Raw genomic sequence first — 57,671 nt, 5'->3', positions numbered from 1 at the left:
GCACCAATGGTGTCAATTGCTTTCACCCACATCCAAGGCGCTAAAATCGAAGCGGCAACCGCGGCGTAAGCTATCAATGGGATCGCTTGTTGCGGTGGTAACAGTTGTTCGCTGGTAAGCCAAAGTGGCGTAAGCATCGCGACAGCAAACAGACCCTGAATGTAAATCACCACCCAGCTACTGATGGGCATTTTCCAGCGTTTCAATAGCACACAGTAAGAAGCATAAACAAAGGCCGCAATCAGCATATAGCCATCGCCTTGAGTCAATTCTTGATGCATGAAGAACAAAGGGTCGCCTTTGCCTAACATCAGAGCTAAGCCTGACAGTGACAACACACCGCCAACAATACTTAAACTAGAAATGGACTTGTGCAACAAAGGAACGCTTAGAAATACACTGATCAACGGGACTAAAGACGTGATCAATGCCATGTTGGAAGCGGTTGTGGTTAAGCCTGCGTAGTAACCTAGAGATTGGTTCAACACCATGCCCAAAAAGCCGAGGAACGCTAATTTAGATAAGTTTGGCTTAATGACAGCCCACTGCTTCATCACTGGGCGAATACAGAAAGGCGTGAGAATTAACATCGCAAAAAACCAGCGGTAAAAACTCATCGCGCTAGGTTCTATGGTGTTTGCAGCAAGCTTGTTGACGATTGCATTGGCGCCCCAGATACAGACTGTAAAAAATGGTAATAGGTAATGCATGTGAATTCCGTGGCGAATGAGTTGATGCGGCTAGTTTGACAGGTCGTTATACTTACAAGTATCTTTATAAAGACATTAAGCGCGATAGGAAGACAAGTTTGAAAAAACACTCCAGAAACCTTCATCCATCCTTATTAATTGATAAGGCACCATCCAACGTATTTATGAATTTTGAAGCGTTTCTTTCGAACACTGAAACCCGAGTTCATAGCCACTCATGGGGACAGGTTCAATTGATCAGTGGTGGTATATTAGAGATGGAAGCGGAAAGCACTCGATTTCTAGCGCCACCACATCTAGCGATTTGGGTACCGGCCGGGGTGATGCATTGCAGTTATAACCGTAAGCCTTTGGACTACTGTTCACTAAATATCGCCCCAGAACTCACGCAACACCTGCCAGATAAAACCAGCCTTATAAAGATCACGCCGATTGTGTCTTCTATTATCGATGATTTTCGCGATCGTGGGATCAATGTTGCGGAAACCGAGCAAGACCAAAGGCTCGTTCAGGTACTGCTTGACCAACTTGCGCAGCGTGAGGTTGAACACCACTTCTTGCCTTCAACCGATAATAAGTATCTAGCGCCTATATTGGCTTCTGTTGAAGAGAACCCAACCGATGAAGTGACGCTGAAAGATTGGGCTGAACGTGTCCACACCACGGAAAGAACCCTTTCTCGCCACTGCCAGACCGAGCTTGGAATGAGCTTTACCGAGTGGCGACTGCGAGTGCGCTACCTATACTCAATGGACTTGTTGAGAAACGGCCAATCGGTTAAAGAGGTCGCTCTTACATTGGGTTATAACCAAGCAAGCCCATTTATCACCATGTTCAAACGTTACGCGAACCAAACGCCAGAGCAGTATAAGAACCGTTTGTTGTAGCTCGGTCTTGTTGCCAAAAGAACGGATGTATTTGTTGTTAGATTCCACCTGTATTAATACACAATCTAATACCCAGTCAACTCCATATAGCCAGACCCAGAATGAGAACCTTTGATTTCAATTGGCCCTTCCCAATAAGGAACCGACAGCGGCATTTTGGCATTTGGATTGAGTGCCGAGACGGTCAGTTCTATTTGCTGGCTTGGAATCGAAACTTGCCACTCTGTTGGGTAGTCACGCCCGTCGATTTTAGTTTGCTTGATGGCGGTTAAGCTGATGTCTTGCTGCTTAATCGCGATGCCGGAGCCATCTTGATTCATCAACCTCGCATGAGAATAGCTGGCTTTGCCTGTAGTTGAGTTTCGAAGTTGAAATACCACCAAGCTGGTTTCATCACTCAGCCTTAGCGCAAACCAATCCCAACCTTGTTGCGAGTCGAGTAAAAACTGCGAGCTCCATTCTCTGTCTATCCAACCTTTGCCGGAAACTTGATGGGTGACGCCATCAATAGTTACCTCGCCCGATACATTGATGAATGGTTGGCTGTAGTAATAGGAAGCCACTTTGCCATCGCTACTTTTAGTGCTGTAGCCTTGTTCGCCTTGCTTTTGATATGGCGCGTTGTTGGTTAACTTAAGCGAATATCCAAATTGACCCGAGTTAGCGACCAATGTAGCTGGGAACAGGTCATCGGTCGTCGACGTCCATTGCCAATCATCGAGGTAAACACGAAACGGCGAATCGCTTACACCCGCCAGTTCAGCTTGGTCACGTGACCATTTTTCATCGGCATAGTGTCTATTTTTAGTGGTGACAGCGCTGTGCGCCATGTAAATCTGCTGACTTTGCCACGTAGTTTCCTTGGTGCTATTGCTACGTTCCTGTGGTGCAGCCGCAAAGCGGAACTGTGTCCATTGCACACCTAACACATTGTCTTCTTCATCAATTAAGTTTGCGGTTAAATACCACCATTCATGACGAAAATCTGGATGTGCTTGATGGTCGGCAGGGAAGGCGATGTCGATACCTTTAACTACCGGTGTGAATTGATCAGTCTCTTTTTGTGTTTCATCGTCGGTTTGTTTTCCAGTGCCAAGTATTGAGCCCATATTTTGAGCTGATGGTTGAGTGGATTCATCGCACCCTAAAAGGAGCAAGATGCCAAGTGTGAGAACGAAAATTCTCATTGATCGATTCATCACAACACCTCACTCTGTAAACTGGATACCACGGGTTTACTGACCAAACGCCACAGCGGAATCAAGGTCGCAAACACAGCGACTAAAATGGTGATGGCTGCGATGCTGAGTGCGTCACTCCAATTCCATACGTAATTTAAGCTCCAACCAAAGGCGCGCAGGGTAACGATGTCCGTCAACACATAACCGACCATAGCGCCGAGTGGTAAGGCGATAACCAGAGTGAAGGCGACCAGAACAACGATTTGCCCGACCACCATCGCCATCAATTTTTTCTGACTAACACCGAGCGCGTACAACCTTGCAATAGCGGCTTTGCGTGCATCGAGCAACATGAAACAGGCGCAGAACAACCCTATCACCGCCACCATTAAAGTGACGCCATTAAGCGCCCGAGTGATAGCAAAGGTTTGTGAGAATATATCCAACGCGATCGATTTGATCTGTGCTTGATCGTAAAGCTGACCTAGGTGCAGATTGAGTTGTTGGCGTAGCTGTTCGTACACCACTTGTGGGTCGCCAGAAACTTTGATTCCCAAGCTGGTGGGTAAATCAGTAAATCCGTTTTCGAGCCATAAATTAGGTGAAAGTAACACTTCGCCATTCGGTGAGCCGTAATCGTGGAAAATCGCCCCGACGATGAGTGTTTTGTCTTGGATCGCGTCGAGCTTGAGTCGGCTTCCAAGGGACAAGCCGAGCTTCACTGCCGTAGGTTCGCTGATTGCCACGAATTCGCCTTGGTAAAAGCGCGTCCAGAAATCATCAAGGTGGGATTGGAACACCATGGTTTGCTCAAGTGTGTCTTTGTCTTTAGTGCCGAGCAAAGTCGGTAAACCCTGCAAGTTATCGTCGACATAATATTGCTTATAAACGGTTTCAACATTTTCAAACTGCTCTAACGCACGTTCCACATTCGCGATTTCACCTTGGGCAGGGCTAACGTAAATATCGGCATGTAAGCGCTGTTCAAGCCATTGCTTTAACGTGGATTCAAAGCTGCCGACTAAGGTATTCATTCCCATGTTAGCGGTGACGGCGAGAAGCAACGCCATCATGGCAAGTGAGAGAGGGGAGATAAGTTCACGCAGCTCAGCGAACAGATATTGTATTAACCCCGATTGGGTACGTTTTTCGCTCCAGTTCGCTAGCACGCTGAGTGTTTTGGGCAAATACAAAGGAATCGACACCACTAACACACCGAGCCATGCCATGGTGAAGCGATGATGTTCGCTCAGCCATAACCCTGCTAACGCGACAATGGTTAATACTGACCCGATAACAAACAGCTGATTTTCGTTAGACGTTTCCGGCGCTTGATAGAAACCGCCATGGGAAGAGAGGGGTTGTCGCACTCGCTGTTTAAAGTGTTGCCAACACGCGACAAGCGTTGCGGCTAGCGTGAGTAGCAGTGCCTGCACTAACCATTGCCACTGCCATGTGCCGGGAAGCAGTGTTGCACCATAAAGTTGCTCAAGCGTTATTGCGACGGTGGGATGTAGCCAATGGCTGAGTTGAATGCCGAGAATGAAACCAAGCGACGCGCCCTGTGTGACTAAAACAGTCAGCTCGACTAACAGAGCTGAAAATACGATGCTTGGCGCAATCCCAGCTTGTTGAATTTGTACCAACAGCCGATTACGTTTCAGCAAACTGTACTTCACACCGTTGTAAGCGATGAACAGGCCAACCAAAAACGCCAACAGACTCATGGCGGTGAGGTTAAGGTGAAAGCTATCGGTAATTGAACCGAGATCCGTGCTTTGGTTGTTGGATATCCATTGCCCTTGCTCGCCAATAAGGCTTTGCCATTTATCCTGAGCATTGCTGTTAGTGTCGCTCTTAGTGTCAAAAATAGCGATGTAGCTCAGTTGCCCTTGTTTGTTAAGCAGTTGCTGAGCGAACCCAATATCCATCAACATTCGGCTACCTAGCTGCCATTCATCTGGTAGCACTACCACTTGAGTGAGCACTTCATCCAAAGTGAGTGTGTCTACTCCTCCCAAGTTCTGGTGTTGCGACTGGCTCATCATCACAATGGGTTCACCCGCTAAGAGTTGCGGCAAAGGTAAGGCATTGTCGAACAGGGAAATGTTTGGTTCTTTGGTTTGAGTGTTGCTTTGTTCGTCGATGCGAGCGTGACGAGATCTTGAAGTGAGGGCGGCGATCAACTCACTGCCTTGAACTGACCAACGTCGACCTTGCTCGTCTCTTACTCGCCCTTCAATAACAGGTAGCGCTGCGCTTAATCCACTTTGTCTTAAGCTGAAGTAGAGCGATTCCGGCAAATAGTTTTGCCCTGCTGGTGGAATGATAAGGTTCTGCGCTTGAGCGCTAAGTTGCTCGGTCGATTCTGCATAACTGCGCTTGGCATTGAGGTTGATGGCTTGCACTGCGACAAACAAGGTGACCGCTAACACAATGCCGATCAGAATCGCTGCGGCTTGCAATGGTGATTGACGATAGTGCGCCGCGAATAGATTCAGAGTCAGTTTGGTATGGGTGAGCTGGTTCTGAGCAAAGCCAGTTTGCTTCATTGAATGACTCACAACGTTGCTGCTCTTGGGGTTAGATCTACGTTCCTTAAACAACCATCGTCTAACACCAATTTTGTCTGCATAAAGCTGGCGCATTCTGGGCTGTGCGTAACCAAAAGCACGGCAGTGTTGCCTTGTGTAGTGATTTCACTCAGCAGCTTCATTACCTCAATGCCTGCTTTGTGGTCGAGGTTGCCTGTGGGTTCGTCGGCAAGCAATAGTTTGGGTTTATGGGCTAGCGCGCGCGCTATTGCGACTCGTTGTTGCTGACCGCCAGAGAGGGCGGATACGTGTCTTTCGAGTAACTCGTTGATACCCAATGCATCAACTAAATAATCGCACCAGTCGCTCCATTTTTGTTGATTCAAATGGAGCGGGAAGGCGATGTTTTGTTTTACGTTGAGTGGGGTTAGTAAGTTGAACTGTTGAAAGATCACGCCTAGTTTTTGATGGCGGAATCGGCTCCACTGTGGATCTCTCCAATCTGATGTGTTCTCGTTATCGAGCCACAACTCGCCACCAGTTAGAGGTTCAAAGCCCGCGATTAGGTTGAGTAAAGTACTCTTTCCACTGCCACTCGCCCCTGTTAAAGCCACGCTTGCGCTTGTCGCCAAAGCGAAGTCGACATTTTCCAGCACGTGATGGGTATCGTTGCCATCAACAAAGCTTTTGCTGGCATGTGTAAGTGTGACAATTGGGCTTTCCATTTCCTTTCCTTATAACCAAAACTTACCATCAAAAGGTGTCGTTACTTGTGGCAATTATTGAAGCGACAAGCTCTATAAAACTGTAGACAACAATTTCAAACAATAGAGCGATTTATATCGAATTATTAATAACTTGTACTGCAAAAAGAGGGGAATAGATCAGTGTGAGATGGAATACAGGTGTAAGTGGGAGCTTAGAGTCACCTAGGAGGCTTTTGGGGCTGTTTATAGATAATAAATATCTATGTTAAAAATTGTCCCAATTCCAATTCGTTTTAAAAGAAAACGCCCCCGATTGGTTGAAGCCAATCAGGGTTAGTAAGGCCCAAGAAAATCTAGTTACTTGGACTTTATTGCGAGGATTAATTTTGCTAAGGCACCTAACAAAGCAGCGATAGCGAAAACCAATTCAGGGTTATTCATATTATTACCTATAAAGAAGCTCTCGCCTTATGTGAGAGATTCTTCGTATTATCAACATGCATGTGGTGGAAGGCAAGATAAAGAAATGGGGCTACCTGTGGATAACTATCTGATTTATTAGGTTTTACTAAAAGGGGGGGAGGCGGTGTAGCCTTCAAGTTGCAAAGTACTTGCTTACAATAGTAATGAGTGTGTCAAAGAGTCTGCTTTTACTTCTATTTTTCAACGTCACTTAATATGGATCGTACTCAACTTTCCGTAATCAACGACCTAACCACGCTCCAAGCGTTGTTAAGTCGTTATTGGTTGAGGTCAGGGGTTAATTGAGCGCTTCAATCAGAGTGATTTCGCGTTTGATTTGCTTACTCTCTTGCTCAGTCGCCTGCGCCAGTTTCTTTTCGCGTGTGGTTATGGCTGCTTGTTTGGCTTCGTCAGATTTGAACATCAGTTCTTTTACGTTGATAGAAGCGATGTTTGTGTAGCGGCCATCGTCACTGGTTGGGATTGATATGGTTTTATCATTAATCAATGATTTTACGATCTCACGCTGTTCATTGTAACGACTCTCTAAACCAGAAAGTGCCCATCGTTGTTGAGGCTTACCCTCATACTGGCCGTTCTTTTCTTCTTTAAGATACTTGATAGTCATGTTACGAATCGTGCCTGCTTCTTCTCCATACTCTGCTTCCGTATCAAAGAGTACAGGGAATGATTCACCTTCTAGCACGCCGCCTTTCTTGGTTAGATGACCCATTCGATAGCTATTCATACCAATACGGATCTCTGTTTGATCAGTAACCGGTGTGCCATCAGCAAACGCGAGGTTGGTGATGCGGGTACCTGCAGGTTGAGTGAGGTCGATGGTATAAGTCACGCCCGCGAAGAAGTCATTGGTCGAATATTTTGAAGCTCTACGTTCAGGGTTAAAGCTGTAGGTCACATCGCCAGGTTGTACTGAGTTGAAGTAGCCTGCAGACCATTCCATGTAGGTTCTTAACTCTTTGCCTGTCATCTGATAGACAGTGATTTCGCCACCTGCGTATTGGTAGTTGTACGCGATGTCTTTGGCTTTGATTGGGCCAACATCGAGCTCTGCATTGTCGTTGTCTATTTGAAGTGCAATGACATTGGCTTTGGGTGCATAGAAGAAGCTCGCTTCTTGGAATAGCGCACTGATGCCTGTGTCTTGAACATGGACTTGAGGGATACCGCGGATTTCGTTTTCTGGGACTAAATCAACGCCGGTAAGTTGAGCGACAGGTCTGTTCGCCATTTCTCGGAGTTGTTTGTGGTAAGGCTGGTATAACTCGTCCATATTCTCATCAGAGTCGATACCTTTAATTTTATAGGTGAAGCTGTCTTTGTTGACGAGAGTGAATGTGCCATCGCGCTCTTCAAATTGAAGATCGATACGAGATAGGGCGCGGCCATATCTGTCGGGTTCAGTAATAATAACGCCATTTACAACGGCTTTATCGATGCGAGTGTGCATGTGGCCAGCGACGATGGCATCAAGCTCTGGGTTTGCATTGGCAATGTCGGTGACACCGGTGTCGGCAATGTCATTCTCGTTCTCAATTCCCATATGGGCAACCAATATGATGGCATCCACTTTATCATCAATCTCTTTGACGATTTTCTTCACTTCCAAGGTTGGATTAGTGAAAGTGACGCCTTCTAAACGGTTGGTACCTTGCGCAAAGACCTCCGTCATTGGGGTATCCATTCCGATCACGCCGATCTTAATGCTACCGCGTTCTAGGATGGTGTAACCAGGCAGGAATGGGTTTCCGTTTTTGTTCTTGATGTTGCCACCGAGAGACTGCCCTTTAAATTGGGTAACGGCCCTGTTGAGGGTTTTGAGGCCAAAGTCGAATTCGTGGTTACCTAAAACCCACACATCGTATTTCATGTGATTAAAGCCAAGCATCATTGGATCAACGGGCTCGTCTTTGAAGGTTTCTACGAAGTTGCCTTGGATGGTATCGCCAGCGTCGACAAGGATAATGTTAGATTGCTCTTTGCGGATCTCACCAACTTTGGTCGCGATTTGGCTCAAGCTACCACGAGTGTTGAGTTTATCTGCCGCGTAATCCCATGCCATAAAATGACCGTGGATATCTGAAGTACCCAGTATCGTGACATCGTGTATATCGCCATCAGCTGCAAAGGTGGGAAAGGCTAGAGAGAGTAGGATGGCGCTTGATAGTATGTGTCTTTTCATAAGTATGTTCACATCGTGGTTTTAAGTATGACGCTACCATATAGAATCGAGGTTATCTTATGGGTGATCAGTATCATATTTCTAATGATATAACTAATTGATGTTTCAAATAAATGTGATTCATGACCATCTCGTAACCACTTAAGTTATGGAGAAATGCACCACAACTCTTCGCTATCTTTTCAATCTTCGATTTCTTTAATCAAACTTCCTAAGCGATGGTGTATTAACAAGCACGCTTGTAAGCTGTTGAACGTCTTGCCTGTTGAAATAAACAAGGTATATATCGTCCAACTCTCACTTACTGTGGCAGTAAGATGATCTTGCCCTCTAGGCGTGTGGTTTTCGATTCAATGAGATCAATCGCGGTTTGCACTTCATCGAATGGTAGATAGCGGTCAACGTCGAGCTGAATGTCGTTTGTGATGAAGTGATCTAGCATGGTCGTGAACTTATCACGGCGAACATCTTTACCTTCTGCTTCCTCCCAATAACGCAAGAAGAAGGTGCTGAAATCGATGTGTTGGTTTTTCGCGTACTCAAAGAAGCGTGGCTCGTAAAAATCCAACGACAGCGTCCCATAGTTGATAAAGCGCCCGTTGTTGCCAAGGGTGTGAACAAGATCGGTTCCGGGTGAGCCGCCAATCGCATCAAAGGCAACGGTTGGCATAGGCAAGCCTAATGCCTTAATTTGAGAAACTAGATCAGCGTTCGCATCTATCACCCAACAGGAAGTGGCAGGGTATTGTGTCTGCTGTGATGTAACGACAATGATGTTGAAGCCGAGTGATGCTGATAACTGGGAGAAGATCTTACCGATGGCTGAACTGCCCGCGTTGATGATCAACACATCCTCTTGGGTCAGCTTGGCTATTTCTGTCGTTAGCACCCATGCGGTTAGCGCATTAATGTACAACTGACAGGCGTAGCCATTGTCTAAATGTTGAGGAATTTGGAACAGATCATCTGGTGATACATCGACATAGTTCTGCCATGTTCCACTGGTTGCCACAAGCACTCGTTGATTCACTATAAACTTAGCACTGCTGGATTCTACAATCCTTCCTACCGCTTCAAATCCCGGTACTCTCGGCGGCTGATGGCTATGTTTGTATTGGCCCACACCATAAATCGACAACAGATCACTAGGGTTGATGTTAGTCGCTTCAATTTGTACGCGAACTTTATCTTTGTCTAGTACCCCTAAAGCGACATGTTCTAACTTGAGAGATTCTTTTGGCTGACCGAAACGGAACTGGCTAATTCGGGTATTTTGCTTAGTGTCAGTCATAGTTTGGGCACCTTTATGGATTATGAGTACTGCATTGATTTTAAGTGTAGCGTGTTCATAAACAACCTTGGGTCGCTAATATTGCTTAACATAGCTGGCGTCGGTAAACAGTCGTCATCAACGTAGTCGACATAGTCTGCCGCCGAATCGAAGATCAAAATATCCAAAGCCAAACGATCCAAGCCATATCGGCCTCGGTGGATCATATCCGCTGAAAACACCAATAAGTCACCTGCGGCTAACGGTATCTGCTTACCACCAGAGATGTCATCGCTGCTCACTTTGCCGTTTTCTTCTTGGCGAACATTGTACTCTTCTTCGTTATCCCAACGTTTGTGCGTGCCGGGGATAAGTTCCATGCCGGGCTCATCAAAAAGGGGCACTCGCAGATGCAATACTTGGGTTTCCATGATGACTTTCATCTGGTCATCAATGTCGTAGTCGTATTGACAGTCACGATGCCAGAAGTCTTTTTGCTGCGGGTTTACTGGGTTGAAGAACAGCTGTGTATTCATGAATGCCGGCTTGTTCGGAATCACCGCATCAACCACATCCATCACTTGTTTCGAGCTTATGAAGTCGAAAAGCACGCTTCTATCGTCGGCAGGCAAATACTCGCTTCCCGTAATTAAAGACGAGTTAAATGCTTCTTCTTTATAGAATTCTTCGTTGTCTGCTTTCCATGATTCATGAAATTTCAGCACGACTTTTCTAAGCGATGCAATTTGAGCTTCATTGAAATAATTTCTGATAACAAAGTAACCATGTTCGTCGTAACGGTCACTTAATTGTTGGCTGTTTTCTACCACTGACTACCTTCGTTCATTCTTTGCTGTATAATAACTAAGGTCAACAGCCCTAGAGATTTCTTGGGCGCATAATGCCAGACAGTCGTCATTCAACCAAGTAACGAGTGCAGAAGCCTGTAGATTCAGTGATGCGATAAAACTCTATGGGGGCGAGTGTTACATGCCTATCCATATCATGGACTCATGCGATAAAAATCTCCGCATATGTGATCTACCCCCTTTTTTTATAAAATAAAAAGATTCACATGGTGAATGTTTTTGTGGTTTGCATGATTATTGACCATGTTGAAATTTGGTTGCGTATGGAAGATAGAAAATCATGGATGGTTTTTCGCTGGATATGAGAACACTTAATTTTATTATTATTTTGTTCTCTTTCATTTACTGTATTGGCTTGTTGTTATTTCAATTCACTCAACAGTCCATTAAAGGGCTTTCAATCTTTTCCATTTCAATATTTGTTATCGGAACTGGGCCGTTGATGTTGAGCCTAAGAGGGGAGTTCCCTGATTGGGTCACCGTTATTGGTGCCAATATGGTCATTGCGCTTGGTTTTCATCTCGCCTTGTATAGCTTATGTCTGTTTCGAGAATACTCTCTCAAATGCACCTACCTCAGTAGTCTAATGATGTTGGCTCTTTTGCCATGTTTTATTTACTTCACGTTCTATGAGCCTTCCATAAAGGCTCGAATTATCCTCATTAGTTTATATCTGGCTTTTGTGACTCTTTGCACTGCCTTTGCGGTATTAAAGGGCCGGCGTGATGACTTGACTCTAGGTATTCGGATGATGGCCTTGTCATTTACGATATATGGCGGGTTTATGGTTTTTCGAGTTGTGGTGACACTATTTTCCGCTGAGCTCCAGGATTTCATGGCGGCCACTCTCATTCATCAACTTGCCTTTTTAGTGAGCATCGTTCTTATTGTGTCGATGAGCTTTACAATGCTTTGGCTGATTAACGCAAGGTTGCTTAGTTCTATTCACGAGCTGTCCTACAGCGATCCTCTAACGGTACTGGGAAACCGCAGAGCATTAGATGAGATGGTTCCAGTTATCATGAAGCAGGCGGAAACTGCACCTGTTAGTGCCATTATGATGGATATTGATAATTTTAAGTCGATCAATGACCAACACGGACACATTGTAGGTGACCTCGTGATCAAGTCTTTTGCTGAAATGGTTCAAAGTGCAATCAAAACATCGCCAACAGCCAGTGCGTTTCGTTTTGGCGGAGACGAGATAATGATTTTATTGCCCAATGTTAATTTCCTACAAGCACAGGCTATTGCTTGTAAGCTGCGATTATCTATTTCAGAGATCTCAGCCGTGCAAGGGAATGAGATGTTTCTGACGTCGAGTTTCGGTGTCGCTCAGCTTCACCCACATGAGAATTGGGATGGGTTTATTAGTCGAGCCGACAAAGCGTTATATCAAGCGAAAACAAACGGTCGCAATATGACTTCAATTTGTCCTAGTCATATTAACGAGATCGTCACTGCCACATCACCAATACCGCTGCAATAGAGAGTAAGATGAGTGCAAGAATGTCTTTGCGTGCGATGCTTTGTCCTAACCAGAAGTAGGATATCAACACCATGAAGATCACTTCGACTTGCCCAAGCGTCTTTACGTACGGAACGGCTTGAAGTGACATTGCGCTAAACCAACCCAGAGAACCAATCACACTCGCTAGGCTTGTCATGACGACCAGTTTCGACTTCTTGAATATCAGGCGCAGCGTGTCGCGTTCCTTGAAGAAAAGATACGTGCAGATAATGCATGTCTGAAGGGAAATGACGAGGAACAGCACCCAAGCAGCGCTATGAGGGAAGGGCAACCCTATGCTCAAACTTGCTTCCCGTACCCAAAGAGACGTTAAAGCAAAGGCGGTGCTACAAGCCATACCTAATAAGAACACTCTCGGGGACAAGCTTCGCCAACCAGAAGCACTACTCATGATTAACACGCCTAAAGTACCAATAAGTACGCCAACCCAACCTGTCATTGTTAATGCGGTGCCAAAAAACAACACGGAGAGCACTGCAGAAACGGGAGCTTCACACTTGGCTAATCCTGCGCCTATCGCATAGTTTTCTAGCTTAAATAACATCACCATTAAGCCGGTCGCGAGGATCTGCATAATGGCTGCTGCAATAATGTAGAAAACAAACTCACCCGAAAAATCCGGTGCGGATACGGGCTGCCATTGATAGAGGGCGCAGAGGTAAATAAGGGCGATAGGGCTAGCCCAAATAAATCGCGCTAACGTTACGCCAGCCACGCTCATGGTGCCACTTAATTTACTTTGAAAGGCATTGCGCCAAGATTGGCTAAAGGCGGCAAGGAGAGTAAAGGCTATCCAACTAAAAGACATGACGCGTCCATGTGTTATGTAATTTGGTGGTGATACTAACAAAAAATCACTTGATAAGAAGTGTCATTATCTGTTTATAGCCACAGGCTCACCTTGATTCTCTATTCGGCAGTAGAGATATCTTCAACAGTTCGATGCTTTCTTCAGAAGATCGGCTGTTTCTTGTTTTTGAAATAGAACAGCGCGCTGATCGAAATGAACAGTAAGGTGAAGTAATAGAAAAACGAAGACAGTGAGGCCAAGAAGGCAAGGTTCTGTTCTATTTCTTGTTCGGTGAAGCCCTGAGACACCAACTTATAGTAGTAAGCGTACAAGATCCCGATCAGCCCGTATCCGAGGTTAAACATTAAACCTTTGAAACTAAGAACGGTGGCTCGGTTGTGCGATTCGGTCTTTTTATTCAGGTGGTAGCTGATGAAAATGTTCATCGTCATGATGATAAAGATTAACACCAACGCCGGAATGACCCCGTAAATCGACCAACCTAAACTGATCCAGTAATAAGTCGCCATGCTTGCTAAACCCATGACCACAATGAAGGTTTTAGGCTCAATACTCTCTGCTAATCTTCGGCTTTGTCCTGCCAATATAATCTTAAGCAAACTTATACCCGCACCAATAAAACCAAAGTAGATAATTGGAATATCAATCGCCAGATAGTATTGGCTGTTCATGGTCAGGAACATGCGTGAGGTGTGTTCGAATAGGCTGTAGTAGAGCAAGATGAACAGCACGTAAGGTGTAGCGAATACCCATTTACCTGCATCGATCGTCAATTTAAGACTTGAGATGGTGGTTGCCAATTTGGTTTGGTCGCTTGGCATCAGCTTTTTCTCTTCGCGCATATTAATCGCGGCATAGATGGCGATCATCGCTACAAATAGGGTGGCGAACACAGGAATACGCATCAGGTCTTTAGTGCTTTCTGGTTCGGCTAGTCCAAGGAAATGAAAGATGTTCGTCATAAAGTTCACGTCGTACATCGCCGCACCAATCAGCGTGACAAAGATACCGACCGTTGAGGCGACACGAAGCTGGATTTGCAGCACTCGCGGCCACAACTCTTCATTACCTTGTTCTTTTAAGGTGTCGTAAGCCAATGCCTCGTCGGCGCCGCTGGCCAGTGCCATCGCTAAGCCACTGAGAATCCGGTTAATCAGAAAGACTATGAACACCAAGTCGGGGTTTCCGGTTGGCACTAAGGCGATCATTGCGATCTCAACAAACATCACAATCGAAGACAGCACCACCAGTTTCTTGCGGCCTAAGGTATCGGCGAATGCACCCGACGGTACTTCAGCAAGCACAATGGTGGCCGCCCAAACTACATTGAGCATCGCGAATTGAGACAGGGTTAACCCGTAATCTAAATAAAGTAGGGTGAATATAGGGTAGTAAAAACGCGCAAAGTAGCTGCTTCTAAACATTAAGAAGTAGCGGACATTGGGAATTTTAAGGATCTCTTTGAGCGTCATGATAATTTCAGTAATTTAGATAACACATTATTATGTATAACCCTTTTACTCTTTTAAATCATGAATTGTTGTCAAATCCCTACAATATCTGGTTTGGGTGATCTTCGAACTCATTGTTCATAGTGGGTTATAGGTTTCTCGTCTTCAAATCACTTTCCCCTATTCATTTAGTTTGTGGTGCCGTTTCACTTGTTCGACTGATTTTGGTGCAAGATCGAACTTCTACAACGTCGCTCTCGTATTTACATCTTATTGTATGATTTAATTATTGGTAATAACGATACGCAATGAATCCAATGTAATTGAGGAAGCGAGCATGATCTTAGAGTCATTCAGTCTGGAAGGTAAAGTAGCGATAGTGACGGGCTGTAACACGGGGCTTGGGCAAGGTATTGCATTAGGCCTAGCGGAAGCCGGTTGTAAGGTTGTCGGTGTTAACCGAACAGAGCCTGAAGAGACTATTGAGAAAATGAGTGCAGCAGGTCATTCGTTCCTAAACGTGAGTGCTGATCTTCTCGAGCAAGCGTGCATTCCAGGGGTTATAGAGCGCACTTTGGCTGAGTTTGGCCAAGTCGACATTCTCGTGAACAATGCAGGAATTATTCGCCGCCAAGATGCTATTGAGTTCTCAGAGCAAGATTGGGATGACGTAATGAACGTGAACACCAAGACGGTGTTCTTTATGTCTCAGGCTGTTGCAAAGCAATTTAAGGCTCAAGGTACTGGCGGAAAGATCATTAACATTGCATCGATGCTCTCATTCCAAGGTGGCATTCGAGTTCCTTCCTATACGGCTTCAAAAAGTGCTGTGATGGGCGTGACACGTGCGATGGCGAACGAATGGGCGCGCGATAATATCAACGTGAATGCGATAGCCCCCGGTTATATGGAAACGAACAATACTCAAGCTCTGCGTGAAGATGCTGAGCGTAATCAAGCGATTCTTGAGCGTATTCCGGCTGAACGTTGGGGTAAACCGCAAGATATCGCAGGTCCTTGTGTGTTCTTAGCCTCATCAGCATCGGATTACATTAATGGCTATACCATTGCTGTTGACGGTGGTTGGTTAGCACGCTAGTTGGTTTTTTATTCTAAATTTTGAGTTTGCAGCAATCTTGCAGGAGAAGATAAATGAAAATCGCTTTAATGATGGAAAACAGTCAGGCAGGTAAAAATGCCATGGTTGCAGCTGAGCTAGAGTCAGTGGCGGGTGGCATTGGTCACGATGTTTTCAACTTAGGTATGACCGACGAGAATGATCACCACTTAACGTATATCCACTTAGGTATCATGGCCAGTATTCTGATCAACTCAAAGGCTGTGGACTTTGTTGTGACGGGATGTGGAACAGGGCAAGGTGCTTTGATGTCACTGAACCTGCACCCGGGTGTGGTTTGTGGTTACTGCCTAGAGCCATCAGATGCTTTCTTGTTTAACCAAATCAACAACGGCAATGCTCTCGCTCTCGCTTTTGCTAAAGGCTTTGGCTGGGCAGGTGAACTCAACATTCGTTATATCTTTGAAAAAGCGTTCACAGGCGAGCGTGGTAATGGGTATCCACTAGAACGTGCAGAACCACAGCAACGTAATGCAGCAATTTTGAATGAAGTGAAAGCGGCGGTGGTAAAAGATAACTTTATTGATTCTCTGAGAGCTATCGCCCAAGATCTAGTGAAAACAGCGGTTGGCAGCGAGCGTTTCCAACAATGCTTCTTTGAGCATTGCCAAAACCAAGAAATCGCTGATTATGTTCGTTCACTTTTAGATTAATTAGAGCGTTTAGTTCTGATAGAGCCAGCCTTGTTCGGCTGGCTTTTTGATGAATAATTAAAGCAATGTAATGAGACAAACAGTAATCAACTGGCTAAATTGCGATTCGTGTTTTCCTGCATCTACTCTTCATCTTCGGTTTCTTTGGAAGCATTCGAGGCACAGCCTTTCTCTAGCCAGTTGTCCAGTACGTGTTGCAGTGCCTTCAAAGAGGTTGGCTTCTCTAGGCGACCATCCATCAGTTTGCTGATCATATCTAACTCGTGTTGTCCTGATTCGCCAGACAAAGCAATGATTGGCGTTTGAGGAGAGCGTGCCTTGATAATTTGGCTTGCGTCAAAACCATTCATTATCGGCATTTGTACGTCCATTAAGATCAAATCGACCTTGTGTGTTTTGAACAGTTCGACGGCATTCTCACCGTTTTTGGCTTGTAAGCTATTGACGCCAAGTCGACTCAAGTACATTTGAACAAGCGTGCGTTGTACTTCTTTATCATCGACGATCAGTACGGTTGGAGCCAAATGATTCCCTGGGGTTAGCGTGCTTGTTGGTTCTGAATTTTGCGTTGCCGCTTGGTTGTCTGGCTTAGCTTCAGCGTTGGTTTTGTTTTCAGTTGCAGTTTGATTACCTTTCCAATCATCGAAGTAAGGCGTACGAAGTGCGTCTGCTTTGGGGGCATTGGGTACCACCGGGAAGTACAGGTGGAACTCAGTAAACTCCCCAAGTTTAGAGTGGCACTCAACTCGGCCGCCAAATGAACGCATCACACGTTGGCAATAGCCAAGCCCTAGGCCGCTACCACCGCTTTTTTGGTAAGAGAAGAAGTCATCAAAGATCTTATGTGCAATGGCTTCGTCAATGCCAGGGCCGGTATCTCGGAATATCAGAACGTTCTCGTAAGGCCCTGTGTTGGTGCTGATCTCAATTTGGCTTTCTGGATAAGAATCAAAGTAATAGATTGCATTACGTATCAGGTTGAAAATAACGAAATTGAATAAGGTTTCATTGAGCTTTGCCACAAAATCAGCATGTTGTGGTAAACGAATTCGCTCAATGATCTTCTCGTTCTCAAAGCCATAATGGCTGACGGCTTGATCCACGGCCTTGTGGATAGAGGTCATGGTGATTGGTCCATGCTCGGGTGAGCTGTCACTGACTTCTCGCAAGATGATATCAATCAGCTGTCGACCACGTTGAATCGCAGCTTGGCCGTTCTCAATATCAAGTAAGATCTGTTTCGCTGGTGCTTGATTATCAATGTGCTGTTTTAGTAGTTCAAATTGTAATTGCACTTGAGCCAGTGGATTACGCATTTCATGAGCGATTGAGTTAGCAAGGGCACGACTTTGGCGGATGCGTCTATCGGCTTCGATAGTGCTTTGTACTCGAGTTAACAAGGTTTGCAGGGCAGAGATCTCTTCGTTAGAGAACATCTGATCGTTGCTCTTGTGTGACGATACTAACAAGTGCGTGACCGATTTCCCCTGGCCGAATAGAGGCATCACCAAAGCGGTATCGTTGGAGCTCATTTTGTCATACAGGGCTTTGATTGAGCGCTTGGCTGGTGCGGTGTAATCAAGCTCCTGAGACAACTCATCGAACACTAAAACGGACTTGTTAGTAGACAGATAATCTTCGTAGAAGGTTTCGTTGTAGTTGCTGTTAACTAGACGTAGCTTATCTTCTGGAATTTGCAGTAGGCTACCCAAACGACGCATTGCATCATCAATTGAAAGCTTGAAATCCTCTTCTAGCGCGAGGATCTGTTGTACTGGCGTTTTCTTGTTTCCGTAGATAAAGAAGGAGGCGTAGTGGCTTACGCGTTTGTAGAGAACATGCCAAGTGATGCCGATAATCGCACAGATTGGGATAGCAACGAGCCATTGACTGTCATCTGTCAGCGGGATAAATATCGCGCCAAAAGGTATCACCAAAATTGCACACACCAACAACGTATTTAAGCTCATGTACGCAAGGTATTTCACGCTATAGAAGCGAGAGGTCAGTAGAGCATAGCCAACGAACAACATCTCACTGATCGATAAGGCTGGTGGCAGCCAAGTGAGTGAGAAGTCACGCAAGAAGTAGGTCATACCTAGATGGATTGTCGCAGTAGACAGCATGAAGACTAAAATGCCGGCGATCATATAGTTGGTTTTGGCTAAGGTAAGCTTGCTGCTGTTGGCGCGCATGGCCACCAGGTTGAGTAGTGTTAGCACTACAAAGCTAATCATCCCAATAAAGAAGTACGGCGTATGCGGGCCAAACTCAATCACGAACTGGCTTGGGCCTGCAATGGTGACGTGTTCAACGGTTAACCCCGGACTTAAATTGATAAAGAAGGAGTAGACGGTCAGGGTGACGAAAATGGCTTGCTGCCACACATGAACCTTACCATTACGTTGTTCAGCGGCGAGTTTGCACGAGAAGTAATAGGCAAAGGCAAACGCAAAGAACGAGGCGAGGTTGGCAAACTTTGCGGCGAACACGGCGGCCGAGGCCCCAAGTTCCGGTAATAAGTCGGTATGGAAATAAGCGTTACTGCTGATCCACGCAACAATGCAGATCGAATACGCGATGTAAGGGGCATGGTGTGTCCCTGCGATCACTTCGTTCTTCTGTTTCAGGCGATAGCAGTAATAGAACAACCACATGACAACCACAGCCACGGTTGCAAGCAGTGTGATTGCTTTTGCATAGATGATCGCCTCTAGGCCGAAATCAAACATGTTCATCCTTTTTCACCGAGCTAGTTTTTCCTGCCGAGCGCGACTTTTCTAATGACTTTCTGCTTTCTCGCACTGCGCGTTTGTAGCTTCGAAAATCGACATTATTGAACGCTTTTACCATCATCTCAAAATTCCAGAATCCACGATAAATTGTCGTGCCATCGTCATTTAATTCGCAATATCCAGAATGGAAGTATGCATTGGAATCAATGGTTTGATAAAACTGAAGCATGAAAGGTTGCTCGATAATAGTGAAGCCAATCTTATAGCCTATTTGGTGTAACACACTCATCAGCTCTTTTTGAGAAAGGTAGAGGAAATAGAGCTTTTGTTGGGTATTGCCACTTACTGTCAGACGTAACACCTCACACAGGGCATATTTGTCGGACAATTGTAACTGGAATTGTTGGTCAAATTCTGGGAGAGAGTAACATTTTGACAGTGTAGGCGGTGTGAAAAGTTGTAACCCTGCGAGTTCATCGTAGCCGTAATTGGGTAAACAGTATTGCCATTGCTCATTGCTGAACGGCGGTGCGTAACTTAGCCAAGTGTCATTCTTAGACCAGTCTTGAATCAGCGCAGAGGAAACCAGTGTTGGAAAGGCTTCATCGACTGGATGCTTGAGCAGAATAAAATGCTTACCTGCCTGAGAAAGGTGTAATAAAGGCAGCATCTCAAACCATTTCTCGCCCTTGATGAACACCTCGAGATTGCTTAAAGCAATGGCATCGCTGATTGACATTCCTTGTGGGTGACTCGGTGTTTGTACCAAAAGTGGCTCATGTTCTATCTGTTCGATGATCGCACCGTAATAAGCACTGTCATTGATAGGGAGGTCGACATGAGAAATGGAGCTTGGATTTAATGGAGATTTTGCTTTGATCGCAGCAATTTCACACTCACACCAGAAATCTAGCCAATGCATATAGCACTGCCCTACAGCCTGCTCTAGAAGAGCAATCTCTGCAGATAGTGTATTTGGATAGCGCAGAATCAGATCGCGGTAGTCCATCACCTCAAACAATACAGAGTAGCTTTTGTTTTGATGCTCTGGGAAAAGCAATTCTAATTGGCTTCTACGATATTCAGTCACGCTTTGAAAAAGCTCAGTGCGCTCATGTGGCTGATAAGTGCTGATGACGAGCTCTATCAGCGCTCGCTGTTTTATTTCGATAGACAGACTGCTAGCCAACAGTGAGCCTAAAGACGACGTTAATTTCATGTTTAACCTAGCCTAGGTTTATATAATTATTTTTATTTGATCTGCACTATCTATAGGACACTGATTTTAGGTATGTGTTTGAAGTTACGTTACTTTGAGAGAGCCAATCGTAACTTTACTTGTGTCCATGGTGTGAGAAGTAAGTTGCATAATCGGGCGAGATTTTACTACTTGCACTCACCCTCAACAATAAAGATTTTCCATATTTGAATGAATTCAAAGATGAACAAAATACATTATTATCAACAACTTGTAGGGTTGGATCACAGTTTTAAAATCAGACATGATTAAGTCGAGCATAAACTTTTGGATTTATAAAATAATTTCAAATATCTATTTTTTGAACCAATATCATAATCCACATCAAGATGAGCTCATCTTATTAATCGTGATAGGAATGTTTTTGGTGTGAAGTATGTAATTATCTGATTAATTATGTCTGTATTATTACTCGCTTATTCTCTCGCTATTCATTTTAATGATTTAAATATCAGGTGGATAAAAGCAGAGCTCCAGTGCTCGTCTTGTTTTCCTGACAATCTCCTGTGTTTATAGAGTAGTTACACCATAATCTCTGATGAAGTGATGACATTCGAGGTTTAAGCTTGCCTGCATATGAAACATTATTGCGAGTAATCCCTCGTAAATGATTGAGGTAGAGAGAATTTATGAAGAACGTACGATTAACATCATTACTTGGAACAGCAACCTTGTTTAGTGTCGTGGCGTTAGCTGGGTGTAGTCAGAAATCAGAGGTACCAACTCAACCGCAAGAGAATGCGAACCCCATCTGCAGCACTAAAAACCTGACGGGTGGTTGGTCGAAAAGTGAGATAACACCAGAAGCCAAGCAAGCTTTAAACGCAGTTCTTAGCCAAATGAACACTTCAGCTGATCTCAAGCAGATCTTGAGTGTTCGAACTCAGGTTGTCGCGGGTTTGAATTACGCTATTGAGTTTGAAATGGATAATGGTGAAGTGTGGAACACCATCGTTTACCGTTCTCTACAAGGTGACATCGAAATGACGCAACCTGCACAGAAAGGTCTTCTGTGCTCATAATCTAGATGTGCCAGTGTCTTGTGAGATAGGCTGATAGCAAATAAAAATGGCTCCGTGTTGGGAGCCATTTTTGTTTTTAAGAAGACTGATTTGTTGAACGTTTTCAGTCGGCCAACTCGGGCTCAGCTAACTCCTGAACACAAGCACGGCTGATGTCTTCATCAATGTAGGCCATACCGAGTTTATTGAGGTAGTCCATGCGATCAGCAGTGCGAAGCTCGATGTCGGGGCCTGCAATGTTATTGGCTTGATAAATTTCAGTGAGGTGAGACATGAATTGCTCGCCCACACTCATCATCAATAGACTCATTGCTCCTACGTCCGGTCTTACTTTGGCACGTTGCTTTTCAGATAAGTTTACCGCTAATACGATAGGCTGTTCTTCACCTTCGAAGCGAACGCCTCGCTCACGAACGGTTTGTTGAGCCCAGTAATATGCCAGTTCTTTGCTCTGGGTGAGAAACACTGGCTCAACCGATTCGGTGTAGTTGTTGCCGATGGTTGCCATAGTTTTTGAAGCTGCTTCGTTGAGCGCTTTGTCTCCAGAACGTTTTAAACCTTGGCCTTGAATCGAAGCCAATAAAGCTGAAGATGTGCCGTGATACCAAGTATCACCCGTCGCGAAACCATTCTCTGATAACAGTGTTTTTGCATCTTGTAGGTGTGTAGGTATTGAAGTCATAGGCACTCTCAACAAATAGGAATCTGAACAAATATGTATACAGTTAGCTTAAACAGAAGTTGTTCGGTTAACCGTGGTGTGGAACACAAATCTGAGGCTTTGAGATAAAGCTGGCAGTACAAGCTTTATCTCAAAGCCTTCCCCCGGATCTTACCTAAGTAAGAGAGAAGGACGGGGGAGGCTTTAGCGTTAGCGGTTAATCAAATTGATTAGACGTATTCGCTTCACCCGCGGCTTTTAGTGCATTCTCACCCGCGAAGTATTCTTTGTGATCATCACCGATGTCTGAACCAGACATGTTTTGGTGTTTAACACAAGCGATGCCTTGGCGTATCTCTTTGCGCTGAACATTTGCAACATAGCCCAGCATGCCTTGGTCACCGAAGTATTCTTTTGCAAGGTTGTCGGTTGACAGCGCTGCAGTGTGGTAAGTCGGTAGAGTAATCAAGTGATGGAAGATACCCGCTTCACGAGATGCATCCGCTTGGAATGTGCGAATCTTGTCATCAGCTCGTTTAGACAATTCAGTTTCGTCATATTCAGCACTCATTAGGCTAGCACGGTCGTAAGCTGAAACATCTTTACCTTCTGCTACCATCGCATCGTATGCTTGTTGGCGGAAGTTTAGCGTCCAGTTGAATGATGGAGAGTTGTTGTAAACCAGCTTCGCATTAGGGTGAACTTCACGTACGCCGTCCATCATCTCTTTGATTTGACCGATGTGTGGCTTCTCAGTCTCAATCCATAGTAGGTCAGCACCCGCGTTGATTGCTTCAATACAGTCGAATACACAACGGTCTTCACCAGTACCTTGGCGGAATTGGTATAAGCCTGAAGGTAGACGCTTAGGTCGAACTAGCTTGCCGTCACGGTTAAAGCAAACGTCGCCTTCTGCCATATCTGCAACATCGATCTCTTCAACATCTAGGTATGAGTTGTAGATATCACCTTGGTCGCCCGGCTCTTTCACTACTGCGATTTCTTTTGTTAGGCCAGCACCTTGAGAATCGGTACGAGCAACAATAACGCCGTTGTCGATGCCTAGTTCAAGGAAAGCGTAACGAAGTGCGCGAAGTTTTGCGTGGAAGTCAGCGTGTGGAACCGTTACTTTGCCGTCTTGGTGACCACATTGCTTCTCATCGGCAACTTGGTTTTCAATTTGTAGACAACATGCGCCTGCTTCAATCATCTGCTTAGCCATTAGGTAGGTCGCTTCTGCGTTACCAAAACCTGCATCGATATCGGCGATGATTGGCACCACGTGTGTTACGTGATTGTCGATTTTGTCTTGGATAAGGTCTTGTTGGTTAACGTCGCCCGCTTCACGTGCAGCGTCTAGCTCACGGAATAAACCACCCAGTTCACGAGCATCGGCTTGGCGCAGGAATGTGTATAGTTCTTCTACTAGGCCTGCAACCGATGTTTTCTCATGCATTGATTGGTCTGGAAGTGGACCAAAGTCAGAGCGAAGTGCAGCAACCATCCAACCAGAAAGGTATAGGTAACGACGGTCAGTCTTGCCATCAAAGTGCTTCTTAATAGAAATCAGCTTTTGTTGGCCGATGAAACCATGCCAGCAACCCAGAGACTGAGTGTATTGAGAGCTGTCTTCGTCGTAAGCCGCCATGTCTGCACGCATGATATCTGCCGTGTATTGCGCAATATCCAGACCTGTTTTGAATTTGTTTTGAGCTCGCATACGAGCAGCAGATTCAGGGTTAATTGCATCCCATGGAGCACCAGCAGCGCTTTTTGCAACTTCAATCATTTCGATATCTTGTGTAATTTGCGACATAACTATTCCTTAGTTTCACGTGGGGTATGGTTGCCAAATTGGCTTGGATTAAAACTTTGCTATGGACAAAGAATAACCACGCATGTGATAATTTTGTTAATTTATAGTTATTATATTCGGTATTTTTCTTATGAATATTGCTCGTATAGACCTTAATTTGCTTGTGTATTTAGACATGTTGCTACGTGAAAGAAACGTTACACGAGCAGCAAATCAATTGGGTATTACTCAACCAGCCATGAGTAATGGCCTTCGCCGATTGCGTGATCTGTTTGAAGACCCGCTATTAGTGAGAACAAGTGAAGGGATGATACCGACCGAACGCGCGCACAAGTTGCAGCCACTGATTCGAAACATCTTGGCGAATGTAGAGAAGACACTGCAGCCGACCACAGAGTTTAATGCAGAAGACAGTGAACGCGTGTTTCGTATCATGGCGAGTGACTATGCAGAGTCGACCATTATTCAGCCGCTATTGAAAAAACTGAGCGAGATAGCACCGAAAATACGACTGGATATAATGACGCCAAGTGATGTGAGCTATCAGGATGTAGAGCAAGGTACCGTTGATATAATTATCAACCGATTTGACGATATTCCTCAGTCGTTTCACCAGATGAGCCTTTGGCACGACGGGTTTTCTTGCCTCTTTAGTTGTGACAACCCGATAGCCGACAATTTCGATATTTTGTCTTATTTAAAGGCGCAACATATTTGGGTAAGTAAGACTGGTATGGGAACGGGAGTCGGGATAAACCCAAGCGAAGCACAAAAGCTTGGTTGGATAGATGAAGCACTAATGCGCATTGGTAAAACCCGTAACATCACGGTGTTTACGCGACACTACTTGTCGGCGATTCTCTTCGCACAACAGAAGAACCTGATCCTGACTATTCCTACCAAAGCCGCTCAACTGCAGCGCAATAACCCTAGATTGTTGATCAAGCCTGCGCCATTTGCGATTGAACCCTTTGAGGTGAAGATGGCGTGGAGTCCATTGTTACAAACCAATCCAGACCACCAGTGGATGCGTCGTTTGATTAAAAGTGTCGCTAACGAAATCGAGAGTGGAGTAACGGAATAACACAGTTTTTAGGGTATTTTTTATATGAATATCCAATATAACCGGCATAAATTAGCTAAATTCATGTCCGTTAAGTAAGTTTAAGTCAGTAAAGTAAATTTGAGCTAGTCACGAAAATTTATTGAGTAGCCATAAATTAGTTTGAGAGAGATTTTATGAGCAGTCGTATTCAACAGGGAAGCTTGAACATTGATAGCACCCTCTACCAATTAATTAATGAGCAGGTGATTCCTGGAACAGGCATTGTCGCTGAAGACTTTTGGCAATCATTTGCAACCATCCTTGAAGATTTGGCTCCAAAAAATCGCGCATTGCTTATCAAGCGTGAAGATCTTCAACATCAAATTGACGTTTGGCACCAAGAGCGTGCTGGGCAAACGCTCGATCCTGTGGAGTACAAACAGTTCTTACAGCAGATCGGTTATTTGGTTCCTGAAGGCGATGACTTTCAAGTGACGACAGCGAGCGTAGAACCTGAGATCGCAACACAAGCAGGGCCGCAGCTTGTGGTGCCAATCATGAACGCACGCTTTGCACTTAACGCAGCCAATGCGCGTTGGGGCAGTCTATATGATGCGCTCTACGGAACGGACGTGATCAGTGAAAGTGATGGCGCGGAAAAGGGCGGAAGCTTTAACCCTGCTCGTGGCGCTAAAGTAGTGACTTATGCTCGTGAGTTCCTTGATGACGCAGCGCCATTAAACGGTGTCTCTCATAAAGACGTGACCAAATACAGCATCAGTAACGCTAGCATCGGCAATAAGCTCATAGCGACACTCGATAACGGCGAAGAAGTCACTCTCATTGATAGCGACCAGTTCATTGGCTATCAAGGTGACGCAAGTTCCCCTTCGTGCATTCTTCTTAAACACAATAATCTGCACATCGAAATTCAAATTGACCCGAGCGCACCGATTGGTAGCGTTGATGTTGCTGGTATTAAAGATGTATTAGTCGAAGCTGCCTTGACGACCATTATGGATTGTGAAGACTCGGTTGCTGCGGTTGATGGTGAAGATAAAGCGCTTGCCTATAGCAACTGGTTAGGTTTGATGAAAGGTGACCTGAAAGAGTCGCTAGAGAAAAACGGCAAAACCATCGTTCGTAGTTTGAATCCAGATCGCCAATACACCAGTGTCACTGGCGGTGAGATCTCGCTCAAAGGCCGCAGCATGTTATTTATACGTAACGTGGGTCACCTAATGACCAACCCTGCGATCATTGACGCCGAAGGTAATGAAGTACCTGAAGGCATTATGGATGGTATGATCACCTCGCTAATCGCGATACATGATTTAAAAGGCAATAGCGCTTACCAAAACTCGACCGCAAACAGTATCAACATTGTAAAACCTAAGATGCATGGCCCTGAAGAAGTGGCGTTTACCAATGAGTTGTTTGGTCGCATTGAAGATGCTTTAGGTTTAGACCGCTACACCATCAAAGTTGGCATTATGGATGAAGAGCGTCGTACTTCGGTCAACCTGAAAGAATGTATTCGTGCGGCTAAAGATCGTGTTGTGTTCATTAATACCGGTTTCTTAGACCGAACGGGTGATGAGATTCACACGAGTATGGAAGCTGGGCCATTTGCGCCTAAAACACAGCTGAAAACCATGACTTGGATTGGCGCATACGAAGATCAAAACGTTGATCTTGGCCTAGCTTGTGGCCTGCAAGGTAAAGCTCAAATCGGTAAAGGTATGTGGCCAGAGCCAGATAATATGGCGAAGATGATGGACGCGAAAATCGGACACCCACAAGCTGGCGCGAATACGGCTTGGGTACCTTCTCCAACTGCTGCGACTTTGCATGCTCTGCACTATCACAAAGTGAGTGTACCAAGCCGCCAGAAAGAGCTTCGTGAGCGAGTGAGAGCCAATGTAGACGATATCCTTACTATTCCGCTATTAGGTAATCAAAAGCTAACAGCTCAAGATATCCAAAACGAATTGGATAACAACACGCAAGGTATTCTAGGTTACGTGGTTCGTTGGATTGACCAAGGCGTAGGGTGCTCTAAAGTACCTGATATTAACGATGTAGGTTTGATGGAAGATCGCGCAACATTGCGTATTTCAAGCCAACACATCGCTAACTGGTTACGTCACGGTATTTGCGATGAAGCCCAAGTAATGAAAACTATGAAGCGTATGGCAGCAGTGGTTGATGAGCAAAACGCTGGCGACCCTAGCTACCGTAATATGGCTCCTAACTTTGAAAACAGCATTGCATTTTCAGCAGCTTGTCAGTTGGTATTCGAAGGTTGCGCCCAACCAAGTGGTTACACAGAGCCAGTGCTACATGCGATGCGATTGAAGTTAAAAGCACTTGCATAAAACAAGGTTGCTAAATAGGCCACAGAACAAAATAGCAAAGTAACGTAACTGTGTTACGGAGTAGCTAAATAACAACGTCACTAAATAATAAAACCACTAAGAAAAGAAACACCCATTTAAACCGAGCCCAAGGTGCCGCGCTTTATAGCGCGGCTTTTTTTTGAGGGGTTATAGAAAGAGAATAGCTGAGTCAGTGAGGAAACTTAGTGACTACCAACCCTATTTTCAACCAAAGCAAAGATACTTAATATCCATATACTCATCGATGCCTTCCTTTGCGCCTTCACGGCCAATACCTGATTGCTTAACACCACCGAAAGGGGCGACTTCAGTCGAGATCATACCGTCATTAATGCCGACCATACCGTACTCAAGTGCCTCTGCTATGTTCCATACTCGATGAATGTTCTGACTGTAGAAGTACGACGCTAATCCATAAATGGTGTCATTTGCCATCTCAATAAGCTCTTCGTCTGTCTCGAATCGCATCACAGGAGCGACAGGACCAAAGATCTCTTGCTGAACAATGTCCATGCTGTGTTTTACATCTTTAAGAACAACGGGTTGAAGGAAGAGTCCATCAAGTTGTTGAAGTGGCGTCACAGGTGTCGCGCCTTGTTCAATAGCTCGGTTTATCAATCCTTGGATGTTTTGCTTAGCACCTTCATTGATAACAGGGCCAACCGTTACACCCTCATCTAAGCCGTTTCCAATTTTAAGCAGCTGTACCGCTTGGTCGAATTTAGCCACAAACTCATCGTGTACTTTACTGTGTACGTAGAAACGGTTTGCACAAACACAGGTTTGGCCTGCATTACGGAATTTTGAAGCCATTGCGCCTTGAACGGCCGCGTCGATGTCTGCATCGTCAAACACAATAAAAGGTGCGTTGCCGCCCAGTTCCATTGAAGTGCGCTTAATGCTTTTCGCAGCTTGAGCCATCAAGATACTGCCGACTCGGGTAGACCCAGTAAAAGAGATTTTTTTAATCAGTGGGTGTGAGGTGAAAAGACCACCCACTTGCTCTGGGCTTTCACCGAGTACGACTTGAAGTAGATCTTTAGGAATGCCCGCTTGATATGCCAGCTCAACCACAGCAAACGCAGACAGTGGTGTCTCGTCTGAGGGCTTCACAATAAAACTACAGCCAGCAGCAAGGGCAGGGGCGGCCTTACGAGTGATCATTGCAATCGGAAAGTTCCACGGCGTAATGGCACACGCGACCCCAATCGGCTGCTTGATTGTTACTAAGCGTTTGCCAGCGACTGTGCTAGGAATGGAGTCACCGTAAGTGCGCTTGGCTTCTTCGGCGAACCACTCAATGAAACTCGCGCCATACACCACTTCGCCCGTCGCTTCTGCTAACGGCTTACCTTGTTCGATGGTCATTAGGCGAGCAAGATCTTCTTTGTTTTCAAGGATCAGTTGATGCCAACCACTTAGCAATGCAGCACGGGATTTAGCGGGAATTTTTGCCCACTCTTTCTGCGCAACATGAGCGCGTTCGATAGCGCTCTCTAACTCTGCCTCAGATGAGATTGGTGCATGCCCAATAAGCTCACCCGTTGCTGGGTTTGTGACTGCAACTGCGTTGTTCGCTTCTGTCACCATAAAAGAGAGTAAGTGCTGGTTCTTAATGTTTAGCATCGTGATTCCTTTGTTGTGATTACTTTAGACGTGTTGCTTATGTGCGGGTTGGCGAGTGTTCAAATGACTTCGACCAAATGTTCATTGGTCGAAGGGCATGGATGTTAAGTCGCTAATCTTGGTTATTCTCTGAGATAAATCTTCTCACTAGCCCCAGTTATCAGACTCTATCTTCGCGAGCGCTTTGGCTGCTTTTTGAAGAGCTGGCAGAAACTTGATCGCTTCGTCTGGTTTTACTCGAATCACTGGAGCTTGTATCGCTAGGCCTAGGTTTGATTGACCTGTTGGTGAGGGTATCAGCACAGCGATACAGACTAAGCCTGGCAAAAACTCTTCATCATCAATAGCAAAACCTTGGATTTTCGCTTCTTCGATGTCTTTCTCTAGAGTCGAATAGTCGGTAATCGTGTTCACGGTGTATTGAGTCAGCGGCACGTTTTCAATTAATCGTCTGCGCTGCGACTTAGACATGTGTGCCAAAAACAGTTTACCTGTCGCTGAGCAGTGAACAGGAACGCGAGAGCCGGGGTGCAGGTGGAAGCGAAGTGGCGCTTCGGTCTCTGCGCGATCAAGGTAGATGATCTCACCGCTCGATAGTGCGGTTAGGTTGCAGCTCTCGCCGACTTCTGCTCGAAGGTTTTCAAGAATTGTGCGTCTTGCGCTGTGCATGGTGCTGTTGAACAGTAGGTTTTCAGCCAACTTTCTGAGTCGAATACCTGAGCTGTAGTGCTTTTCGTCGCCATCTCTTTGAATGATGCCCGCCGCTTCTAACTGTTGAAGCATTCGGTGCAGCGTGGGTTTTGGCAATCCGGTCTCTTCGACTAAACCTTGCAGAGAAATAAACTCGTCTTTTTGCGCTATCACCTCTAATAGTGCAAAAAGTCGGAGGGTCGGTGTATCCCCTTGAACTTGCGGTGTTTCTGTTTGCATACAGTGATTCATCCTTGCGATATGTCTATGCCTAAGAGTGTACATACCAAATCATTATTCTTCAATTATCTGAATAAAATTTGACCTTTTTTATTATTCCAATAATATAAATATAAATTATGGAACAATTGATCTCAATAAATGGAATTTTAAGATGAAGGCGATTGAACGGATTATTGATAAAGCTCATTTAGATCGTAAGCGCGTTGTTTTGAGTGAAGCGGAGGACCCGCGAGTGCTAGCTGCTGCAAGAATAGCAATCGATAAACAGCTCGCTCACATCACACTTGTGGGCGATGAATCGGCGATCATCGCTGCTGCAGAACTTCACCACATTAACCTCGCTGGCATTCATATTGTTTCTCCACAGGCGTCGTCACTCAAAGAAGTGCTCGCTGAGCGGCTGTATACATTAAGAAAAGCTAAAGGCATGACTTATGATGACGCCCTAGAGCTGGTTCAAGATCCACTTGTTTTTGCCAATTTGATGGTAAGGGAAGGACTGGTAGACGGCACAGTTAATGGTGCGGTTTATACCACGTCTGATGTGGTGCGAGCTGCGCTTCAGATTATCGGCCCCGCGCCAGACAGTGAATTGGTATCCAGTTTCTTTCTGATGATGTTGTGTGAGCCTTTCCATAATCTTAAAGGCGGCATGATTTTCAGTGACTGTGGTTTGGTGATTAACCCCAATGAAACCGAGCTAGCATCGATTGCCGTAGCCGCATCAATCAGTGCTCAAACGCTACTGATGGAAGAACCTAAAGTCGCAATGCTGTCTTTTTCGACCAACGGCAGTGCCAAGCACGAATCGGTCGATAAGGTTCGTAATGCGGCTCAACTCGTAAAACAACGTTGTCCCGGAATCGCCGTCGATCAGGATGTTCAACTCGATGCCGCGATTGTGACTGAGATTGCCGCGAAAAAGCTGCCAGATTCAGAGGTGAAAGGTCAATCGAACGTGTTGATATTTCCCAATTTAGAAGCAGGTAATATTGGTTATAAGCTTGCGGAAAGGTTAGGCGGGGCAGTTGCGATTGGCCCGTTGCTGCAAGGGCTGAATCAACCAGCGAATGACTTGTCCAGAGGCTGTAGTGCCGAAGATATCTTTAATGTCATTGCCGTTACCGCGGTACAAGCGCAGCAAGGGAAAGCATCTGACTCTAAGGCTGACTCTGAAGCTGATGTTGAAGAAAGAGAAGAGTCGGAGTTTGAATTCCGGTATTAACACTCGTTGCTTAAACTAATGCGGAATCTTGCACTCATATTTACCCCCAAATAACCTAATTAGGATAGCTAATGGAGTTACCTGTTTTACTCGCCATTCTTACCACTATTGCGGTGGGTACCTATTTTCAAACTGTCACCGGATTTGGCCTCGGTATCATCGTGATTGGTTTAACGGTCAGCCTTAATTTGGTATCCCTACCCGTTATAGCCGCTGTGGTCAGTATTGTGACCTTGTTCAATTGCTTGGTGGCGTTGATGGGTAAGCCACTGCTTGGGGAACTCAAGATTCTGGTGGTGTTAGTCATCGGTATTATTCCCGGCGTATCGATGGGCGTGTACTTGCTGGACGCGTTGAGCGAGTCGGCAACCCAAATCCTACGAGGGCTATTGGGTGCCATGGTGTTGTTCGCTGGTTTGAGCTTTATGTTTAAACCTAAAACTAGAACGGTCCGTTCGACAACCGTATCTTTCCTTGTCTCAGGATTTAGCTCTGGGTTAGCGGGGGGATTATTTGGGATGGCAGGTCCACCGATTGTTTATCATCTCTATCGGCAACCTTTTTCGCTCGATCTGGTGCGAAGCACACTGCTGATGGTTTTCGCTTGTACGTCGATGTCCCGTACGGTCAATGTCTATGCGGCGGGCGACATGGAACAGAGCATATTGTGGTTATCCGCTATTGCTGTTCCTCTGGTGGCGCTTGTCACAATGTTTGCTCGGCGTTTCCCACCGCCGTTGTCTAATGATCAACTCAGAAAGCTGGTGTTTACGGTGTTGATGTTGATTGGTGGGTATTTGATGGCTGTCTCTGCATGGTCGTTGTTTGGCTCTTCGTAAAACCACTTTCGACAAAGGAGGCTAGCGGTTTGCTAGCCGGTACGTCACTGCTCACGGTTTACATCTCTTAACGCTTCAATATCTCAAAGATGCTCCTAGATAACCCAAACAAGCAACTCTCCTGGACATCTAAAGTGATGTTACTGCGGTAGTACGGGCTTAAATCGACGCCCATTCCCACGCCATGAATTTCGATACTGTTTTTGATCGACTCGCGCTCAATCACTTGTTTGAGATGGTTGTCCAAATAGAACTGATCATTGGCTGTGCTGGTGGCGGTATCCATCGGGCAGCCGTCTGAAAACACAATCAAAACCTTTCGTTGGGCGGTGTGCTGCTGCAATCGATGACTCGCGAACTGAACCGCTTCGCCATCAATCCCTTCTTTAAAGATGTCGGCTTTACGAAGACTCGCAATGCCAAGTCGAGAACGTCTCCAATGGGTATCAAAATCCTTAAACACGATGTGCCGAACTTCGTTTAAGCGGCCCGGGTGCTTTGGTTGGCCTTGTTTAAGCCACTGCCGATAGACCTTGCCACCGTTCCAGTTATTGGTCGTAAAGCCAATAATCTCGAAAGGGATGTTGGCCAGTCCAACGGATTTGAGAATTGTATCAATCAGTAGGCTTAGCTTGTGACTGTGCTTTTGCATTGAGCCAGAGCAGTCCATCAAAAATGTGGTGGCACATTGATGAGATGTACCGATGTCAGGTTGATAAAAGACAGTGCTATCCAATGGCGATGTGACGAGCTTGGTGATGGTGGTGGCGTTAACAATGCCTTCTTCTAAATGGTCCTGACGTCGGTTCCTCTGTGGTGTGGCAACAAAGCTAGTAAGCATAGCGGCTAAACGGCGAGTGTTGACTTGTCTCGCCATGATGTCATCGGTTAGCTTTTGTCTCAGTTCGAGTAATAGGGTACGCCTGACGAGTTTGTCTGCGGCGATGACTTGATCAAATTCTGAATTAAAGACCTGATAATTGGCGCCCGACAACTCGAATACCTTGCTACTGCCTGTGATGTCGGTATTGACGTCTTGATCTTGAATGTCACCATCAACAATCAAGGCAAGCTGTGCAAGGATCTTGATGTCTTCTTCAACGGTTAGTGTGGGTGAGTTATTACTCTCTTGTTCTTGGTTGATGAGTTCTTGCGCTAAAGAGGCCAGTTCATTGGCGCAGTGAGCAAACTGTTGTTGGTCGGCTCGATGTGCCTTCAAGCGCTTCAGGCTGCTTCCGAATATAGGTACGATGCCCGCACGAGTTGATTCAACGGTTTCAGCAATCGGCTCAGAAACTGGAACACCGGTTAAGCGGGTGTGGATAACCTGCATCAATGTGAACAGCAGCATGCCAATTCGTGATTCAGTAAAGCCATTTTGATGGTACTGATCGCTCCAATACGCAAAGTTGAACTGAATGCTCTTAGTCACACCTTTTAGGTAAGACGGGACTTGTGATTCTATTCGTATTTGTTCGCAGAAATCATATAACAGACGTTCGACTTCGTTTTTTGGTCGTAATGAATAGTGAAGATCAGTATCTGACAACAATAGTCTCAGTGCCGATGAATCGATCTTGCCTTGCATTGAGAGCTTGCTGTTTGTTAAATCATGGCGAGAAACAAAGGTGAGATCGTTGGTGTGTGCAGACTGATAATAGCAGGGGCTATTACCGTTATAGAGACGCTCTCCCCGATAATTCAGGTTCAATTCACCACTGATCGCTCTAGCGACAGACACACCAAGGTCGAGGATCTTTTTCTGCTGAGAAGAAACATTGGCCATGGTTTACGACTCCGACTGCGCATAACTCTGAGTAGGCGTTTCTAGGGCCTCACCAAAGCAGCGGAAGTAATATTCGCTTACCAACTCTTTCTCTTCATCTTCACAACGGTTTAGGAATGAAAGCCTAAATGCCGTGGCTACGTTATCGAATATTCGGATATTTTCGGCCCATGTGATCACGGTTCTCGGAGACATTACCGTCGACAGATCGCCTGCTCTAAAACCATTTCGTGTTAACCCAGCAGTTGCGATCATTTTCTCAACTAACTGCTGACCGATTTCACTGTTCATCTCTGGGCGCTTGGATAACACGATCTTAGTTTCATGTTGTGGATCTAAATAGTTAAGCGTGGCGATGATGTTCCATCGGTCAAGTTGGCTATGGTTAAGCACCTGAGTACCGGAATACAAACCCGAGAAATTACCCAAACCAAGTGTGTTACAGGTAGCAAATAGGCGGAAAGAAGGGTGAGGCGTGATCACTCGGTTTTGCTCTAAAGAGGTGTATTTGCCGTCTTGCTCTAAGAGTTGTTGAATCACAAACATTACATCAGGTCGTCCTGCATCGTATTCGTCTAATACCAGAGCTATGGGTTGCTGGATACTCTGTGGAAGAATGCCTTCTTTAAATTCTGTCACCTGCATTCCATCTTTAATGGCGATGCTGTCCTTTCCTATGAAATCCAATCGGCTTAAGTGCCCGTCTAGGTTGATCCTCAAACACGGCCAGTTCAATCTCGCGGCGATTTGTTCAATGTGAGATGACTTGCCCGTTCCGTGTGTGCCTTGAATCAGCGTGCGACGATTGGAGGTGAACCCTGCCAATATAGCCAGCGTCACTTCGGGGTCAAAACAGTAATTAGGATCGACTCTCGGCACATATTCACCCGGATGTTCAAATGACATCACCGTTAGGTTACTGTCGATGCCAAAGCGCTCTCTCACGCTTACCGGCTGCGTTGGTACCAATTCCGCCTCTTTCATCATATTTCCCTCTATATAGCTCATCACTTGTCGCTACTATCGCGATATGTCATCGATTATTAACAGCTCCAGTTAAGTTAACGACACTTTTTGTACGAAAAACTACCAATAATGTGATCCAGTTTTATTAATTAGAATGAATTGTTCCAATTTAATATAAAAAGTTGACGTGCAAAAATTCTACTACTAAGGTGAAAATGAATTCGAAAAAGAGACAATTCATTCCGAAAAATGAAATTTTGGTTAACTCAAGGAGAATGGAAGAATGAGCGAGCAAGAAAAACGTACGGTTGTTTCCGGCACAGTAACAATGACACCATCAGAAGCGTTCGTTGAAACTATGGTTGCTAATGATGTTACCGATATGTTCGGCATCATGGGGTCGGCATTTATGGACGCAATGGATATCTTTGCTCCTGCTGGCATTCGATTGGTCCCAGTAGTACACGAGCAAGGCGCTGCCCATATGGCAGATGGTTACTCTCGTGTATCTGGTCGCCATGGCGTGGTTATCGGGCAAAATGGCCCAGGTATCAGTAACTGTGTAACAGCAATTGCAGCTGCGTTCTGGGCACATAGCCCGGTCGTAATTGTGACGCCAGAGACAGGCACTAAAACAATGGGCTTAGGTGGTTTCCAAGAATGTAACCAGCTTCCAATGTTCCAAGAGTTTACTAAGTATCAAGGACACGTAACGCACCCAGATCGTATGGCGGAATACACAGGACGATGCTTCGACCGTGCGATGAGCGAAATGGGTCCAACTCAGCTAAATATTCCTCGTGACTACTTCTACGGTGAAACTCAAACTGAAATCCCTAAACCAGCGCGTTTAGACCGAGGTCCTGGTGGTGAGAAATCTCTGAATGAAGCAGCAGACTTGATAGCTGAAGCGAAATTCCCAGTCATCATTTCCGGTGGCGGCGTGGTCATGGCTGATGCAGTTCAAGAGTGTGCGGCATTAGCAGAACGACTAGGTGCACCTGTAGTGAACAGCTACCTACACAATGACTCTTTCCCTGCTAGTCATCCATTATGGTGTGGTCCTCTAGGCTACCAAGGTTCGAAAGCAGCAATGAAATTGATGGCTCAAGCGGATGTGGTTATCGCTTTGGGTACACGTCTTGGTCCATTTGGTACCTTGCCTCAACATGGCATGGACTACTGGCCGAAGAACGCGAAAATCATTCAGATTGATGCAGACAACAAGATGCTTGGCCTCGTGAAGAAGATCTCTGTTGGTATCTGTGGCGATGCAAAAGCAGCGGCAGTGGCATTAGCTGAAAGACTAGAAGGTCGCGCACTGTTATGTGATGACAATAAAGGCGCTCGTCAAGACACGGTCGCAACAGAGAAAGCACTTTGGGAAAAAGAGCTTGATGAGTGGACACACGAACGTGACTCGTTCAGCTTGGATATGATTGAAGAAAACTCACACGAGACTCCGTTCTCTGGTGGTGAATACCTTCACCCGCGCCAAGTATTGCGTGAGCTAGAAAAAGCGATGCCAGAAGACGTAATGGTCTCAACCGATATCGGTAACATCAACTCGGTGGCAAACAGCTACTTACGCTTTGAAAAACCACGTAGTTTCTTTGCGGCAATGAGTTTTGGTAACTGTGGTTACGCGTTCCCGACCATCATTGGCGCGAAAGCAGCAGCACCTCATCGCCCAGCTATCTCTTATGCAGGCGACGGTGCGTGGGGCATGAGCCTGATGGAAACCATGACATGTGTTCGTCATAACATTCCAGTGACAGCCGTGGTATTTCACAACCGTCAATGGGGTGCAGAGAAGAAGAACCAAGTCGACTTCTACAACCGACGCTTTGTTGCCGGTGAGCTAGATAACCAAAGCTTTGCTGAAATCGCACGAGCAATGGGCGCTGAAGGTATCACGGTTGATAAGCTAGAAGATGTAGGTCCAACCTTGCAAAAAGCCATCGACATGCGGATGAACGAAGGCAAAACAACCATCATTGAAATCATGTGTACTCAGGAGTTGGGCGACCCGTTCCGCCGAGATGCACTATCAACACCGGTTCGTTTCCTAGATAAATACAAAGATTACGTATAAGTCGTAGGAAGTTTGTCCGGCCACGGTATTTTCGAGAGTGTTAGAGAAAGTGCAATCGAGAATGTGGTCGGGCAATATTAACGGGTATTGGCAATGTACTTAAGTGAATACCGGCAACCCGTATTTCAATAATCCTTAGTCAAACGTTAGAACATGAATTAAATGGCTGTTGTACATATAAGTGGTTTTAGTTATATAAACTTTGTCGTTCCTTATTAATCGACCCTTAGCTAATTGCTCCTTAGTTAATGGTTTTATAACTGTTAGTTATTGATGAGGATATATGGCCATTGATAAAGACATATACCTATTGTCATTTTTAAAATCATTCGTAACGATACTGATTAACCATGATAGTTAATTTTTAATTGTAATAAATTTAAATTAAGTGACCTATTACATGCATGCTGTGAACAATAAACGTTATATAAGCTCACTCGAAGAGCTGTATAAAATAATTAATTCATTAATGAATGAATGCAGTGACCAACGTGGTTTGATGTATAACGTGTGTGATTATGAAAATAATAATCTAATGCCAAGTTTAGGCCGTTCCAATCGTAAGAACATACGCCGTGTCGAACAAGAGCTTCTCTCGACCGTGAGAGTTTACGGTGGTCACTCGCTGAGTTCTAACGACATAAATGACTGGTTATTGATGTGTTTAGCCAAAAAGCAGGGCTTTCCCACCCGTTTACTGGAATGGACCGATAACCTGTTAAATGCGCTTTGGTCGGTGTGTCACAGCCAAAGTAAAGACTGCATAAACATAATTAAAGCTATTGATTATCAGCGGGTTAGTGTTTTTAGCTCGCCGTGTAATATCAACAAAACTCAGATATTTAATGTGGCGGATTGCGATCAGCAAGAGCCGCGCAAGGACAAGTGGTATTCCATTCACCCATTTAAGGAAGGTGGCAATGATGCCATTCAGCCTCTGTACGATGAGAAAGAATATTCAAACGGTCTAGTGTCCGTTCATATTCTTCCATCAGTAAAAGTAAACCTGATAAAGGAGTTAATATCCATGAACGTTTTAAATGAACCGACTGATTATATCGAAGAGAAGCTAACCGATATAAAAAATGAAGCCCATATAGATAACAATCAAGTTATTAATAAAGGTGAGGGGAATATTGAATTACAAGTGAATACCCATAACCGTAAACTTGAGCAGTATGGCCGAAAGTACCATCAAGATTTTGACTTCGACTAAAGTCTAATATTTATAATTATTTTATTTAGACCTCGTATAAATCTAGTGAGTGACTGTGTAAATAAAATTAGAACACTAATTAATTTATAAAAAGATGAAATCTGTGAGCTTAAAGATTGTTTATAAAGTAACTCGAAGTTAGAGTGATGAACCTTGTTATCAAGTTGTTAAATTTTCACAGATCTAGTTTAAACACTCTAATAAAAAAGTGGCGCAAAGCTACTGAAATCTAAACCAATAACGAAAACATAAAGGATTCTGGAATATGAATATGCAAACCAATGCAACGACATTCGTGCTGGAAAACCAAGTCGACACCGCCTTTTTACAGTCTTTTAGTGATGCGTGGAATAACCATGATATTGAAGCGCTAATGTCGTTTATGACCGAAGACTGTGTCTTCCACACCGTGGCAGGAGAAGGCGAACTTGGAAACACTATCGAAGGGTACGAAGCCGTTCGCAATAGCTTTGAATTGGTTTGGCAGAACTTTCCAGATGCAGCTTGGATCGACCCTGTCCACTTTGTGTGTGGTGACCGCGCGGTAAGTGAATCAACGTTCTCTGCGACTAACCCTGATGGCACTGTCATCGAAGCTCGTATGGTTGATGTGTTTACCCTGAAAGATGGAAAAATCAGCGTAAAAATCTAAGCCCAGACGATAAACCGATTCTCACTGAGATGTTAAATCTAGCCAAAGAAAATGGTCGTGGCGTTTACACCTATCGATGGTTAAATCCGCTGTCGAGCAAAGTGGAAACTAAGCACACTTACTATCGAGTTATCGACAATAAGTTGGTTGGGGTGGGTTATTACACAAATTCAAACAACACGTAAACGCGTTTCTACGGAACCCTCAACCCAGTTAAATAAAGGGCTGGGGGCTCGAAATGCCGGTTTGTGTAAAAAAGCAATTTAGTAAAATTCACACTGTGTAATTTTTGTTGTGAAATTGTTTCAAAAATAACAGTAGTATGAAAAACATGGAAACCACACAGTAAAGAACAATTTTGAAAAGGGTCTATTGGGATGTTTGACCTTAATGAAATTTAAAGCCGTACGAGGGATAGACTATGAATATGCTGACACTAGACAAAACAGAACTTCACAGAAACCATTCAACTTTTATTGCTGAAGCTGTCTTTGCCGTCGAAATGGTGAAAGCAGACAAGCAACTCGAAAAACAAAAAATGGCGAAACAGTTGCTTGATACTCTATTTCCTCTAGAGACGGGTTCACATGAAGATGTAGTGAGTTACGAGATCGATTACCGACACGTTCAGGTTTACTTCAAGAATGGCGAACATACTGGACTGAAACGCGCTAAACACTTTGTGGCTTACACAGGTGATAAATCTAAGCCTTCAGCAATCCTATTCCGTGATGAAAGCGGTACGCACGTTGAAGTGACAATCGGTGCTCGTAAAGGCACTGGCCGCCTGGAGTTGGTTGATATTCAAGATATCCAATTAGAGACGTGCACCACGTTTGGTCAAACTGAGGCGAGCCGTTCTTCTGGCATCCGTCACTGGGTGAGCTTAGTAAAAGGCGATGAAAGTGGCCGCCCGAATGCATCAAGTGAAGACAAAGAGTTCACGGCGAAAAATGGTGAAGACTATAACCTAGGTTTTTGCTTCGCAATCTAACGAACTGTCTTTGAAATGTGCAGTGCTGATCTGTGAGACGCAGCACTGACATTTGAGCACTGATTTCTCTTTTACCTTTGGTAACTTTCCCCGCCCCTATAGCGGGGCTTTTTTATTAGAGCTATAAGTAAATTGGGTGATTATTAAAATTATCTGCAAAAAGTTTGGATGTGATTTTACGGTGCGTCATTTTAATTTAAATTGTTGTATTTGAAGGTTTTTATTCTTTTGTTTTATTCTGTTTTTATTGGGTTAACTATCACTATCAACGGTGGTTTGGGTGACTATTGAGCTAAAAATCAGTCAAAATGCTTTGAGCTGTGCTATAATGTTCGCCTTGGGATTGAGCCAGTAAGTCCATTTATCACTAACTATTGTGATTTTTATTGCCTTTTATTTAGGCGATGCGGCGAGCCAATCAAGTAGTAGTTGGATATGGAGAGCGTCCTTATATTCGTTGAGTCGGATATGCGAACATCATAATTTATGAGTTTTAAATCAAAAAAGTACAGTATTGATTCTACTGACTATCAAGTTGGTCAAGACAACGTCAGTAAATGGGGCATGGATGTCCATAACACAGTTTTCGTAGCCTCAGTTGGCTTATCTCTTCTCTTCATCATCACTCTTCTTGCTCTTCCTCCTGCAGATGCTAAAGCTGCAATTGATTCTATTAAGGGTGCTGTTCTATCAAAGTTTGACTTCCTGTTTATGTGGGGAGCTAACATCATGCTAGCGTTTGCTGTTGTTCTTGCTTTTTCACCGTTGGGTAAAATCCGTTTAGGTGGCGAAGACGCGACGGCGGACTATTCAATGTCATCTTGGATTGCGATGTTATTCGCAGCAGGTATGGGTATTGGACTTATCTTCTGGGGTGTTGCAGAGCCAACTGCGTTCTTCACTAACTGGTTCGGAACGCCATTAGACGCAGAACCTTTCACAGCCGCTGGTCGTGAACTGGCGCTAGGCGCAACCGTATTCCACTGGGGTTTTCATGCATGGGCTATCTATGGCATGACGGCGCTTTGTCTGGCGTACTTTGTTTATAACAAAGGCTTACCGCTATCAATGCGTTCTGTGTTTTACCCAATTCTGGGTGAGCGTGTGTGGGGCAAAACTGGTGATGTAATCGATGTACTAACCGTACTGGTTACTCTGTTTGGCCTTGCGACTTCATTGGGCTTAGGTGGTACACAAGCAGCAAGTGGTATTAGCCACGTGTTCGGCTTGGAAAACAACATCTTCCTTCAGCAATCTATCATCGTTCTGATCATGGGCTTGGCGATCATCTCTGTACTACGTGGTATGGACGGTGGTGTTAAGTTCCTAAGTAACCTGAACATGGTTATTGCATTCATATTCCTTGGTCTTATCGCTGTATTGAACTTCACAACTGTGCTTGATTCAATGGCAACGGCGGCAACGGGCTATGTGAAAAATATCGTAGCTTTGAGCCAAAGTGCGGGTCGTGAAGACACAACATGGCTGCATGGTTGGACTGTGTTCTACTGGGCATGGTGGGTAGCGTATGCACCTTTCTTCGGTATGTTCGTAGCGCGTATTTCTAAAGGCCGTACGGTTCGTGAATTCCTACTTTGCGTATTGATTATCCCAACATTGGTGACTTCAGCTTGGATGTCTATCTTCGGTGGCGTAGCTATCGAGCAAGTGATTAATCAGGTGGGGCAACTTGGCCTCGACCAAGGCATTACAGATGTATCTCTAAGCTTGTTTTACATGCTAGATGCTTACTCGTTCGGTAGCATTCTGTCTGTTCTCGCAGTCGCGCTGATCATCGTGTTCTTCGTTACAACGTTGGACTCAGGTTCTATCGTTATCGATGGCATGACGGCGGGTGGTAAATTAGAAGTGCCAGTGAAACAGAAAGTCGTTTGGGCGGTTATCTCAGGTGCTATCGCGATGGTGATGCTGTGGATTGGTGGTACTCAATCAATCCAAGCTCTGCAATCTATTACGATTATTGCAGCACTGCCGTTTACGATCATTCTTTTGATTGGTTGTGTGAGCTTGTTGAAAGGCCTACTGACAGAAGTCGGTAAAGGGCAAGAAACCGTAACTCAAACTACAAAATAAATCGTGAATTAAGTAAGTCGCTAGATAGAGATTTACTTTACTCAGCATGATTCAAAGCTCTCTTGTACTTGGTGCAAGAGAGTTTTTTATGCCTAGGAAGAAATCAGAGACCAGATAAAAAAGAGCCACAAGTGAATCATCACTTGTGGCTCTTTTCGTTCTTAGTTCTAGGTGCTCGGTTCTAGTTATTAGCGGGTATGAGCTTATGCGTTCAATTCGTGCTGAATAACGTAATCCAAAGCACCAACAACAGCAGCAACTTGAGCATCATTACACTCTTCGTCTGTTACTTTGTCACTGTCTGGGTAAACCTCTGTGGTTGTACCGTACTTACAGTCAGTCACGCCGCCACATAAGCCAAGCTTCTTCATTGGGTAGTTGATCACGCCGTGTTGAGTGACGTCTGAACCAATGATCTTGCCTTCGTCATCCGCAGGCGCAATGTGGGTTACTTTTTCAACTGAAGCGATGACAGCAGCTTGGAATTCAGGTTGTGGGTTTTCAGTATCGCCAACAGTGTAGAAACCGTCTGGGATCATACCTTCGATGTACTCAATGCCATCACGAGCTGCGAGTGCAGGTCGGAATTCAGTTTCATCAGAGTCAGTCGTCTCATGCAGGTCAACGTGAACCAATACTTCTGGCAGAGACGCTACTAGAGCTCGTAGGTTTGCTGATTCTTCTGCTGGCGTACCGTCGTAGAAAGAGCGGTTTGGATCAACAGCATTTGGATTCCAGCGGTTGATCACTTCGTAGCCCCAAGGGCTCACACAAGGTGCGACAACAATGTTGAAGTGCGCCGTGTATTTTTCTGCTTGAGTCGCAGCGAATTTGATCGCGCCATGCACGCCACTGGTTTCGTAACCGTGAACACCACCTGTTACCAGAATCGTCGGCTTTGACTCGTCCCAGTTTTTGCTCTTGATAGCGAAGAGTGGGAAGCGAGCTTCGTCGTAGCTCAGTGCGCCGTATTGTTCGATGTCAAAGCGGTCTGCAAGTGCTTTAATCTTTGGTACAACTTCTTGCTGGTATTCACGCTTAACCGTTCGTTGAGCTAACCATGCTTCACGTTCTGCTTGTTGCCATTTTTGCCCTGGCTTACCAATCGGGTAGGTAGATTCACTTTTCATCAATACTTTTTCTTTTATGTTCGTGAAAGATTAAGACAGATTATTCCTGTCTAACAGAGACAGCAATAGAAAACACAACTTGTGACTTTATTTTTTACAGACTCATAACTTTGATGAGTGAATTGATGATGTTACATTTCATCGATGGTTCAATCCTTTAAAAAGAGACAATAAAATGGCTGGAGCAAGTTTATTAACACTGCTAGATGACATTGCAACCGTGTTGGATGATGTCGCATTGATGTCTAAGGTAGCCGCTAAAAAAACCGCAGGCGTATTAGGTGACGATTTAGCCCTTAACGCCCAGCAGGTATCCGGTGTTTCTGCTGAAAGAGAAATCCCAGTGGTATGGGCGGTCGCCAAAGGCTCATTTAAAAACAAGCTGATTTTGGTTCCGGCAGCACTATTGATCAGTGCATTCATTCCTTGGTTGATCATGCCACTACTGGTGATTGGTGGTCTGTTTCTTTGTTTTGAAGGGGCAGAGAAAATCTTAGAAAAGCTTTTTCCTCATGCTCATCAACACGAAGAGAAAGATGAGGAAAGCAGCTCGGGTGAATCTGTTGAAGAGTATGAGAAGAGAAAGGTAGCAGGCGCGATTCGGACTGACTTTATCTTATCTGCGGAAATCATTGTAATTGCGCTGGGTACCGTAACGGGTACAAGTATCGTGACTCAGATTCTTGTGGTGAGTTTGATAGCGGTTGTGATGACGATTGGTGTTTATGGCTTAGTGGCAGGGATCGTTAAGCTGGATGATTTAGGTTTCTATCTCCAACGCACATCAAATGGGAGTGCCATTAAAACTCGATTGGGTAACGGGCTAGTCGCGTTTGCGCCCAAGTTAATGAAGACGCTTGCGGTGGTCGGTACTGCGGCGATGTTCTTGGTTGGCGGCGGTATTGTGGTGCACAACGTTCCTGCGATTCATCACTTAATTGAACCGATTATTATGGACTTCAGTGGGCATACGATTGCGACTGCGGTGGTACCAACGCTATTAAATGGTGTGATTGGGGTTTTATCTGGATTGATTGTCGTTGCTATTTGGACTGCTATCGGAAAAATTCGCGGTAAGTAATCGTTAAATTACTGCTGGGAATAAGACAGTCTTTCATCGAAACAAAAAAGGGTCACCATAATTACTATGGTGACCCTTTTCGCTAAATGGAGGGTGTTTATTTAACAGCCCAAGTGCTTATTTTACAGACCAAGCAATCGCCTCGCCGCCACGGATTGGCACAACGATGTCTGAACCGAAAGGCATCGTTTCAGCAACATTCCACTCTTCTTTAACGAGCGTAATTGTATCTGAGTTACGTGGCATGCCGTAGAAGTCTGGGCCATTGTGGCTCGCGAATGCTTCTAGGTTCTCAATCTTGCCTTCTAAATCGAATACTTCAGCGTACAGTTCAACCGCAGCGTGCGCTGTGTAAGAACCTGCACAACCACACGCTGACTCTTTTGCACCTTTAGCGTGTGGTGCAGAGTCTGTACCCAAGAAGAACTTCTTGCTACCGCTTGTTGCTGCTTCAATAAGTGCTAACTGGTGTGTGTTGCGCTTAAGGATAGGTAGGCAGTAGAAATGTGGCTTAATGCCGCCAACCAACATGTGGTTGCGGTTATAAAGCAAGTGGTGAGCAGTAATGGTTGCCGCTACGTTCTCGTTAGCGTTCTTAACGAAAGTCGCAGCATCTGCCGTCGTGATGTGCTCTAGAACGATCTTCAGGTTAGGGAAGTCGTTAACAATCGGTGCTAGAACTGTGTCTAGGAACTCTTTTTCACGGTCAAAGATATCAACATCGTGAGCCGTTACTTCACCGTGTACCAGCAGCAACATACCCACTTCTTGCATTGCTTCGAGTACGTGGTAAATCTTTTGAGCTGAAGTTACACCTGAATCAGAGTTTGTTGTTGCGCCAGCAGGGTATAGCTTCGCTGCTACAACAGCGCCAGATTCTTTCGCTTTACGAATTTCATCAGGTGTTGTGTTGTCTGTCAGGTAAAGTGCCATTAGAGGCTGGAATTGTTCACTTGGCTGCTCTGCCATGATGCGTTCACGGTAAGCAAGAGCCATTTCGGTATCGGTTACCGGTGGGATCGTATTTGGCATGATTAACGCTCGACCATTGTAACGGCTGATATCGCGAACTGTATCTTTTAATACTTCGCCATCGCGTAGATGAACGTGCCAGTCGTCAGGACGAGTAATCGTAAGTTGTGTCATTGAAGGCTCCCACCATTTGAAGTGTTATGTAGTTGGAGCCTAAACTCAGCGAAATCTGTGAAAGCAATCGCTTACGTTTAGGCGACAGGATGATAGTGGAAAAGTACTTTCATTTCATCCTATTTTTAACTCTTCATGGCTAGGAGCTTGTTTTTATGGATATTTTATTCGGTATCTATTTGTTAATAAGGGTTAGCGGGTGGCTACCCACAGACCATGGATCATTCCTGGAACCCAGAAGAAGAAAGTAAGAATGATATTAATCACCAAATCTTTCCCGGCGCCGCGAGCGAAGAACACGCCAACAGGCGGAAGCAGTACACATAAGATGATAATGACGAGTTTGTTCATGATAAATCCTTTTTATTCAATGAAAGTTCAATGCGGTAAACGTGTTCATATTATAGAACGTCTCGAGAGTGTTACGGCATTGCTGCCTTAATGTACCAAAATAGAAAGCTAAACATCTCAAGATACTAGCCTAGTATCAAGTGTTTAATGCCTGCCAGTTCGACTAAAGTTAGATTGGATGTAATAGTGAGGTTTGAGTTGAAATTGTTTAAATTGAAACATAAATAGTGTGCAGTCTAGCGTTAAACTAGTTACGAATAACTAGTTTAACGCTAGCGTCTTAGGATTATTCGGTATCAACCCAAAGCTCTAATCCATTTAGGTAGCTGTCTCCTGTGGCCCTAAAGCCTGTTAACTGCTCATCTGCGGTTAGAGTATATTCATCGCTATAGTGACCTGAGTAAGATTTGCTACCACAGGTTAACAGTAAGCCACCAGATTTATTATATAGAAAGAGTCGAGACATATCGTTTCCAGACCCAAACTCTGTGGGTCCCCAGACAGCTCTAACTCTACCTATGTCAGCAACGTTTATTGTATGTTTGGCTCCGCCAGTGCCTCCAATATGAGCACCTCCTACCTGCGAGATAGAATCTACAATAAACCCACAGCCAAACGTCACTTGAGCATTGATACGAGTATCAAATAGATAATCATTACCAATGTCATCACCAAGGAATTTAACTGGATACCCTAGAGGTGTTGCATCGACGCAAGCAGCAAATCGAACACTCGAATTGGCATCATATGTACTAACAACTCTATCTGCCATGTTTACGGAATGATGATAGCTAGTTCCACTTGCTCCTTGGTTACTAGCCCAGTAGCTAACGTCAATTGGCCAGTTGTGATTAGTAAACAAACGGCCACTAGTATTGCCATCATCATATAGGCTTCGAAGTTCCGTCACCGTTGGCAATCGTGCTCCTCTAGCTTGGCACAAGTGATTAGCAGTGTGCCAATCGTGAGAAGCCGTGGTGATACCATTTAAAGCGGTAGTACCGTTACCAACTTGAGGTGTGGCGATGATTTCAGCATCTTTAGCATCTGCGTACATCAACGGTGGTAGGTAGATATTCCCTGAGACGATTGGCTCATATGGGTTACCGACGTAACCTTGCAAAATTCCTGTGGCATAGCCCCCTTTTCCATCAGACACAACATAGGACACAGATGTTTCTCCAGGTTGGGTACTAGTGAAATCAAACTCAGTATCATTGAAAAGATTACCATCGTTGTTGGCATCGTTTGGAATTAAGATGGTTGCACCAAAGCTGTATATGTCAACGAGATGAAGAGTATCACCGTCAGGGTCACTTATAAGATCCGCAACATTGAACCTTAATTGTTTACCATAAGGAATTTTAGCTACCTCGTCACCAGAGTCTGGATCTATATAACTGATTTTCCTACGAGATTCTGCTGTTGGTGCACTGTTTGTGTCTGTTGAGACCGCGATATCAATACTACCAGCTAACACACTTGAACCATCACTATAGCTATATAGGATGCGTTCTACGCCGCTTGGTATGCCATCTCCTGGGGTGTAATCAATCGTATTAGTTGATGTGTTTGCAATAGCAGTTGAATTTGTCGCATCACCATTAGGCAATGTAACCGTGGTTGCTAATGCATATGTGCTTGTGTCTAGAGAGTACCCCGCGTTCCCAAGCTCTTTAGCGATATCTATTTGTACAGATGTGAAAGAGGAGGTTAGTCCTGAAATCGGTGTAAGTTGCTCAGTTGACTCACCGACAGCCGCACGAACTGTCGCTTCAGCAAAACCATCTCCTGATGTTGCTGAAGTAGCGCTAATACGCGCCTCTCCATAGTTACTATGGGAGCTCATAGCGATGTCAGAAGGTAGCGCAGCGCCAACTCGATAGCGGTAGTCGCACACTTTTGCACTTTGAGCGCTAATGGTGAAGCCATTGGCATTTTGGGATACAACATTACAATCATAGCTATTATTCAAAGACGTAACTGTCGTTAATGTAACTGACGAATCATCAGATGACTCCATATTATTCGACAAATCAACAAAAAAGGTATTTGTGGGAGTGCTTTGACGAATTACATCCTGAGCATAGTAAAGGGTATCTCCTGATGTTGGAGATTCGGGTTTGGAGTTAGTAGTCGCTTCGTCGCTAGATGCACCACACCCAAACAGCGCCAATGATATCGCTACTGACAGGGATAATTTATGAAAAGGTGCGTATGTACTTATTCTCATCATGTATTTAATACTCATTAGTGAATGTTATGGGAATTAAGCAAAGAGAGCACAGCCCATTATTTATTTGCGTATTCTAACAAGGCTAAATCACTTTAAATTAGCACGAGCTAGTATCTGGCACTGGTGAGTGCCTAGTTGACAGCTGGCGCTATTAGCAATGATATAAGTTAAAACTCAAACTGTTATACGTCTCTAGTATTTATATTGAAGTGGGGTTGTTCATGTGAATAACTACTTTTATAAGATAAGACCGAAGGTGGGATCTAATACCAGTTACTAAATTAGCGAATGAGTAACCTAAGGAATTAAATGCCTAGGTTATTTTTTAGGTGAATGGTTTTCTTGCTCAAATATCCACTAGGCATATCGGAAGGTCACTTTTCTTTACTTGCTAACCAAAACGTTTATTCATTGCATATCATACACCCGAAGTTAGCAAGGGGCTAACTAATCATATTATGAATATATCGAAGGAAATAAAAGTGAAAAAACTAACACTTATTACACTGCTATCTGCAATTACATCTGTTCCAGCTTTTTCTGCACCTGGCGATACCGCTACTGGTTCTGCAGTATTCAGCGGCTTTGTTCCTGGTTTTGTATCCAACGGTGACATCCTTGTTACTGGTGCGGGCGGTAGTGAAGACTCTGCTTCTTTTGTTGGTACGTTACAGGTGAACGCTGACGGTACGTTCGAAACAACTAAACCTGTTGTTTTAGAAGCGCATGACTACACGGGGGCTGTGCTTGGGGCTTTAACTCCAGCTAACTGGACGGTATCACAAGTAAATGTGCTTCCAGCTTTAATGGGTGAAGTACAGCCTAACATTGTCGTCGGCGATAACCTTTCAGCGACGGAACTTACTGCAGCTGAATACTTAGCTTCAACTCAACTTTCAGCAGGCGATACGATTCAACTGTATGTTGCTAACGATACAGCACACTCAACTCCAGATGATATTGCTGGTACAGAAGTTATCGTTAACGTTGATATGATTGCAACTTTGCCATAAGAAAAAATCTCATTATTTGATAGGCACTTAATTAATTAAGTGCCTTGTTTTTCGAGGCTGATGAAAATGAATATCTATATAAATTATTTCTTTCTATTATTGCTTGTTATTTTTAGTTTCAATAGCTTTGGCTATGAAAGCTATTCATTTCCAGTAAATACACAAATAAATAGAGCGAATTTGTATGACTATTCTATAAATGTAGATTTATCTGATGAGTTTATTGCACTGAAGTATGATGGTGAGAACGAAACCTTTCTAAATGGGCGTTTTTATTCTTATATTAGAACGAATATACCAACAAGCTCTGGGGATTCGTTTGAATACAGTTATAACATATCAGAGTTCACTTCTAAATGTGTTTTCAACGATAGCGGTGAGACTATGTATGATGATTTTGTCGATCTCTATATCGATAGAAAACATTACTCTGATATTTCAGATATACCAAACTTTGAATTTAATAATATTAAAAATACTGAATATGAAAACTCTACCAATGAATTTGAATTAGTGACAAATAAAAATATACCGAGTGATGAGCCATTAGATTGCAATGGTCGTATTACGTTCAATGTGGAGCTTCAACTATAATGTTTATTAGACTTTGGTTTGGTTTAAACTTAATTATCATATTTTTCTTGGCCATAATATATAGTTCAAAATCCGTCGCAAATATTCCAGATGGATTTGAAGATATGTTTGAAGAGAAGTTGATAAGAATGCCACTAATTCTCTCGGCTGATAACAACAAATTATTCTATTCGGAAGCTTTCATCTCGGGTGATGAAGTAAGAATTCCCACTTCACAAAAACAACTTGTAGCACAAGCATTGGCGAATGAACTTGGTATTGAGAAAGATGTTAGCGATGCGATGGCAACAACACTGGTAAATGGGGTTGAATCGAGCCTAGATTGTAAAGGTTATCGAAGTGAATGTGGTCTACTACCTGATTTATATGATTTTGTTTATGTGCCAGATAGCCAATCATTGATTATTCATGTTAACTCACAATTCTTAACTGAGATAATAGAAGAGTCAGAAATAAAATTTGTAAAAGAAGAGATCGATCAAAACGCGATCATTATGTCACATGGTTTGAATCTATCTGGTTCTTATGGCGACAACACTGATTATACATCGTCTTATTCTTATCAACATGAAAATTATGCAGGTTTTGGCAAGTATGGCTATTTGCATAATGATCTAAACTTTAGTGATGTCAATGGTTTCAGTTCGGATGACTCATCGTATAACTATGTTGGTGGTAATACTCGTTTCTCTGTCGGGTATAAATACCAAGAACGCCCTTGGAATAGTACTCAGTTTTTAGAAAATGGCAGCAAAACTTCTGGTTACATGTTGTCGATTGGATCGACGAGAGAGCTAGTAAAAAAATCATCTTCTAATTCTAGACGAGTATATTTGAACATTTCAAGAGCTGGTCGACTAGAAATTAATGATGATAGAGGCCGTGTTCTATTAAGTCGTAATGTGGATGCAGGGCAAGAATACTTTGACTATAACGAGCTACCATTTGGTACTTATACTGCGACAATTCGAATATTTGATGGCAGTGAAGAGTTTTACACAGAAGATAGGTTGATAGTCAATACAAGCTCTTCGTCGATTAAAACCGGCGAACTAGATTATCATATTACAGCCGGTTATTTATCAAGAGACCTGACGAATACGGGACTAGAGGACGATTTTGACCAGAAATCCATCAACTTTGCTTATGATAATTATGAAAGTCCAATGTTCACCAATGGGAAATTGAGCTATCAAGTTACGGATTTTTTTGCACTGGGTGCAGGTTCGTTTATTACAGGGGAAGATAATTATAATTATCTTGGTGGTCACTTATCTTTAGGGGAAGTGTCCAGAATATCGGCAGTAACAGGATTATTTGACGATGGATCTAGTTTTTATAATTTTGATGTGGGGATTTATAACTTAAGTGTATCTTACACAAAATTTGATAGTGAAAATGATAATAGTATTGGAGATATTAGTTTGTCTCAACTTTTATTCAGTAACTCGAACTATACGTCATTATCAGTAAATTACAACAAGTACTTAACGAGAAATATATCATCATATATATCGGGTATATTAACAAAAAACCAATATAAAGATTTTAGTAATGGTTATAATAATGAATCAGAAAGTTGGTCTGCAAGAAGTGGCGTGCAGATATCATCATTACCACTTGACTCAAAGGTGAACTTAGAGTTATCAGCAAGTGAATCGAGCGATATAAATTATGGTGTTATGGCCTCAATAATTATTCCAATAGGCCAGGAAAACACATACACACATAGTACACAAGCACAAATAGATGATAGTGGTGATGTTGCGCTATCGCATAGAGATACAGTCTCAAGTAGTCTAATTAACAGAAACAATCTAAATGTATCAAGCTCTGCGGGACTTTATTATCAAGATTCTACTGAAGACCAAAGCAGTGCCGATTTATCATTGTCTGCAAATTATAAGAATAAATATATTGACTCAAACTCTTATACCTATATCAATTCAAGTAGCAATACAAGTGTTTCTGCATATATTGGTACAAGTAATATCGTAACTTCTCAAGGAATAGAGTTTACGAGTGAAAAGTCATCTTCTTATTTTATTTCGAATAATGATACAGGGGAACTGTCTTCGGATGGAAAATTCTTGGCGGTAGTTAACTCCGAGCAGAATGGAAAACAAAGCAATGCTTATGTTAGTGGAGATGCTTTGACGGTATATCCATTAAAAGAGTTCTATGAATATGAATTCAAGCTTGATACGGAAGCCTCTGATTTTTACAACAATGGTGAGTCTTATACGTCGGCTACTAGTTATCCAGGAACTGTTATCCGTTTGGATACGTCGTTGTCTGAGTTGAAATCATTTATATCGACGTTTAGTGATATAAATGGAAATCCAATAGACGGAGTTGAATGTATCGGTGGAGGTTGTGTTTCTACTGACAAGCTTGTTGAAGGTGTGTATCAATTTAAGGTGAAAGATAAACAACCTTACAAAATTATATCTAAGGAAAACCAATGTGTAATACCGGAGTTATCATCGGTTAATAATTTGAATTTAGGTAATAACTTCTGTATGCCATCATTCGAAGAAAATAGTGAAGGTTATCAGATAGCCCTAGTTGATGGTGTTTATTATTACTACTTAGGGCAATACAAGGATAGTAATATTGTATTGAACTATCAGAACAAACTGAACAACTCAGGTGTTGAAATTATAAACAAAAAGCTTGGCGGTTATTTGTATATATTCGCTAAGTCTCCTGAGCAACTAACTACGGCAAACAAACTGTATGTTGATGAACTCATTAATTATGCAGTTCATATGGAGATGACGCCATATGCTTATAAATAACATAGAGAAAATTATGCAACGTGTAATATTTACTTCGATACTATTAATGACGACCTCTTTTAGCCATGCATTTAGCATAGATAAAATGCTTCTTATAGCTGGAGAAGATGGTAATGGAGTTTTTACTCTGACTAGTTCGAAAACTGAACCTGAATATATAAAAGGTAACGTTAGCCAAGTAAAGGTTGAAAACGGAGAGTTAGAAAAGGTAGAGCTAACAAAAGATAATTTACCTTTATGGGATCTTGCGCTATTACCCAATAAACTGATATTAAATCCGGGGGAAAGACGTCGTGTATCAGTAAAGAATTTATGTCAGGTTAATTGTGATGATTTAGAGAAGGACAAAGTTTATCAAGTGACTTTCATGCCTAGCGTTATCGATGGAGATAAAAAAGAAAGTATAATTGGTATTAATTATGGTTATGCTCCTTATTATATTGTACCTGCAAAAAATACTAATGTTGACTACAAAGTTAAATATAACGGTTCAGAAGTTTATGTGGAAAATAATGGTAACACATTTTTCTACATACAGTTTGATAACTGTAAACCGAATTCTGTTAGTAACAAATGTAAACAAACTAATACAATACTATCTGGTCGAAAGAAAACCATAAAATTAGCAGAAGGCCTGCAAAATGTCGATTCGTTATCCGTTAAGGTAGCCAACCATGATTACAGTTATAACAAAAATATCACTATTAAAAAGAAATAGCCTAATTAGTATAGCGCTATTATTCACGGCTTTAGATAGTAGCCATGCTGCAGATGTATACGGAACGATTACAGCAAACAACTCTGTGGTTTGGAACAATGCGGCGCCAAATAGTTATTTCGGTAGTGAAGCTATATCTCCATCTGCATGGACGATAGCGCAAGAGCAACCAACGGCAGAGTGGTATCCCGCAACGATGGATAACCAACCCGTTAATAACGTTAGCTTTGTTAATCATTCTACAGGCGAAAGTTTTAACACCAGCCTGGAGTTGTTAGGCGTTGAGTATAATTTGGGTAGCTCGGCTAGTTATTTCACATCAAAAGACTACGGGTCAAATGTGGGAATGGGAGTTGCCAATGAGTGTGCAGCTACAAATATAAGTGGTTCGAGTGCGAAAGTGGGCCAAGAGTCGACTTTGTGTGTGTCGCGAATGGGTTACACAGCAACAAGCCGAATAGAGCCTTTTAAGTTTTATCGACCTGCTTTCGCTTTGCCTAATATCAGTAATGATGTGTTCGCAGCCCCTGTTGGATCTGGAACTTTTACGGCATCAATTAACCTTTCACCCACTTACTTTTTTACAAGTCAAACCGGTACGATGACTTATACCAGAGTGCCGGAGACGTTAATTATCACGATTGATTATCAAGCTGCGATCCTTGAATCATTAACGGTACTTGGAGACGGGAATATTGAACCCCAGTATGATACTGCAACAAAAAGGATCTCTGGTACAACGAGGTATGATGTTAGCTTGTTAGGGACTTTACCTACAGGCGTTATTATGACATTTAGCCCTACGTCAGGTGACTATGAGCTTACAAATATTGATAACTCGCTAGAAAAGATACCCTACACAATCACGTGTGCCATTGGCTGCGAAAGCCCTGACAAGGTGATTGTCCAAGACGGAGTACTTAATACCGTATCTTTTCCTGATTCAGAAGTGATTACAGTGAATGGAGAAGGTAGTAACAAAGTTGATGTAGCATACGATGTTAGTTTTGATGTCGATGGAAATGCACTCAGTTCAGGTAATTACCAAGGGTCGTTTAATGTTGTTTATGAGGTGAACCTGTGAACCGACTAATTAATAATATTTTTTTTATGTTTCTAGTACTAACCAGCGGTGCAGCGGTTGCTGAGAAGCCAACTGCTCATATTTTGGGGGTAGGGGCAAACTATGGCTATAATTTTGATGGAGATATGTTTGAGAATTCTCAATCTATTTATTTTCTCTACCAATATAACCGACTTCAATTGAATCTAGGTATCAAACATTATAAATTATTAGATGATTCTGAGTACATACCTGATTTAGGTTTGCTTTATAGTATACATGATGGAGAAGAAATTGATTTAAAGGTTGGAGTCGGATTTGAAGATAAATATCCAACAATAGAGTACCTTGCTGAGTATGCTTTGAATGAATATTTCGGTGCGAGTATCGCACTTAATCAAACGTTGAATGATGATTTTGGGCAAAATCAACGAGAAGCCGTGGTTGGATTATCTTATTATTTCAATGACAGCAAGCGTAAGATTGAGTCTGACCAAGTTGAACCTCGCCCTTCGTCACTTGAAATTACGAAAGCTCCGGATTGCACATCTGACCCAACTGATACGGACTGTGACTTCGATACTATGTCTAACAGTATATCCGAAGTTGCTGTTAAGCCGACATTACCTTATGTCGTACAAGAAGGTGATTGGTTATATGAACTACGTAGAAAGTTCGGCTTCGATTTAGAAGAGATCATTGAGAGTAATGATATTGAAAATCCTGATTTGATCATTCCTGGCCAAGTATTAGAATAAGCTCTTACCGGTAACCTGATCAATATTAAAGTATTACTAGACCTATTTCTTATAAGGTATGGTGATGCTTTTTTTTTGCACTCGATTAAATCTGTCTAACTATTCATCTATGATCTTACATAGCTTACGTTGATGTGAATAATCAAGTGTTGCCAAGAATCATGGTTTACATACCAGATCTTAGGTTCAGGTATTAAATATTACGAAGTTAGATAAAATTTAATTCTCTTAATGTAAAACCATTAAACTACTATGAAGACTTGCAAGATATGTATTAGCGTTTTACTCTTCGGTCTCTCCCTAAGGTTTAACTGCCATCAAATCGCTAACCAGTGCATAATATGCATAAGTCTGGTGAATTGATGTGGCCGTATCCATGCTATATCATGATCGTTATGAATGGACTTTTCTGAACAAATTAATGTTTACAAATCTAACATCACGGATGCAAGAGTGGCTGGTAGGCATTAGACTTCTTTTTTCCTGCGAATAAGCTAAACTCTCATATGTAACCAATTACATTTGAGGTGTTTATGAAGTCGTTTGTCAATATTAAGGTCGTTTTATGTTCGTTTTTATTTTTTGCAACCTCAGCGATTGCTTCTATTGCGTATTTCGGTGATTGCGATCGCTCGTTTCGGTTTATTCCGATCACTTGATCCTGCCGTTTTTCTCTCTTCCTATTTTTACTCTAAGTGATCGGATTGCGCCAGTTTTCTCATCGACTCACCTCCTAGTTCTATTCGATGACTATTGTGTACCAGCCGATCCATTAGAGCGTCTGCGACAGTGGCGTTACCGATCATGTTGTACCACTCCTTTACAGGTAACTGACTGATGACGATCGTGCTGCTGTTTTGGTAACGATCTTCAAGCACTTCTAATAAGTGACCTGCATGCTCTTGGGTTAGCTTTTCCATCCCCCAGTCGTCGAGGATTAGTAGAGCTTTCTTAGCCAACGATTGAAGTTGCTTTTGATAGCTACCGTCCAGACGACCTGCGGTCAGGTCATCAAGCAGGCGAGTTAATCGGTAGTATCTGACCGTGTGTTGTTGGTCGCAGGCACTGGTTGCCAGTGCGCAGCCAAGATACGTTTTGCCAGCACCTGTTGGGCCTGTGATCAAGATATTCTGGTGCTTATGTAGATAACTGCCCGTTAGAAGTTCGCTCATCTGTTTACGATTGAGATTTCGTCCCTCCTTGTAGATGAGTTGGCTCGGCTGAGCATCCACTCTCAGTTTGGCTTGCCGTTTTAAGCGTTGGATTTTTGTCTGATTGCGATTCAAGATTTCACTTTCCAGAAGTAGGCTTAGCCTTTCCTCGAAGTCCAGCTCTGCGTAGGTGCTCAGTTGTTCTTGTTGCTGCTCTAACGCTTTCACTGCATGGCTCAAGCGGAGGGTTTTGAGTTGGTCGTTCAGTGCGTTCATTTGTATTTCTCCTAGTGATAACAGTTCGGGCCACGGACATTGCTATGAACAAGGTTCGGCGTGCTCGTGTTGTCTTTGCTCAGTTGTCCTTCACGATTGTTCTTCAGCAGATTGTTGATGAAGGTGTAGTTCGGTTTTGTCAGCATCAGCGCATCTTTACAGGCTTGCTCTAAGCGCGACTCGCCATGCGCTTTACTCAGATTGAGCAGCCCAAGGCAGGAGCGATACGACTGCTCTGGATGAGGCTTGGAGTAGAGCATCTTATTGATGACTTCTCGTGTGGCTGGGCCGATATTGGCTCCCCAGTTGAGCAGGCGTCCAGGCGACCACTTCTGATGTTGATGATTACTCGGCATGTGCTCTGGTTGGGTGCTGTTTCCGCGCTCTCTTTGGCTGCGTGGATGCTGGGCTACCAAGTTACCTTGATGGTAGATCTGCACCAGACGGTTGGAGGCTTCCAGTTCGACATGGTGACCAACAAGTTGATGTGGCACCGAGTAGTAGTGGCGGCGATATTCTATGTGATAATCAGGCCCAACCTTGGCTCGCTTGGTTTCGGTATAAAGGTATCGCTGCTTAGGTAGCGGCTTTAACGCTGGCTTATCGAGTTTGTCGAACAGCGCTTTGCGGCTCGCACCATACTGTTTCATCTCACGTTCGTTTAAGTCATTCATAAGCTCACGGATGGCAAGGTTCAGCTCTTTGAAGGTATGGAAGGTTTGATGTCGTAGTCGCATCATGATCCAGCGTTCCACTAGGAGCACGGCATTCTCTGCCTTGGCTTTGTCTTTCGGTTTGTAAGGGCGAGCTGGCATCACTGCGGTTTGATAGTGATTCGCCAGTTTTTGATAACTGTCGTTAAGTCTCGGCTCATAACGATTGGCTTTGGTGACCGCGCTACGTAGATTATCGGGAACCAAGAGCTGTGGTACACCACCGAAGTGCTCGAACGCATTGGCATGCGCCTCTAACCAGTAAGACTTACCTTGACTCGGGAAGGCTTCAACATAGGTGTAATTGGACGCACCTAAGGTCGCCACGAACACTTCTGCTTCGCGCACTTCACCTGTATCAGGGTTGACCACTTGAAGCCGAGGCCCACAGTAATCGATAAACAGCTTGTCACCTGCCACATGGAGCTGGCGCATGCTGCGCTTTTGAGTTTTGAACCAACGAGTGAAGTGCTCGCAGAACTGAGTGTAAGCGTAAGCTTGTTCTTGATATTGCTCATGGTATTCCTGCCACAACAACATCTTTGTCATGCCTTTACGTCTGAGTTCGACTGCGTATTGAGTGAAGTCTGGCATGACTTTATCGCGACTGGCTTTCTTGCCGTGATACAGCGCTTGCGTGAGATCAGCATCGCTGCAACTTTCGGGTAGAGGCCAGCCAAGTTGGCTTTGTTTAAAGCGAGTAAGGAGTTCCGATATGGTGGACGGGCCGAGTTTCAGGCAAGAAGCGATACCACGATTGGAGAGACCGCAGTCGTACTTAAGGCGTAATACCTCTTTGATTTTGTTCATTGGAGTTCTCTTTTTGGCCATTGTCGCTTCCTTACGTTCTTGTTTAAGAAGTAAAGAATAG

The 57,671-nt window shown here is 43.9% G+C and carries 44 protein-coding genes and 1 pseudogene (1 of these 45 running past the window's edge); 22 read left to right on the top strand and 23 right to left on the bottom strand.

Annotated elements, in window-relative coordinates:
- Positions 1 to 710, bottom strand: the 5' portion of a protein-coding gene (locus AB6E30_RS04620; RefSeq protein WP_372102771.1) for a DMT family transporter. It extends 184 nt beyond the left edge of the window; only the first 710 of its 894 coding nucleotides appear in the window; its start codon is at positions 708 to 710; the stop codon falls past the left edge of the window.
- Between the two features lie 98 nt (positions 711 to 808).
- On the opposite strand from AB6E30_RS04620, the gene AB6E30_RS04615 reads away from it, so the two are divergent.
- Positions 809 to 1,597 carry a helix-turn-helix domain-containing protein gene (locus tag AB6E30_RS04615; protein ID WP_029235520.1) on the top strand — a complete coding sequence of 263 codons (789 nt, stop codon included), beginning with the start codon at positions 809 to 811 and terminating at the stop codon, positions 1,595 to 1,597.
- Positions 1,598 to 1,662: 65 nt separating this feature from the next.
- On the opposite strand, the gene AB6E30_RS04610 is transcribed toward AB6E30_RS04615, so the two are convergent.
- From AB6E30_RS04610 to AB6E30_RS04585, 6 genes are all read right to left on the bottom strand, one after another.
- Positions 1,663 to 2,784, bottom strand: a complete 1,122-nt coding sequence (locus AB6E30_RS04610; protein WP_372102769.1) for a lipocalin-like domain-containing protein — start codon at positions 2,782 to 2,784, stop codon at positions 1,663 to 1,665.
- A gap of 11 nt (positions 2,785 to 2,795) precedes the next feature.
- Positions 2,796 to 5,330, bottom strand: a complete 2,535-nt coding sequence (locus AB6E30_RS04605) for an FtsX-like permease family protein (RefSeq protein ID WP_372102768.1) — start codon at positions 5,328 to 5,330, stop codon at positions 2,796 to 2,798.
- A gap of 8 nt (positions 5,331 to 5,338) precedes the next feature.
- A complete protein-coding gene (locus AB6E30_RS04600; RefSeq protein WP_372102766.1) occupies positions 5,339 to 6,037 on the bottom strand; it encodes an ABC transporter ATP-binding protein in 699 nt (232 codons plus the stop codon).
- Between the two features lie 742 nt (positions 6,038 to 6,779).
- A complete protein-coding gene (locus AB6E30_RS04595) occupies positions 6,780 to 8,684 on the bottom strand; it encodes a bifunctional UDP-sugar hydrolase/5'-nucleotidase (protein ID WP_102321296.1) in 1,905 nt (634 codons plus the stop codon).
- Between the two features lie 301 nt (positions 8,685 to 8,985).
- Positions 8,986 to 9,975, bottom strand: coding sequence for a zinc-dependent alcohol dehydrogenase family protein (locus tag AB6E30_RS04590; RefSeq protein ID WP_017067922.1), 990 nt, complete (start codon positions 9,973 to 9,975; stop codon positions 8,986 to 8,988).
- A 20-nt stretch (positions 9,976 to 9,995) separates the two neighbouring features.
- The gene (locus AB6E30_RS04585) at positions 9,996 to 10,784 is read right to left on the bottom strand and encodes a phytanoyl-CoA dioxygenase family protein (RefSeq protein ID WP_017059991.1); all 789 of its coding nucleotides are present in this window, start codon (positions 10,782 to 10,784) and stop codon (positions 9,996 to 9,998) included.
- Between the two features lie 319 nt (positions 10,785 to 11,103).
- Between AB6E30_RS04585 and AB6E30_RS04580 the strand changes: the two genes are divergently transcribed.
- Positions 11,104 to 12,312, top strand: coding sequence for a GGDEF domain-containing protein (locus AB6E30_RS04580; RefSeq protein ID WP_372102764.1), 1,209 nt, complete (start codon positions 11,104 to 11,106; stop codon positions 12,310 to 12,312).
- Here AB6E30_RS04580 and AB6E30_RS04575 read toward each other — a convergent pair.
- Both AB6E30_RS04575 and AB6E30_RS04570 read right to left on the bottom strand, forming a co-directional pair.
- A complete protein-coding gene (locus AB6E30_RS04575) occupies positions 12,281 to 13,162 on the bottom strand; it encodes a multidrug transporter (protein WP_372102762.1) in 882 nt (293 codons plus the stop codon). The two genes, AB6E30_RS04580 and AB6E30_RS04575, sit on opposite strands and share 32 nt — an antisense overlap.
- A 143-nt stretch (positions 13,163 to 13,305) precedes the next feature.
- On the bottom strand, positions 13,306 to 14,637 hold the full coding sequence (locus AB6E30_RS04570; protein WP_136981758.1) for an MFS transporter: 1,332 nt from the start codon (positions 14,635 to 14,637) through the stop codon (positions 13,306 to 13,308).
- Positions 14,638 to 14,953: 316 nt separating this feature from the next.
- Between AB6E30_RS04570 and kduD the strand changes: the two genes are divergently transcribed.
- Both kduD and AB6E30_RS04560 read left to right on the top strand, forming a co-directional pair.
- Complete coding sequence (gene kduD / locus AB6E30_RS04565) at positions 14,954 to 15,715, top strand: 2-dehydro-3-deoxy-D-gluconate 5-dehydrogenase KduD (RefSeq protein ID WP_017067926.1); 762 nt, start codon at positions 14,954 to 14,956, stop codon at positions 15,713 to 15,715.
- A 53-nt stretch (positions 15,716 to 15,768) separates the two neighbouring features.
- A complete protein-coding gene (locus tag AB6E30_RS04560) occupies positions 15,769 to 16,407 on the top strand; it encodes an RpiB/LacA/LacB family sugar-phosphate isomerase (protein ID WP_372102760.1) in 639 nt (212 codons plus the stop codon).
- Positions 16,408 to 16,529: 122 nt separating this feature from the next.
- Here AB6E30_RS04560 and AB6E30_RS04555 read toward each other — a convergent pair whose 3' ends face one another.
- The gene (locus tag AB6E30_RS04555) at positions 16,530 to 19,139 is read right to left on the bottom strand and encodes a response regulator (RefSeq protein WP_372102758.1); all 2,610 of its coding nucleotides are present in this window, start codon (positions 19,137 to 19,139) and stop codon (positions 16,530 to 16,532) included.
- A complete protein-coding gene (locus AB6E30_RS04550; protein ID WP_372102756.1) occupies positions 19,132 to 20,361 on the bottom strand; it encodes an acyl-homoserine-lactone synthase in 1,230 nt (409 codons plus the stop codon). Before AB6E30_RS04550 ends, AB6E30_RS04555 begins: the two co-directional genes overlap by 8 nt.
- 668 nt (positions 20,362 to 21,029) lie before the next feature.
- On the opposite strand from AB6E30_RS04550, the gene AB6E30_RS04545 reads away from it, so the two are divergent.
- Positions 21,030 to 21,422, top strand: coding sequence for a cystatin domain-containing protein (locus AB6E30_RS04545; RefSeq protein ID WP_017059983.1), 393 nt, complete (start codon positions 21,030 to 21,032; stop codon positions 21,420 to 21,422).
- A gap of 103 nt (positions 21,423 to 21,525) precedes the next feature.
- Here AB6E30_RS04545 and AB6E30_RS04540 read toward each other — a convergent pair whose 3' ends face one another.
- Positions 21,526 to 22,104, bottom strand: a complete 579-nt coding sequence (locus AB6E30_RS04540; protein WP_017067975.1) for a hypothetical protein — start codon at positions 22,102 to 22,104, stop codon at positions 21,526 to 21,528.
- Positions 22,105 to 22,300: 196 nt separating this feature from the next.
- On the bottom strand, positions 22,301 to 23,899 hold the full coding sequence (locus tag AB6E30_RS04535; RefSeq protein WP_017071002.1) for an isocitrate lyase: 1,599 nt from the start codon (positions 23,897 to 23,899) through the stop codon (positions 22,301 to 22,303).
- Between the two features lie 130 nt (positions 23,900 to 24,029).
- Between AB6E30_RS04535 and AB6E30_RS04530 the strand changes: the two genes are divergently transcribed.
- Positions 24,030 to 24,983: a LysR family transcriptional regulator gene (locus tag AB6E30_RS04530; protein ID WP_009845781.1), complete on the top strand. Its 954-nt coding sequence runs from the start codon at positions 24,030 to 24,032 to the stop codon at positions 24,981 to 24,983.
- A gap of 155 nt (positions 24,984 to 25,138) precedes the next feature.
- On the top strand, positions 25,139 to 27,322 hold the full coding sequence (locus AB6E30_RS04525) for a malate synthase G (protein ID WP_372102754.1): 2,184 nt from the start codon (positions 25,139 to 25,141) through the stop codon (positions 27,320 to 27,322).
- 225 nt (positions 27,323 to 27,547) lie between these two features.
- On the opposite strand, the gene AB6E30_RS04520 is transcribed toward AB6E30_RS04525, so the two are convergent.
- Both AB6E30_RS04520 and AB6E30_RS04515 read right to left on the bottom strand, forming a co-directional pair.
- Positions 27,548 to 28,969 carry an NAD-dependent succinate-semialdehyde dehydrogenase gene (locus tag AB6E30_RS04520; protein WP_016792247.1) on the bottom strand — a complete coding sequence of 474 codons (1,422 nt, stop codon included), beginning with the start codon at positions 28,967 to 28,969 and terminating at the stop codon, positions 27,548 to 27,550.
- Between the two features lie 147 nt (positions 28,970 to 29,116).
- Positions 29,117 to 29,899 (bottom strand): IclR family transcriptional regulator, encoded by a 783-nt coding sequence (locus tag AB6E30_RS04515; RefSeq protein WP_372102752.1) that lies wholly within the window; start codon positions 29,897 to 29,899, stop codon positions 29,117 to 29,119.
- Positions 29,900 to 30,053: 154 nt separating this feature from the next.
- Between AB6E30_RS04515 and pta the strand changes: the two genes are divergently transcribed.
- Together pta and AB6E30_RS04505 are read left to right on the top strand one after the other, a co-directional pair.
- Positions 30,054 to 31,127, top strand: a complete 1,074-nt coding sequence (gene pta, locus AB6E30_RS04510; RefSeq protein ID WP_136978434.1) for a phosphate acetyltransferase — start codon at positions 30,054 to 30,056, stop codon at positions 31,125 to 31,127.
- A gap of 71 nt (positions 31,128 to 31,198) precedes the next feature.
- Positions 31,199 to 31,966, top strand: a complete 768-nt coding sequence (locus AB6E30_RS04505) for a sulfite exporter TauE/SafE family protein (RefSeq protein WP_104216200.1) — start codon at positions 31,199 to 31,201, stop codon at positions 31,964 to 31,966.
- 67 nt (positions 31,967 to 32,033) lie between these two features.
- Here AB6E30_RS04505 and AB6E30_RS04500 read toward each other — a convergent pair whose 3' ends face one another.
- Both AB6E30_RS04500 and AB6E30_RS04495 read right to left on the bottom strand, forming a co-directional pair.
- Positions 32,034 to 33,752, bottom strand: a complete 1,719-nt coding sequence (locus AB6E30_RS04500) for a cobaltochelatase CobT-related protein (protein ID WP_372102750.1) — start codon at positions 33,750 to 33,752, stop codon at positions 32,034 to 32,036.
- A gap of 3 nt (positions 33,753 to 33,755) precedes the next feature.
- Positions 33,756 to 34,739 (bottom strand): AAA family ATPase, encoded by a 984-nt coding sequence (locus AB6E30_RS04495; protein WP_170962451.1) that lies wholly within the window; start codon positions 34,737 to 34,739, stop codon positions 33,756 to 33,758.
- Positions 34,740 to 35,001: 262 nt separating this feature from the next.
- On the opposite strand from AB6E30_RS04495, the gene xsc reads away from it, so the two are divergent.
- The 6 genes and pseudogenes from xsc to AB6E30_RS04465 all read left to right on the top strand — a co-directional run bounded on the left by xsc (position 35,002) and on the right by AB6E30_RS04465 (position 41,769).
- A complete protein-coding gene (gene xsc / locus AB6E30_RS04490; protein WP_372102748.1) occupies positions 35,002 to 36,813 on the top strand; it encodes a sulfoacetaldehyde acetyltransferase in 1,812 nt (603 codons plus the stop codon).
- Positions 36,814 to 37,213: 400 nt separating this feature from the next.
- Positions 37,214 to 38,029, top strand: coding sequence for an FRG domain-containing protein (locus AB6E30_RS04485; RefSeq protein ID WP_372102746.1), 816 nt, complete (start codon positions 37,214 to 37,216; stop codon positions 38,027 to 38,029).
- A 265-nt stretch (positions 38,030 to 38,294) separates the two neighbouring features.
- On the top strand, positions 38,295 to 38,681 hold the full coding sequence (locus tag AB6E30_RS04480) for a nuclear transport factor 2 family protein (protein WP_017070683.1): 387 nt from the start codon (positions 38,295 to 38,297) through the stop codon (positions 38,679 to 38,681).
- Positions 38,675 to 38,866: pseudogene (locus tag AB6E30_RS04475) on the top strand (hypothetical protein); the annotation flags it as partial. The gene AB6E30_RS04480 and the pseudogene AB6E30_RS04475, both read left to right, overlap by 7 nt.
- Before the next feature lie 236 nt (positions 38,867 to 39,102).
- A complete protein-coding gene (locus tag AB6E30_RS04470; protein WP_017064292.1) occupies positions 39,103 to 39,675 on the top strand; it encodes a malate synthase in 573 nt (190 codons plus the stop codon).
- A 486-nt stretch (positions 39,676 to 40,161) separates the two neighbouring features.
- Positions 40,162 to 41,769, top strand: coding sequence for a BCCT family transporter (locus AB6E30_RS04465; RefSeq protein WP_017064293.1), 1,608 nt, complete (start codon positions 40,162 to 40,164; stop codon positions 41,767 to 41,769).
- 203 nt (positions 41,770 to 41,972) lie between these two features.
- Here the strand turns inward: AB6E30_RS04465 and AB6E30_RS04460 are convergent, their stop codons facing one another.
- Entirely contained in the window at positions 41,973 to 42,899 is a 927-nt protein-coding gene (locus tag AB6E30_RS04460; protein WP_017064294.1) for a M14 family metallocarboxypeptidase, read from the bottom strand.
- A 175-nt stretch (positions 42,900 to 43,074) separates the two neighbouring features.
- Here AB6E30_RS04460 and AB6E30_RS04455 point away from each other — a divergent pair, with 175 nt between their 5' ends.
- Positions 43,075 to 43,980 (top strand): DUF808 domain-containing protein, encoded by a 906-nt coding sequence (locus AB6E30_RS04455; protein WP_136981768.1) that lies wholly within the window; start codon positions 43,075 to 43,077, stop codon positions 43,978 to 43,980.
- Between the two features lie 117 nt (positions 43,981 to 44,097).
- On the opposite strand, the gene pyrC is transcribed toward AB6E30_RS04455, so the two are convergent.
- The 3 genes from pyrC to AB6E30_RS04440 all read right to left on the bottom strand — a co-directional run bounded on the left by pyrC (position 44,098) and on the right by AB6E30_RS04440 (position 47,728).
- Positions 44,098 to 45,126 (bottom strand): dihydroorotase, encoded by a 1,029-nt coding sequence (pyrC, locus tag AB6E30_RS04450; RefSeq protein WP_017059963.1) that lies wholly within the window; start codon positions 45,124 to 45,126, stop codon positions 44,098 to 44,100.
- Positions 45,127 to 45,318: 192 nt separating this feature from the next.
- Positions 45,319 to 45,477 carry a YqaE/Pmp3 family membrane protein gene (locus AB6E30_RS04445; protein ID WP_017059962.1) on the bottom strand — a complete coding sequence of 53 codons (159 nt, stop codon included), beginning with the start codon at positions 45,475 to 45,477 and terminating at the stop codon, positions 45,319 to 45,321.
- Positions 45,478 to 45,763: 286 nt separating this feature from the next.
- On the bottom strand, positions 45,764 to 47,728 hold the full coding sequence (locus AB6E30_RS04440; RefSeq protein ID WP_372102744.1) for an adhesion domain-containing protein: 1,965 nt from the start codon (positions 47,726 to 47,728) through the stop codon (positions 45,764 to 45,766).
- A 467-nt stretch (positions 47,729 to 48,195) separates the two neighbouring features.
- Here AB6E30_RS04440 and AB6E30_RS04435 point away from each other — a divergent pair, with 467 nt between their 5' ends.
- The 6 genes from AB6E30_RS04435 to AB6E30_RS04410 all read left to right on the top strand — a co-directional run bounded on the left by AB6E30_RS04435 (position 48,196) and on the right by AB6E30_RS04410 (position 54,660).
- Positions 48,196 to 48,726 (top strand): hypothetical protein, encoded by a 531-nt coding sequence (locus AB6E30_RS04435; protein WP_372102742.1) that lies wholly within the window; start codon positions 48,196 to 48,198, stop codon positions 48,724 to 48,726.
- A gap of 66 nt (positions 48,727 to 48,792) precedes the next feature.
- Complete coding sequence (locus tag AB6E30_RS04430; RefSeq protein WP_240800848.1) at positions 48,793 to 49,320, top strand: hypothetical protein; 528 nt, start codon at positions 48,793 to 48,795, stop codon at positions 49,318 to 49,320.
- Positions 49,320 to 52,121, top strand: a complete 2,802-nt coding sequence (locus AB6E30_RS04425) for a CS1-pili formation C-terminal domain-containing protein (protein ID WP_372102740.1) — start codon at positions 49,320 to 49,322, stop codon at positions 52,119 to 52,121. Before AB6E30_RS04430 ends, AB6E30_RS04425 begins: the two co-directional genes overlap by 1 nt.
- Positions 52,122 to 52,134: 13 nt before the next feature.
- Positions 52,135 to 52,839, top strand: coding sequence for a hypothetical protein (locus AB6E30_RS04420; RefSeq protein WP_229648578.1), 705 nt, complete (start codon positions 52,135 to 52,137; stop codon positions 52,837 to 52,839).
- A complete protein-coding gene (locus tag AB6E30_RS04415; protein WP_102321325.1) occupies positions 52,796 to 53,923 on the top strand; it encodes a hypothetical protein in 1,128 nt (375 codons plus the stop codon). The genes AB6E30_RS04420 and AB6E30_RS04415 overlap by 44 nt, the downstream gene beginning before the upstream one ends.
- Entirely contained in the window at positions 53,920 to 54,660 is a 741-nt protein-coding gene (locus AB6E30_RS04410) for a LysM peptidoglycan-binding domain-containing protein (protein ID WP_065584792.1), read from the top strand. The genes AB6E30_RS04415 and AB6E30_RS04410 overlap by 4 nt, the downstream gene beginning before the upstream one ends.
- A 686-nt stretch (positions 54,661 to 55,346) precedes the next feature.
- Here AB6E30_RS04410 and istB read toward each other — a convergent pair.
- A complete protein-coding gene (gene istB, locus AB6E30_RS04405; protein ID WP_011988345.1) occupies positions 55,347 to 56,087 on the bottom strand; it encodes an IS21-like element ISVch3 family helper ATPase IstB in 741 nt (246 codons plus the stop codon).
- An 11-nt stretch (positions 56,088 to 56,098) separates the two neighbouring features.
- Positions 56,099 to 57,631 carry an IS21 family transposase gene (gene istA / locus AB6E30_RS04400; RefSeq protein ID WP_017101221.1) on the bottom strand — a complete coding sequence of 511 codons (1,533 nt, stop codon included), beginning with the start codon at positions 57,629 to 57,631 and terminating at the stop codon, positions 56,099 to 56,101.
- Positions 57,632 to 57,671 lie beyond the last annotated feature (40 nt).

This window comes from Vibrio sp. 10N.247.311.12, assembly GCF_041467515.1.
In the GTDB taxonomy this organism is placed as follows: domain Bacteria; phylum Pseudomonadota; class Gammaproteobacteria; order Enterobacterales; family Vibrionaceae; genus Vibrio; species Vibrio crassostreae_C.
The sequence above is the reverse complement of the archived record's forward strand: the minus strand, read 5'-3'. Positions and strand labels throughout refer to the sequence as shown.

Excerpts from the sequence above, each read along its gene's own strand:
- AB6E30_RS04610 (WP_372102769.1), bottom strand. The coding sequence starts at position 2,784 with ATGAGAATTTTCGTTCTCACACTTGGCATCTTGCTCCTTTTAGGGTGC.
- AB6E30_RS04605 (WP_372102768.1), bottom strand. The coding sequence starts at position 5,330 with ATGAAGCAAACTGGCTTTGCTCAGAACCAGCTCACCCATACCAAACTG.
- AB6E30_RS04600 (WP_372102766.1), bottom strand. The coding sequence starts at position 6,037 with ATGGAAAGCCCAATTGTCACACTTACACATGCCAGCAAAAGCTTTGTT.
- AB6E30_RS04595 (WP_102321296.1), bottom strand. The coding sequence starts at position 8,684 with ATGAAAAGACACATACTATCAAGCGCCATCCTACTCTCTCTAGCCTTT.
- AB6E30_RS04590 (WP_017067922.1), bottom strand. The coding sequence starts at position 9,975 with ATGACTGACACTAAGCAAAATACCCGAATTAGCCAGTTCCGTTTCGGT.
- AB6E30_RS04580 (WP_372102764.1), top strand. The coding sequence starts at position 11,104 with ATGGATGGTTTTTCGCTGGATATGAGAACACTTAATTTTATTATTATT.
- AB6E30_RS04575 (WP_372102762.1), bottom strand. The coding sequence starts at position 13,162 with ATGTCTTTTAGTTGGATAGCCTTTACTCTCCTTGCCGCCTTTAGCCAA.
- AB6E30_RS04570 (WP_136981758.1), bottom strand. The coding sequence starts at position 14,637 with ATGACGCTCAAAGAGATCCTTAAAATTCCCAATGTCCGCTACTTCTTA.
- kduD (WP_017067926.1), top strand. The coding sequence starts at position 14,954 with ATGATCTTAGAGTCATTCAGTCTGGAAGGTAAAGTAGCGATAGTGACG.
- AB6E30_RS04560 (WP_372102760.1), top strand. The coding sequence starts at position 15,769 with ATGAAAATCGCTTTAATGATGGAAAACAGTCAGGCAGGTAAAAATGCC.
- AB6E30_RS04555 (WP_372102758.1), bottom strand. The coding sequence starts at position 19,139 with ATGTTTGATTTCGGCCTAGAGGCGATCATCTATGCAAAAGCAATCACA.
- AB6E30_RS04550 (WP_372102756.1), bottom strand. The coding sequence starts at position 20,361 with ATGAAATTAACGTCGTCTTTAGGCTCACTGTTGGCTAGCAGTCTGTCT.
- AB6E30_RS04545 (WP_017059983.1), top strand. The coding sequence starts at position 21,030 with ATGAAGAACGTACGATTAACATCATTACTTGGAACAGCAACCTTGTTT.
- AB6E30_RS04540 (WP_017067975.1), bottom strand. The coding sequence starts at position 22,104 with ATGACTTCAATACCTACACACCTACAAGATGCAAAAACACTGTTATCA.
- AB6E30_RS04535 (WP_017071002.1), bottom strand. The coding sequence starts at position 23,899 with ATGTCGCAAATTACACAAGATATCGAAATGATTGAAGTTGCAAAAAGC.
- AB6E30_RS04530 (WP_009845781.1), top strand. The coding sequence starts at position 24,030 with ATGAATATTGCTCGTATAGACCTTAATTTGCTTGTGTATTTAGACATG.
- AB6E30_RS04525 (WP_372102754.1), top strand. The coding sequence starts at position 25,139 with ATGAGCAGTCGTATTCAACAGGGAAGCTTGAACATTGATAGCACCCTC.
- AB6E30_RS04520 (WP_016792247.1), bottom strand. The coding sequence starts at position 28,969 with ATGCTAAACATTAAGAACCAGCACTTACTCTCTTTTATGGTGACAGAA.
- AB6E30_RS04515 (WP_372102752.1), bottom strand. The coding sequence starts at position 29,899 with ATGCAAACAGAAACACCGCAAGTTCAAGGGGATACACCGACCCTCCGA.
- pta (WP_136978434.1), top strand. The coding sequence starts at position 30,054 with ATGAAGGCGATTGAACGGATTATTGATAAAGCTCATTTAGATCGTAAG.
- AB6E30_RS04505 (WP_104216200.1), top strand. The coding sequence starts at position 31,199 with ATGGAGTTACCTGTTTTACTCGCCATTCTTACCACTATTGCGGTGGGT.
- AB6E30_RS04500 (WP_372102750.1), bottom strand. The coding sequence starts at position 33,752 with ATGGCCAATGTTTCTTCTCAGCAGAAAAAGATCCTCGACCTTGGTGTG.
- AB6E30_RS04495 (WP_170962451.1), bottom strand. The coding sequence starts at position 34,739 with ATGATGAAAGAGGCGGAATTGGTACCAACGCAGCCGGTAAGCGTGAGA.
- xsc (WP_372102748.1), top strand. The coding sequence starts at position 35,002 with ATGAGCGAGCAAGAAAAACGTACGGTTGTTTCCGGCACAGTAACAATG.
- AB6E30_RS04485 (WP_372102746.1), top strand. The coding sequence starts at position 37,214 with ATGCATGCTGTGAACAATAAACGTTATATAAGCTCACTCGAAGAGCTG.
- AB6E30_RS04480 (WP_017070683.1), top strand. The coding sequence starts at position 38,295 with ATGAATATGCAAACCAATGCAACGACATTCGTGCTGGAAAACCAAGTC.
- AB6E30_RS04470 (WP_017064292.1), top strand. The coding sequence starts at position 39,103 with ATGAATATGCTGACACTAGACAAAACAGAACTTCACAGAAACCATTCA.
- AB6E30_RS04465 (WP_017064293.1), top strand. The coding sequence starts at position 40,162 with ATGAGTTTTAAATCAAAAAAGTACAGTATTGATTCTACTGACTATCAA.
- AB6E30_RS04460 (WP_017064294.1), bottom strand. The coding sequence starts at position 42,899 with ATGAAAAGTGAATCTACCTACCCGATTGGTAAGCCAGGGCAAAAATGG.
- AB6E30_RS04455 (WP_136981768.1), top strand. The coding sequence starts at position 43,075 with ATGGCTGGAGCAAGTTTATTAACACTGCTAGATGACATTGCAACCGTG.
- pyrC (WP_017059963.1), bottom strand. The coding sequence starts at position 45,126 with ATGACACAACTTACGATTACTCGTCCTGACGACTGGCACGTTCATCTA.
- AB6E30_RS04445 (WP_017059962.1), bottom strand. The coding sequence starts at position 45,477 with ATGAACAAACTCGTCATTATCATCTTATGTGTACTGCTTCCGCCTGTT.
- AB6E30_RS04440 (WP_372102744.1), bottom strand. The coding sequence starts at position 47,728 with ATGAGTATTAAATACATGATGAGAATAAGTACATACGCACCTTTTCAT.
- AB6E30_RS04430 (WP_240800848.1), top strand. The coding sequence starts at position 48,793 with ATGAATATCTATATAAATTATTTCTTTCTATTATTGCTTGTTATTTTT.
- AB6E30_RS04425 (WP_372102740.1), top strand. The coding sequence starts at position 49,320 with ATGTTTATTAGACTTTGGTTTGGTTTAAACTTAATTATCATATTTTTC.
- AB6E30_RS04420 (WP_229648578.1), top strand. The coding sequence starts at position 52,135 with ATGCAACGTGTAATATTTACTTCGATACTATTAATGACGACCTCTTTT.
- AB6E30_RS04415 (WP_102321325.1), top strand. The coding sequence starts at position 52,796 with ATGATTACAGTTATAACAAAAATATCACTATTAAAAAGAAATAGCCTA.
- istB (WP_011988345.1), bottom strand. The coding sequence starts at position 56,087 with ATGAACGCACTGAACGACCAACTCAAAACCCTCCGCTTGAGCCATGCA.
- istA (WP_017101221.1), bottom strand. The coding sequence starts at position 57,631 with ATGGCCAAAAAGAGAACTCCAATGAACAAAATCAAAGAGGTATTACGC.